The organism is Luteolibacter flavescens, from assembly GCF_025950085.1.
Taxonomy (GTDB): Bacteria; Verrucomicrobiota; Verrucomicrobiia; order Verrucomicrobiales; family Akkermansiaceae; genus Haloferula; species Haloferula flavescens.
The window spans coordinates 57,672-115,342 of sequence record NZ_JAPDDS010000012.1 but is presented as its reverse complement, the minus strand read 5'-3'; the positions used below and the strand labels follow the sequence as shown (position 1 = coordinate 115,342).

Sequence of the window (57,671 nt, the reverse complement as noted above, 5' to 3'; positions counted from 1 at the left end):
ATCGAATCGGCAGCCGTCGAGGAGACCACCAGCGAAATCGCCCGCACCACCCGCGGCAGCTCCATCGAGGGCTATCTCGCGCCAAATGTGACCATCCACGGCACGGACGAGACGAATAAATACGTGGAAGGCCCACAGTCCCGGGACAGCCTGGTGGCCAGCTACACCGCCGCCGCCCGCGGCAGCCGCCGGATTTCCTTTGAGGCACCGGTGATCGAGGAGCTGACCCTCAATGGGGACGTTGCCAAAGCCAAGGTGAGCGTGGACACCATCATCGAGCTCCAGAATGGCGAGCGCCCGGTCGATGGCATGCTCCGGCTGGACATGGAGTGGAAGAAGATCGAGAAGAAGTGGGTGCTCTCCTCGGTTTCCGCAAAAGAGACGGCTCGATGAATTTACCCGAGATTCTACTTGGCAAGCCGCTGTGAGTCATGCAGCTTCCCCGCCCCTGCCACCCGGCAGGTGACCTTTCAGAACGAATTTCACGCACATGGCCGTCGCACTCCGCCTCAACCGCCAGGGAACCAAGGACCGTCCCTACTACAAGATCGTTGCTGTCGACAGCCGCAAGCGCCGCGATGGCCGTTACATCGAGCAAGTCGGCACCTACGACCCGCTCAAGGAAGGTGTGAACTACACGCTCGACCTCGAGAAGGCCGACAAGTGGATCGGCGTCGGTGCCCAGGTCTCCGAGACCGTGAACAGCATCGTGCGCAAGGCCCGCACCGCGGCGAAGGCTTAGTCCTTTCCCGTCATTGCTTTTTCAAAGCCGCAGCTCCACGGAGTTGCGGCTTTTTCGTGCCCTGATTCTCCCCACCCTGCTCTCCAGCCATGGACTACTCCGCCCTCATCCACCAGCGCCGCCGCCGTCTCGGCGAGATCGACGACATGATGGCGGACGGAGCTTTCTTCAGCGACCCGAAGAAAGCCGGCGAGATCGTCCGAGAGCACCGCAAGATCAAGCAGACGCTGGATCTGTGGGAGCGGCTGGGGACGGCGAAGCGCCAGCTTGAGGAAAACGACGAGCTTTCCCGCGGCGACGACGCGGAGATGGCCGAGATGGCCCGTGAGGAAATCCCTGGCCTGCAGGCGGAAATCGCGCAGCTTTCCGAGGACATCCAGTATGCCTTGCTTCCCGCCGATCCGAATGAGGACCGCGACGCGATCGTGGAAATCCGCGCCGGAGCCGGAGGTGACGAGGCATCGCTTTTCGCCGCCGAACTGCTGCGCCTCTACCAGCGCTACTCGGAGACCCGCGGGTGGAAGACCGAGCACCTCTCCAGCAGTCCGTCCGAAGTCGGAGGCTTCAAGGAAGTCTTCCTCCGCGTGACCGGCGATGAGGTTTTCCGCATCCTGAAGTACGAGTCCGGCGTCCATCGCGTGCAGCGCGTGCCCGCCACGGAAACGCAGGGCCGCATCCACACCTCCACCGTGACCGTGGCCGTGATGCCTGAGGCGGAGGAAGTGGACGTGGAGCTGAAGCCGGACGACCTCCGCATCGAGGTCTGCCGCGCGGGTGGTGCCGGTGGCCAGCACGTGAACCGGACCGAGTCCGCCGTGCAGGTCTTCCACCTGCCCACCGGCCTCTACGTCCGCTGCGAGGACGGTCGTTCGCAGGGGCAGAACAAGGAGCGCGCGCTCCAGATCATGCGGACGCGGCTCTACGAAATGAAGCTGCGCGAGGAGCAGGAGAAACACAGCGCCCACCGCCGCGCCCAGATCGGCTCCGGCGACCGCTCGGAAAAGATCCGCACCTACAATTTCCCGCAGAGCCGGGTGACCGACCACCGGATCAGCCACACCTCGCACAACCTGACCGGCATCATGGCCGGCGACCTCAGCGAATTCACTGCCGAGCTGCAAAAGGCGGAAATGGCCGAGCGGATGACCGAGGCCGGGATCCGCTGACGGAGGCGAAATCCCTTCGACGCTACCAAGCGTTGGAACTTGGCACTTCCCGCCGGGAACTTCACCCTCCCCGGCATGTCGAAATACGCCGGTGAGCAAGTCCTCGTGGTCCCCCGCCCTCTCTTTGATGCCATCGGCACCTTCCATGGCATCCGCACGCACGGGCTGGAGGAGGCGCTGGAAAAGCTGCTCGACCCGGAGAATCACCTTTTCATGGATCGTGCCGAGGCCGAGGAGGACCCGACGCACAAGCAGCTCATCCCGTATTGCCTGATCCGCTGCGGCACCTCGATCCTGAACTACACCCGCGGAAAGTCCGGCGGCGAGGATCGCCTGCACTCGAAGCTCTCCGTGGGCGTGGGCGGCCACATCAACCCGGTGGACACCGGCGGCGGCCGCACCGGTCGCGACGCCTACTTCGCCGCCGTCGAGCGCGAGCTGAATGAAGAACTCATCTTCGAGACCGCCCACACCAACCGCATCGCCGCGCTCATCAATGACGACAGCAACGACGTGGGCCGCGTCCACCTCGGCATCGTCCACGTGATCGACCTCGACAGCACCCGCGTCGCCGCTCGCGAGGACGCGCTATCGAATCTTTGCTTCAGCGAACTCGCCGAACTCCAAGGCCCGCTGCTCCCGAATCTCGAAAGCTGGTCGAAATTCGTGATCGAGAACGTGGGGAACTTGTAAGGCAGCGATTTCAAGACCCGGCAGCTATCTAAGGCCTGCCGGATCGAGAATACCGATCACATTTTCTCAGCCGTCGGCTCAGGCTTCAAGGTGACGGCGGTTCCGGAGACGCAGATCATGAGCATCGTCTGGGCGACGGTCTCGTAGTCCACGTCGATGCCGATCACGGCGTCTGCGCCGAGGGATTCCGCCTCGCGCATGAGTTCCCGGAATGCGATGTCCCTGCCCTCCTTCAGCTTGTTCTCATAGGTGCCGGATCTGGCTCCGACGAGATCCTGAAGACCGGCCAGCAGGTCCCGGAAGACGCTTGTCCCGAGGACCATTTCCCCGAAGACCACGCCTAGGGACGATGCGACCTCACGGCCGGGAATCCCCACGGTCGTCGAGCAGTGGATGATCTTGCCGTTCTTCGCGGCAGCCGCTTGCCCGGCTTGGTAAATCCCGCCGCTCCCGCATTTCCAGCACTTCGGGTGGAGATCGTCATTCAGCGCCCCGCACTCCTTGCATCGCCAACTCATGTCATGCTGTGAACATGTGAGGGCTCGGCATTCAACAACATTTCGCATTGGCCAGACTCGACCGGCAGGTTTTCACGCCCCTGAAAGAAATCGCCGGATTTTTCGAGATTTCACGAAGAAATCATCATCGATTCACGTAACACGCCGTTGTTTTCAAACATATCATTCTGCACGACATGAAGACAAAAGCATTCCTCCTCTTCACGCTTCTCGCCGGTGCCGCCTTCGCGGCGGAAGCCCCTCGCGGTTCATTCACCGGTGCCGACTATGAGGCGGCCCGGGCGAAATCGAAGGAAACCGGCAAGCCGATTGCCGTGGTCGTCACCGACACCGAGTCCACCTGCCCGATGTGCCAGTCCGGGAATGAGGCGATCTTCAAGCAGATGCGCTCGGACTACATCCTCGTGATCGAGGACGAGGCCCGGAAGGACAAGCTGCCCGGAAACATCAAGCAGGCCACCTACGAGACCTACAAGACCAAGGGCAACGTCATCCCGATCGTGACCGTCTTCTCCTCGGAAGCCGACAACAAGATCCTCGGCGGCATGTGCTACAAGCAGATCGGCGAGGACAGCCGGAAGGCCTTCAAGAACCTCGACGCCGAGGTCGAAAAGGCCGCCGCCAGTGTCCCGGCCAAGGCAGCCGAAACCAAAGACGCGGACAAATCCAGCGGCATGCGCGAGTGGACGAATGCCGAGGGCAAGAAGATCAAGGCCGAGCTGGTCTCCTCCACCGACACGAAGGCGACCTTCAAGCTGGAGAACGGGAAGACCGTGGAATACGCGCTCGACAAGCTCTCCAAGGAAAGCCGCGAGGAGATCGAGGACGCCCGCTGATCCTCCCTCTCGCGTCACTTCATATCATCCAGCCCGGACGGCCCGCTGCGGTTGCCGGGCCTTTTCGTCGCTTGCCCTGTCCTTTTGGCGGGAGTCCATTCGTTGTCCTGGTGAACCAATCGATATCTACCATGAAACTCACGACCTTGATTGCATCCGCACTCCTTCTCCTGCCCATCTCCGTCCGTGCCCAGGAGGCACCGCCGGAAATGCCGAAGCCGGTGAAGCAGCACGAATGGCTGGCCCAACTCGCAGGCGAGTGGGAGTCCTCCATGAAATGCGTGATCGAGCCCGGCAAGCCGCCCATGGAAGGAAAGAGCACCGAGAAGGCCCGCCTGCTGGGCGGCTTCTGGATCGTCTCGGAGGGCCAGGGCGAGATGATGGGCTCAATCTTCTCCAGCGTCCTCACCATCGGCTACGACCCGGCGAAGGAAAAATTCGTCGGCACCTGGGTCGATTCCATGACCAGCACCATGTGGCAATACACCGGCACGCTGGACGAGGCGACCAATACCCTGACTCTGGAAAGCCGTGGCCCGTGCCCGATGCAGGGCGGTAAGATCTGCAACTTCAAGGAAGTCATCGTGGTGAAGGACAAGGACACCAAAACCTTCACCAGCCACATCCAGGGCGAGGATGGCGAGTGGACCGAGATCATGAGCGCGTCCTCCAAGCGGAAGAAGTGATCACCTGCGGGCAACAAAAAGCCGGAGTCGGTACGAGACCGGCTCCGGCAGATTGATTGGATGGGATCGGTGGGGCGATTACTTGCCCTGCGCCTCGCGCTCTTCCTCCGTCATGAACCAGACGGACTGGCCCTTGAAGTCATTCTCGATGGTGAGCTGGATGGCGGAGCCATCCAACATCAGGCCGGCGGCCTTGCCATCGTAGCGCTCCGGGTCAGGCAGGCTGCTCTCGTCGAGCAGGGCGTTCGGATTGCGGGCCGGCCCGTCGGCCAGCACCAAGGCGCGGGCAGCGTCCTTGAAGTTCGCCAGGCGCTTCGGACCGTCGTCACCCTCGGAGGACTCGGAGCGACCCATCACGCGGGCATTCCAGCCGTAGGAGAGGTTCGGATTCGACGGATTGTTGTCGAATTGCTTGTGCGCATCGCTGCGGAAGATGTCCAGCTCGGTGGGGTTGCGCGGGTCCTTGATCAGCGCGCCCCACCAGTAGAGGTCCTGCGACTGGTCCTTCCAGACCGGCAGGATGCCGGCATTGTCCTGCGCGTAGGCTTGGACACGCACGCCGAGGTCGCGGACGCGGGTCATGGAGGCGGACAGGTTGCCCTTTGCCATGGCGTTTCTGGTCAGGCCGAAGACCAGAGCGGCCAGCGAAATGACGATCACGACGCAGACCATCAGCTCCACCAGGGTGAAGCCTGCTGCCCTTTTTCCGAATGTTGGTTTTTTCATGTGAATGGGATCTTCGGGAGAAATCTAGCCGACAGGGGCGCGAGGCGCGACTTGCCGCCCCTGAAAGGCAACACGTCCGGCCCCGGATTCAACCCGAAATCCGGCATTCCCGCGAATATCCGCAGAAATCCACCCTCACGGTCCCGCTCACCACGCAAAGACGAGCGGCGGCACGACGATCTTCACCGGTGCCCGGCGGCGCTGCTCGCTCTCTTCGAGGGAACTCACCACGCCGTTTTCGAATTCCACGACGGTCTTTTCCTTCTCCTCCTGCGTCACATGGGAGAGCTGGCGGTAGGTCTGCCCGGTGTAGGGGTCGCGCGAGTAGGTGAAGTGCTGGACTTGCTCGAAATCAATGTATTCCCACTTCCCGGTCTGGCCCTTTTCGGTGCGCTTCACGGAGGTCTTCGTGGGCTTGCCACGGGATTGTGTGACCTCTTCCGGTGTCATGCCGATGGCGAGCTCCTTTTCCTCGATGAGTGCCTGCACCTCCACCTGGCGAGCGTGGAGCTTCTTGAGATTCTCGACGAAATTCGGGTCCTTCGAGGAGAAGGCGTGCGGGCCCACCCAACCGGAAATTCCGTTCTTTTCCCCCTGACCGCGCACCTTGTAGGCCTTTTCGGTCATGGCCTCGAGGATCACGGTCTGATCCGAGCGGAGGATGCCCAGCTTGCTCTTGCCGTTTTTGTCGGAAAAGACGGTGGCCTCCTTGATCACCTTCAGCTCCACCGGGTCCTTGGCCAGCGAGGTGAGGTGGACCACGTCCGGATCGCGGTCGATGAGGGATTTCCGCTCCACTCGTTTCACTTGGGCCGAGACGGGAAGGAGCAGCGACAACAGAAGCGTGGAAACCAGGGCGGCTTTCATGGGATCAAGATAGCGTGTCTGAGGCGGAAAGGAAATTCCGCGTTTTCTCCGACGCAGAATGCCATGCGGGTATTCACGAAATATTTCACCCGCCACGGACAGAGATCGCTCGCAACTTCCCGCGAACGTGGTCCCTTCCATCGGAATGGACCGAAAAACCGCGAAGGACTTCCCGCAGGAGCTGCTGAATCTCTACGACGAATACGTGCACGGGCAGGTCGGTCGGCGGGGATTCCTGGAGCGAGCCTCGCAATTCGCGGTCGGCGGGCTGACCGCTGCTGGTCTGCTAGCCGCCCTGAGCCCGCAGTATGCGCTCGCCGCCCAGGTCGAGAAGGACGACGAACGGATCACCGTTTCCTACGAGACCTATGACTCGCCCCAGGGCGGCGGGAAAATGCGCGGCTACTACGCCCGCCCGGCGAAGGTGGAGGGAAAGCTGCCCTTCATCCTCGTGGTGCATGAAAATCGCGGGCTGAATCCCTACATCGAGGACGTCACCCGGCGGCTCGCGGTGGCCGGATTCGCCGCCTTCGCCCCGGATGCCCTCACCCCGCTGGGCGGCTATCCCGGGAATGACGACGAGGGCCGGAACCTCCAGGCCCAGCGCGACAAGGGCCAGATGGAGCAGGATTTCATCGCCGCTACCAAGTGGATGGCCGCGCACCCCGCCTGCGACGGGAAGATCGGGGTGGTCGGCTTCTGCTTCGGCGGCGGCATGGCAAACACGCTGGCAGTGAAGCTGCCGGATCTGGTGAAAGCCGCGGTGCCCTTCTACGGCGGCCAGCCTCCCGCCGAGGACGCCACGAAGATCAAGGGTGCCCTGCTCCTGCAATTCGCCGAGCACGACGAGCGAGTAAATGCTGGATGGCCCGCCTGGGAAGAGGCGCTGAAGAAGGCGGGCGTGAAATACGAGGCCCACATCTACCCCGGCGTGAACCACGGCTTCCACAACGACACCACACCGCGCTACGACGAGGCCGCCGCGAAGCTGGCGTGGGAACGGACGGTGGAGTTTTTCAAAAAGCAGCTCACCGGCGGCTGAACCTGGGAGCGCCATCGAATCCTTGGCGAACCCGGCTTCCCCGTTCACCCTCCCCCCGTGACCGGTCCGCTTTCCCAGAAACTTTTCGCCGCCGCCAAGGAGAAGATCCCGGGCGGTGTGAATTCCCCCGTCCGCGCCTTCCGCAATGTCGGCGGCGAGCCCTTCTTCGTCCGCCGCGCCAAGGGCAGCCGGATCGAGGACGTGGATGGCAAGACCTACATCGACTACATCGGCTCCTGGGGCCCGAATATCCTCGGCCACGCCCCGGCCGTGATCACGAACACGATTCACGAGGTCGCCAAGGACGGCATCTCCTTCGGCATCCCGAATCCCTACGAGGTGGAGATGGCCCGCACCATCACCGACTGGGTGCCCTCCGTGGAGAAGGTCCGCATGTGCTCCTCCGGCACCGAGGCCACAATGTCCGCCATCCGCCTCGCACGCGGCTTCACGAAGCGGGACTACATCGTGAAATTCGACGGCTGTTACCACGGCCACAGCGATTCGCTGCTCGTGGCAGCCGGTTCCGGTGCGCTGACCCACGGCGAGCCTGACTCGGCGGGCGTGCCGAAGTCCTTCGCCGAAAAGACCATCGTGCTGCCCTACAATGACGTGGAGGCTTTGGAGAAGCTTTTCGCGGAGCAGGGTGAGCAAATCGCCGCCATCATCGTGGAGTCGTATCCCGCGAATGCCGGCCTCGTTTTCCCGCGGCCCGGATACCTCGACCTTCTCTCCTCAATCACGAAGAAGCATGGCGCGCTGCTCATCTTCGACGAGGTGATGACCGGCTTCCGCCTCGGCAAGGCGGGCGTGCAGGGCATCGAGAATCTCACGCCGGACCTGAGCTGCTTCGGCAAGGTGATCGGCGGCGGCTTGCCCGTGGGTGCCTTCGGCGGCCGTGCCGATGTCATGGACATGCTCGCGCCCATCGGCCCGGTCTATCAGGCAGGCACGCTTTCCGGGAATCCGCTCGCCATGGCCGCCGGCCTCGCGCAGCTCAAGCAGCTCGCGGGAACGGGCGGCGAAGGTGCACCGAATGGCTTCACTCGCCTGGAACAACTCGGCGCGCACTTCGAGAGCGGCCTGCGCTCCCTGCTCGATGGTAAGGGACTGCCCTACCGGTTCAATCGAACCGGCTCGATGTTCTGTCTCTACTTCACCGACCGCGAGATCGTGAACGTGGACGACGTGATAAAGCAGGACCTGGAGCTGTTTAAGAAGTTCTTCTGGGGCTGCCTCGACAAGGGCATCTACCTCGCCCCCAGCCCCTACGAAACCGGCTTCCTCAGCCTCGCCCACACCGAGGCAGATCTGGACGACACGCTCACGGTCTTCGACGAGGTGCTCTCTACTATCTAAGCCATGCACAAGTTCTGGATCGTTGCCTCAATCATCATGTTCTCGCCGGTGCAAGAGCTCGCGGCGAACGACATCGTCATCCAAGAAACCCGGCTGGGCCTGACCAATGCTGTGGCCCTGTCGGACGACGGGCGCTTCGCGGCCACGCAGCAGTTCTTAGGTGAACTGGCAGTGTGGGACACGGCATCAGGGGCCTTGCTCGAAACCTTGGAAGGTCAACCCAGCCACATTTTGATGGATCTGGCATTCAGTTCCGACAATCGCTACGTGAGCTACTGGTGCGCTAGTGGAGTCGTGGTTTGGGACTGGCTGAACCGACGTGTCATCTGGTCCTCCAGTGAATCTTCGCGGCTTTCCGCCGTAGCCGTCGATTCTACCCGGCGCAAGATCTTCCTCGGCGAGGGGGACACGCTTTGGCAGCGATCACTTGAGGATGGAAAAGAGCTGTCCAAAGTTCAACTGGGTGAGGCGGAAATCGGCACGATTTCCCTGACCGACTCCGGCAAGCTGACGATCGTGTGCAGGAAGACAGGGTTGATCCTTTTCGATCCGGAGAGCAACGAGGTCACCCAACGCATTGATCTGAATTATCCCAGGAAGCCCATCATGGGTCCTGAGAGTATTACAAGGAATCCGGAACTAGCGCGGCACACTGTTGTCAATGGCTTTGCCTCCGGCAAATCGGATCGAAGCGGGACGCGATTCCTCACGATATTTGAAAGCCGTGATCAGCCTTGGCTGCGGACCTTTTCCACAGACGGACGCCAGACCTTCGAGGTTCACCCGTCATCAGTGGAACGCATCTCGACGTCATGGTTCGGAGACTCGGGGAAATTACTGTCGATCAAAACGGACAAGGGCAGCGGCCGGAAGACAGTGGAGGCTATCGATCCGTCGAAGCCTTCCGAGACTAAAGCGCTCTCGATCTCCTTTCCCCGCGGCGTTACCATCACCAAACTTGATACGGATCGATCCGGGCGTCTCATTGCCGCGGCTACCGATAAAGGTTGGTTTTGCTACGAGGGGAACCCGGAGAATGCGGACTCATGGAAACTTCGCGAATTCCCGGATGTTCCCCTGAGTCGCGCGCTTTCAAGCATTCATCCGGACGGGAAGACGGCGCTGTATGGCTCCAAGTCCGGTGCCATCCACGGGATTACCATGGAGCACGGCTTGCAAGGAAAAGTGCAGGGCGAACTGCAAGCTGAGGTCACGGAGGTGATCGCGTTTCCGGATGGCGGGATGATGGCGAGCACGAAGAACGACGGTTTTTTTCTCAGGGCTGGCCAACGTCCTGCGAGGGCAGTGGACGAGAGTTTCGAAGTCTTTTGGAAGTGCGGCGACTTCATCGTGCGAAACGCTCCGGGTGCAAGGTCCGGGAACATGCAAATGGAAGTAATTCGTTCAGACGGTGAGATTCTTGATTCCTTCACCGACGAAGAGGAACTCCCTACGTTTCATCCGGTGAAGCCACTCATCATGCACTTCGACGCCGGCTATGAGAAATCGCGTTACCGGATCTCCGAGATCACGCCAGAAGGAAAGTGCCGGGTCTTGCACGACTCGGAGCGCCTATCGGAAGACGCCCTCTGGGCAGTTGCGGAAGACGCCGACACCTTCCTGATGATTTCCCACCCGGCATCGCTTCATCGCGTCGATGCTCGCTCCGGCAAGAGCACCAAGCTGAGGGACGGACTACCGAGAGATATTAATAGTATCTATCTCGTGCCTTCCGGAAAGTCGCTGCTAGCCCTCTGCAATGACTTTAAGAATCCGGTATTGATCCCCTTGGATCCCGAAAAACCTTGCATCGAACTCCCGAGAACGGTCGCGGATTTCGGAAAGTCCACGGCCAGATGGAAGGGCTTCACGCCAAATGGTCGCGGCGTCTGGATAGATTCCGGATTGGGTATATTGGACGACTATGAGAGCTACGCAGGACTCTGGGACACGGAGTCCGGAAAGCTCGTCGCAAGGCTCCGAGTTCACGAAGACGGGGCGGCCGTCGTTCTGCTCAGCGATGGGCGCTGCGATTTCAACGCAGCGGCAGCCGGTCTGGTGAAGCGGCGAAAGGCCGGCGAGACTACTTTATCGCCGGTCGAGCCTTCGCCGGAGATCTTCGAAGTTCTTGCACCCTATTTGAAGGCACCCTGAATAGCTGACGGACCGACTCCGATTTCAAAATCTACCGTCGGCATGGGCGACGAGCGATTCCCTCGCGCCAACCATAAATCCAACACGGGGCTGTTTGCCCCCATGTGGAACCGCCCCCACCCCGTCACTTCAGCGCGATGCGCACGCGGTAGAAGGTGGCCGGGGCGGTGGCGGCGGAAGCGGGGACGGTGGCGCGGTAGAGATCGCCACCTAGCGAGCTGATCGTGGCGCTGTTCACCTTCGCGAAGCTCCCGGCACCGAGCGTGGTGCTGGCTTCCACGATGAAGTCGAAGCGATCCGCGTAGCTCGCGGGGAAGGCGAACTGGAGCTCGAAGCTCCCACCTGCCGATGGCGCGAAATCCACCGACACCGGCAGCAGCGAGACCGCTTCTCCTGCCGGGATGTCACCGCCGCGCGGATCGAGCCCGTCGAGGAAATACTGGAGCAGGCTGTAGCCAGGTTGTGGCTCGCTGAAGGCGTCTTGACCGGTCGAGCCAAAGAAGAAGCGCTCCCATTCATCGTCCAAAAGATTGCCATCATCATCGCGATCGCTCGAGGCGGGCAGCAAGGCGACGGCGACCCGGGTGACCACGAGGGTCGGTCGGCCATTGAAAGGCGGCGAATCGGTATAGCCCGTCACCGCGAAACGGGAGCCGGGGCGCAATCCCATCCCCTGCTCCAGCGCGAAGCGATCCCCGCTCGCGTCCAGCAGCATCACTTGCACGCCGTCGCTGACACGCGGATAGATCGCGCGTCCCTGTGAGGTCACTGGAATCTCCACGGTCCAGGTCTGCACCGGACGATAGATCGAAGATGTGGCGGCCAGCGCGGTATTGAAAGCCGTGCGGGCAGAGGTGATCACGGCAGGAGTCGCAGCCCCAGCATAGCCGTTGGGTGCATCGCCCCCGCGGAGGATGATCCGCAGCGCATCGAAGGGCGGCATCATGCCCGGAGACGCTGCTACACCGGTGACGTGGCGTTGATAAATCGCATCCGCCAGCGGGGTCATCGCGGCCTTCGCTCCCGTGGCAACGGTCAGCGCCGCGGGCATGGAGAATCCCGCGGCATCCAGCAATGCCCTATCCGCTGCACCCAGATAGATCCGCGTGCTGTCCGACGCGCGACCGGGGAAGAAAGAGAACTCCGAGACCTGCGGGGCAGGCAGTTCGGCCGGTCGCGCCGTGGCGAGTCCGGCATGCACCAGCGACTCCACGAGCACAGCGACGGCACTGTCCTCCGGGTCCAGCGTGGTCCTCGCGGGGATGCGCCGGTAGGTCGTGGCCGCAGCCTGGGCAGCCGCCACCCATCCTGCCGTATCTGCCGAGAGGTCGGTGCCGGAGGGCGTGAAGACAGGCGAGAATTTCGGCGGCAGCACGGGCTGCATCACCCGCAGGATCTCACGACCGTTCCGTGTGGAATTCGTCAGGTCGAAGTAGAGCGGGGAATCCAACACGATCAGCTCGTCGGTCGGCAGGTTCGAGTCCGCGCGCAGCCGTGCCCCGCGAACACCACCATCCGGGAGCGCCGGGGCGATGGCCTGCATCAGTCCCTGCGCGACGAGGCTGCCATCCTGACGGCGGACATTCATCTGCTCGCCCGTGGCCATTTCCGTGCCCGCGGCATTGCGCGGGACCGCCACGAGATCGATGCCACTGGCCGCGCCGATGTCGGCGGGATTGGCAGGAAAGCTCGCCGCGGAACCCGGGTCCGTATTGGCGAGAAGTTCCGCCAGATCCGACACACCGTCGCCATCGCTGTCGGCACCCGCGAAGGGATCGAGCGCGAGACCGATCTCCACGTAGTCCGGCACGCCATCGCCATCCGAGTCCTGGCTGGCGAGCGCCGCCGCGGGCAGGTCGTAGTCGCGAGTGACGATCGCGCCGCTCGCACCGGTCGCCACGTCACGCAGACGGAATTGCAGGCCGATGTCATAGCCCACGCCGAGCGGACCATTCCAGCTCATCCACGATCCGGAAGGCATGCGCCGCCACAGCAGATCATAGCGCTCCGCATCATACAGTGCGGTCACCTGAAATGCCTGCTCATAGCTGCCGGTGGCTGGTTCCACGACGAGCGAAGGCGTATAGAGCGCCGCGATGGAATTCCCCACCGCAGAAATGCTGAGCCCCGCTTCCACCTGATTCGTCACCACGTAATTCGTGCCGGAGGGAGCATACACCGTCTCGCTCACCGCACTGCCGAGACCGCCGGTGCTGGAGACGAAGCTCTCCTTCATCACCGACGCGGGCACGGCTGAGAATGCACCGGAGCGCCTCGTCCAATGCGGGGCATTCTGGATGCCCAGCAACCGCGCGGACTCATCCGCCTGTGGATTCGCCGAATAGAAAAGCAGCGTCGCGAAATTCGCCGCGCCCGAAGGAAGCGCTGGCAAATCGCCGGTGTCCGTTACGGTCCACGCCGAGCCATTCCACTGCGATGTCTCGAAGGCCGTCGAAGGACCGCCTGCCGTGGCTCCGCTCAGGCGCACCACACCGATGCCTGGCAGCGGCAACAGCCCGGTAACAAAGCCGCCCGCAGGCGCGGGAAAGGTGACGCCGGTGGTGACCAGCGCATTCGCCGCCGCATTCACGCGGAACCACTCGGCCTTCGACCCGTCCGCCGCGATGGCGAGGATGCCGTCGGTGATGTTTCCCGTGCCGCCCTGCAATACGGGCAGGACCGACGAAACGAGATAAGGCAGGGTGATCGTCGCATTCGTGAAGGTGGATGCGGTGGTGACCGGCGTGGTCACCCGCAGCAGGTGCGCGGTGGCATTGCCCTGACGATAGCCCATCACGATGGTCTCGCCGGATGAGGTGATCACATTGCTCACCGGATACGCGGTCCCGGAAAGAGTGATGCGCGTCGAGCGAACCACACTGGCACCGCTGCGCTGCAGGATGCCAAAGCCGGTATTCGCCCCGCTCGCCGCGGCGTAGAGACCGACGGTGCGGCCATTCGACGAATCACGGAGCGGCTCAAGGCGATGGATGGGGACATTCGTCGAGCCGCTGCCGAGCGAAACGGGCGTCGTCGCAAGCACATTGAATACCTCCTGCCGTGCGCCATTCGCCCCGCCATTGTGGATCGTGGACAGCGCCCACTCCATGCCGCTGCCTCCGTCGATCTCGCCGACGCCGGACGGACCGATGCCGGTGTGCGAGGTGAAGGTGCGGGCCACCGGTATCGGCTGGCCGGGCAGCACCAGCGCGACGCGGTTCGTATCCGGAGACGCCAGCGACAGCACGCCTGTGCCGCCATAGATGGCCCACGCGGTATCCGCTACATTCGAGATGCCTGTGCTGACCGGAGGCGAAAAGCTCGTCTGGCCATCGCTCCCCGTGGAGCCGAGGCGCACGGTGCCGGTGGCGGAATCGACGAGGGCGAAATCCTTTGGCGAGGATGGACTCGGCACGAACCACTCCGCCGCGAGGCGTGAGACGGGCTCGGCACGGAGGAGCGCGGGGGCCAGCAGGGCAAGGGTGATGGATGCTTTCATGGCGACCGTCTTCGTTGGATTAGTGCTGGACGGGTTCGAGCGGGATCACGTTCCGGATCTCGCCGCGTTCGGTGAAGGTGACGATGAGGTGGCGATAGCGGGCTCCCTCAATGACCGGCAAAGGATCATCGACAAGGATCGCCGCGGTGACATCGGCAGGGATGTAGGGAGGACGCGCGAGACCCGAGGTGATAGGATTACCGATGGTGGGCAGGACGGTATCGGTCCAAGGCCCGGCGAGCGGGATGTTGTAATTCTCGCGAAGATTCACCACGCGGAAGAAGGGATCCGAGAGCTGGATGCCGGGGTCCTTGCCAAAGGTGACGCGTCGCCAAGACATGCGGTCGAGCAGCGGGGTGCATTGGACGAGATTCGGCCTGGCCGTCGGGAAGGCGGCACTCGGAAGCTGGTAGCGATAGATCATGAAGTCCATCAGCGGGCGCGTGCTGCCGCCGCTCTCCAGCGAGTTCCGCAGGCGGAAAAGCCGGTCCTCCGGAGGAGTGCTGCCTTGAATCATGGTGGACTTCCCTTGTCCGGAGCTTTCGATGGCACCCCGCACGAGACCGACGAGGACGCACGTGGCAACGTCGCTGTTGGCAGGCATTTTCATCGTCCACAGCGGGCCCTCGCCCGGAGCGTAGGTCTCGATGGTACGACGCATCTCGTAGGTCCCGGGTATCGGCCGTGCGGGCCACGGGATGATGGGCTGCGGACCGCTCTCCGTGGTCTGCCAGCGGGTACGCACCACATTGCTCGCCGCACCGCCGGGCCGCGGAAAGGGACCTGGCCCACAGGCGCGCACCGCGAAGTGCAGCACCTTGTCCGCCGGCACGCCGATCTTGTAGCCGAAGGCCGGACCCGGGCCGAAGACCGAAGTGACCCGGGGCGTCTGGAAGGGGTAGAAAGAAAGATCCGGATCCTCGCTCGGGATGCCCGCCACCGGCGACTCGCCGAGGACTTCCGACAGGCCGGTGATTTCCGGCACTCCCCCGCCCTCCTGGGCGATGAGGATTTCAAAGCGGTCCACGCCCACCGGATCGCAGAACCACTCGAGCTGCGCTTGGGCCACGCCGCCGGACTCGTCCAGCAACTCCACCGGCGAAAGCATCGGCGTCGGCAGGTCGGGATTCGTGAGTACCACGCAGCCCAGCGGGATCAGCGGGCTCGGATTCGCATTCTGGTCGAAGACCTGAGCGTAGTAGCAGACCTGCACGCCATTCTGCGCGGGCAGCGCATCGTCTTCCCACACGGAGGACGGCGGGATGCTGCCCTCCTGCTTCGCGATCAGGGAGAGTTCGCCACCATCGCCGACGCGGCGGTAGATGCGCCACTCCTTCACGCCTTGGTTCGGAGGAACCTCGATCGAGCCTCCGATGGGATTCGCGGTTCCATCGGGATTGAAGGAGTCATGCTTCGGCGGATTGTCCGGGACCGAGCCGATGGGGCTGCACCGGCGCGTCGCCGACGTCTTGAATTCATACCGAGCATACGGAAGCCCCTGGCTCTCGGGGGATGTGCCCTGCGTATAGCCGGACACCATGCCATTCCCGCCCAGGGCACGCACGCGGACGAAGAGGAACTCGGATTTTCCCATCGGCTCGCGGAAGGGCAGCGTGACGCGGATCAGGTCCGTGCGCTGGAAGTAGTGGCGCTTTTCATACAGCGTCACGGAGGATTCCTGCGACTTGCCGAGCAGGATCTGGATGTCCGCACCGACCACGGTGGAATGCTCGCGGGCCACGTCCACGGTGATGCCCTCGTATTCCCGCGGGATGCTTCCATCCTTCGGCTTCTCGCCGCTGCGACGGACGAACTCGATTCCCGGCAACGTGCGGCAAACCAGGAAGCTGCCCGTGGGACCATCCGGAGCCTTGAAGTCGCGCAGCACTCCTGATGCCGGAGCACCATGGCCACCGAGCGTTTCTCCCGGGCAGGCGGAATTTCCCACCGCACGGATGGTGTACCACACCGCGCGGTCAGGGTGCGTCGTGATCGTGGGAGCGCCCGCACCCTTGTCGTCAAAGGTGGCGTAGGTCTGCCCCGGCGTGTGTGCCACGTAGCCGATGCGCCCCGTCATGGGATTTCCCGCGCTGGCGAGGTAGTCGTTGGACGTGGACCAACGATAAACATAGTAGCCCGTCGCGGTGTCGGACATTTCCTCGCCATTCACCTGGCGGAACTTCACGCGCAGGAATTGCGATCCATTCTGCCCGGCGGGCACGGGAGCGGGGACGAATGTGCTCTGAACCGAGATGATCGACGGCGGGTCCGGGGGCATGCGGTCGCACATGCGCACCAGCGATCCCGGCGAGAGCTTGCCCGGCAGACCGGTGATGCCGCGCGCCGCCACGTAGTAGTAGAAGCTCTCGCCATCCGCAAAAGGACGCCGGATCTGGCGGCCATCCTCACCCCGGTACCACACGCCATCGTCGGCGAGGTCGAAGCGCTCCTTGTTCGAGAGGTCCGCAGCAGCCGCCGGGTCGAGCAGGTCGCCGATCATCACCGGCAGCATGTTCACCCGTCCGAAATCCGGAGTGGGGTCGGTGGGATCTTCGCCCTCCACCGCATCCAGCATCACCGCCGGATCGGGAGCCGTCGTGTGCCATCCCAGCGAAACGGCCACGCTTTCCTTCACGCGGAAAAGATCGAAGCCGAAGGAGTAAGGCATCTTCGCCTTGAGGACCGGGCCAACGCCCCAGCGGAAACGAGCGTTGAGATTGTCCTTCGGATTGATGGGATACTGCGAGCCCGCGGTGACGGGGTGCGGCACCTGGATCGGGGACGCCGGCGCGTCCAGCACCACCGGGGTCGCGGGATCGAGCACCACGCGACCCACCACCTGGAGATCCTGGTCATTCCCGCCAACCTCGCGCACCTCGTAGGTGGCGGCACCCGCAGTCACCTGGATGGCGAAGGCATGGCCGAGGCACATCATCACGCCTGGATGCGCGCGACCGAGGAAGAAGAGCCTGCCCAGGAGCTTCGGGTCATCGACCGCCGAGGCGATCAGGTAGGCCAGCTTGCCAGCGGCATCCAGATTCGGATCCGCCGGGGTGGCAGGAGGCTCGGCGGCATTGAAGGTGACATCGCGGTAGAGGCCGTCGATGCGCTCCGGTGCATGCTCGCCTGCCACGTCGATCTTCTCACCCAGCACCAGCAGCGCGCGAATGGTGGCCGGGGAGGTCTGCAGCGTCTGGATTCCCAGCCGCGTGAAATTGCCCGCGGCACCGATCGGTCCGGGCTTCGAATAGATGGCGAAGCGCTTGCCGAAGGTGCTCGCCGCATTGCCCGGCTGCCATAGCACGTAGGCATGCGTCTTACCATCGGCAGAGACGGTGGTGCCCACGGTGGTGAGCAAGGGATCCGTGCCCTGGGCGGACAGCGGGGCAATGAGCGACAGGCAGGACGCGGCCAGCGTCAGGAAGAGTTTCCGGAACATGACGGGAAGTTGGTTAGAGATCCACCGACCACGATCCGTCCTGGTAGGTGACGGTCGCACTTTCACTGAATTCGACACAGAAGGGACACCAGCCGGCCTTGCCGCTCAGTGTGCCCTTGCCGCGGAAGCGCAGGCTGCCGCCGTTCATCACGCCGGTCATCTTCACCTGGCCCTTGATCGAGACCACGCAGAGAGCCTCGCCGCTCACGCCCAGCAGCATCTTCCCGCCGAAGGTGGGCCCCTCGACGAAGTAGAATGCCCCGGCACCGACACCGGCGGAGATCCGGAAGAAGCAGCTCGCCGGAATGCCCAGCACCACCTCTGAAATCGGGATCCACACTTCTCCATACACATACGCCCCGGTGAAGGGCGGCGTGCCTAGCAGGTCCCCGACATCGGGGTCCACCAGGAGCAACGGAGCCAACGTGCAGGTGCGGCCGAAGAAGATGCCGCCCGCCGCTTCGTAGCTGGAGATCTCCACGCGCGCCGTCGCGGCGAGGTAACACTCCTGGATGCCCACGCCGACGCTGGCGGCGAATTCCGTGATCTTGATGCTCTGGAAATTGATCTCGCCGGAAGTCATCGCCAGCGATCCGCCGACTCCTATCGGCTTGATCACCGGAGCGGTCTGCATCGTGAAGCGCACCTCCAGGTCCGCGCGGACATCTGGGCTCACCCAGTCCAGCGGCACGTCCAGCGCACCGATCTTCACCTCGACCTGCATCTCGCCCGGCCCGACGCATCCGCCGCCGTCGCTCCGCGAGTCGTAGCAATTCATCTCGAAGAAGGCGTGCAGCTTCATCTCCTCCGGGATCTTGAATTGCACCTCTGCATCCAGCCTCAGCTTCCTCAGCGTATCGCCCTGGATGTGGGCATAGCCATCGATAGAGCCCGCGCCGAGGAAGGCATTCACGTCGCCGATCAGCCCGTTGATCGCATCGTCAATCGGCCCGAGTGCTTCCTTGATGAGCTCCTTGCACATCCGGTTCACCTCGGCGAAGGCGGAGTCGATCGCCGACTTCATCGCCAGGTCCAACTCCGAAATGTACTGCCTCAGCGTGTACTGGATCTGCTGGATGAATCCGGCTCCCAACAGGCGGTCGCGCAGCTCCGCGCGGATCATCGCCATGAATTCCTCCTTGTCGAATTCATGGAGCAGGTTGCCCGCCGTGCCGAGCACCGTATTCGGCAGGTAGGTCGCGCCTGCCGCCATCCGGTCGATGAAGTCATATGTGGTCGCGCGGATGCCATTGATGATCGCCGTGATCTCCGCGGAGGCACCCGCGACGATCTGTTGGAAATTCGTGATGAGTTCCTGGCCGACCTGCAGCTTCGACCGCAGCGTCACCAGATAGCCACGCGCCTCCAGCAACGCCTCGGTCACGCGGTCCAACGTGGGATCGAACTCATGCAGCAGCTCGTTGAGTTCGCCATTCAGTTCCGAGCTCAGGTCATTCAGCAACGGCTCCAGGACCGAGGCGATGTCGTCCGGGGCCAGCTCTGAAATCAGCACGCGCACCAGTGCCTGCACGATCTGGCGCTCCTGCGTGCCACCGGGGCCGGCGACCTTTTTCAAGATGCCATTGATCACCTTGTCCGGCGAGTATCCCGGCGGGGCGGTGAGATCCACGACCACGCTGCCGCCATTCCGGAAGGTGCGGATCTCTCCGGTGACCGAGTCGATGGCGAGGATGCCGCGCAGCAATGCCTTGTCCACACGGCCCACCAGATTCGAAGCGCTCGTTGCCGCGTCCGCGAGGTCGTCGAGGCGGCCCTTGATGCTCTCCGCGGGCGCTCCGATGCTGCCGTCCAGATAGCGGTCGAAGACCACCTTCAAATCGCCGCTCGAGGCATTCACCCAGTCGCCATATTGCTCGTTCGCGGCGACTGCATCCTGATAGGAATCCACGACCGCCTCATAAAGCGGGTCGATCACCTCTCCCTCGATCCTGCCGAGCGTCTCGTCGAGCAGCAGCTCGACATTGTCCGAGGCGAGCTGGCCGATCTGGTCCACGCCTTCGTTCAGCGTGTCGGTGACGAATTGGCTCGCGGCATCGGTCAGCGCGCGTGCCGCGCCTAGTTGCTCCTCCACTGCATCATAAGCGGTGCTCACCAGGTTGATCTGCGGCAGCCCGTCATACTGGGCACCGAAGGAAAGCTCCGCATTCTCCGCGCTCAGGTAGTCCACCTGATGCTCCACGTTCACCACCAGCAGGTCGTTCTTCGACGGCCCCCACGAGGTGAAAAAGCGCGAGGAAGCATTCCAGCGCAGCGGGTAATTCAGCGGCACCAAGCCGAAGATCGACTGCGAGGCATTCACCACGAAGCTGGTTTGCGAGCCGGGGTTCTGGTAGTCTCCCACCGCGATACCTGACACCGGAAACCCGCGGTGCGTCTCGTCGAACTTCGTATTCGTGAAGAAGGTATCACCGCCGCCAGTCCAACCTCCCGCGATGTAGAGCGGTGCCGGGATGTCGGCCTGCGCACTCGTCATGCAGTGAACCTTCAGGTCCTCGAAGAACGGGACGTTGCAGGTGGCTGCGAAGTTCACGTAGCCGCTCGAGGGGGCACCGGAGATGTTCGGGTTGTTGAAGTAGAGCTTGTTGACCGGATAGAGCGGGTAGCGCTCGTTCCCGGGGCCCTTCATGTAAACCTTTCCCGGCAGGCCGAGCCGTCCGTCCGCACCCACGATCTGGTCCGCTAGGGTTGCGATGTTCCCATTGGGCCTGAAGGCCAGGGTGCCCGCGAGGGGCGTCGTGATATTCGCCGCGCCGGTCACCAGGCCCAGCGTGAGGAAGCGCTCCGAGTAGCAGCTCGCGCCCACCGGCGGGCGGAAGTCCATGGCCATCGGCTTGAAGCTGCCGTTCCAGTAGGCCAGCGTCTTCGCACCATCGTCCTTCGGGTCCAGCGTCGCCTGCTCCAGCGCACCGGAGCAGGACAGCATGAGATTCGAGAATAGCAGGGTGAAGTCCGAGGGGTACGGCACGGTCACCTCGCCATTGATCCAGGAATCCTCGTTCTCGTTCGAGAGGTAGGTGAGCTGGAAGAGATTCAGGCGGAAGGGATACCCGTACATCACCACCTCGGGATCGAAGCCACCCTCCATCGCCACGTGGCGGCCGGAGATCCCGCTACTACGCACATAGTATTTCGTCACTTGTTCCTGGAGATCGTAGCGATACTCCGATGTCATGTCGGCGATCTGGCTCGCACCTTCCGATGGCTTCTCGACCGTCATCGTGTAGCCGGCATAGGCACCCGTGCCCTTGCGATACTCAGGCGTCTCCGGCTGGACGGACTTCTGGCTGGAGCTGTCGTAGCCGGCCAGAAGCAGCGCGCCGGGAGCCAGCACGGCTCCCTTTGCCGCAAAGGCCGGGCTCTTCATCAGCGCGTTTTCCGCATCATACAACTGGTGGCCGGGCATGAAGAAATCACCGGTCTCGAACTTGTCCGAGCGATGCGTGTGCGGTCCCGATCCCCCTGCCCCATCGCCCTTGATGCCCCACTTCAGCGTGAGCGGATCAAGGTCGGACAGCGCATGAAGCCCGCCATCGGGAGTGATCAGCATCCGTCCCGACTGTGTGATCCCTGCCACGCCATCCACCGCGCCCCCCGCAGGACCGCAGGCGTCGTCCGTGCAGGAGCCGTCGTAGTTCAGCTTCACGGTTTTCACGTCCGCGAGCTCGCTGCCCGGGCCAAAGACTCCGTCGGCGATCTTCCCGGCACCGCCGCCATCCCACTTCACCTCGGCGCCGCGCGGGAAGTGCGTGTGGAAGGAACCGTCCGCGATCTCAAGCCCCGCTTCCTTTGTCCGGGCCGAGCCATCGGAGGCAGCGGTGAAGACCGTATCACTTGCCGACAGGATCTTGGCAAAGCGGAGCACCCCGTCATTCGTCAGGCGATAGGACATCTCCGGCGATTCGTGCAAGCCGGTGGCCTGGTTCGTCTCCAACCGGCTGAAGGCCGCGACGTGTGCCCACTCCGCCGCGACGGACTTGAAGCGCATCTCTCCGCTTGTCTCGAAGGTCACATCGCTCGCTTGGTAAAGCATCGGCCTCGCCTCGTCGAAGACCCACGCATTCGAGCCAAAGCCCAGCGAAAGCGCACCGGTGTGACGGAAGGACGAGGTCAGCGGCAAGGTGCTGCCGAAGTTGATCGAGGACCGGTAGCGATTGTTCGATGTGGCGCGGTTCGGGGTCATGCCGAGCCCTTGCGGCAGGTGAAGGATCGCCGAGCCCGCCGTCGCTCCGGACGCAGAGAGCCAGGTGGAGGGATAGGTGACCTTCACTCCGCCATAGGTCGCCTCGGGAGTCTGCGCGATCGTCTCCGATCCGGATACCACCACGGCATCGCCATCCGTCTCCAGCCGCACGCCGAGCGAGGCGCTGCTGCCGAAGGTGTAGGGCCGGCCGGGCACGCTTCCCGCGGATACCTGGATCGTGGTGTTCACGAAGTCCGCGCCCAGCGATGTCGCGATGGGATTGTTCGCCAGCGTGTTGATTTGCGCGGCCACGCCACTGAAGCGCAGCGTCCCATTGAAATCCATCAGGCGTGATAATGGCGTGTCACCGGTCTCGCCATCGCTGTGATAGACCAGCGGGGGATTCTCCTGGTGCTCGATGGCGAGGCGGACCTTGTAGGTGCGACCGCGGGAGTCGAGTTGGTTCACCGGCGCGAAGGTCGCGGTGAAGGTGCCCGTGCTCGTCGAGGGCTGCGCGGGGATTCCCACCACGGTGGCTGCCATGCTGACGTTGAGGGTCGTCACGCCGCCATTCACGAGCGGCACGTTTGCCCCGGTGTCATCCGTGACCGTCGCGGTAATGCGGAAGGGAATGGAAGTGGTGGTCCCGCCCAGATCGTAGCGGGCCATGAAATACGGGACTGTGGCGTGGAAACGGTTCTTCGCCGGATCCGTCGCCATGCGGTAGGAGCGCGTCCAGCTCGTGACGCCCGTGGCATATCCCCTCACCCAGCGCTCCGCACCCGCGGCGGCATCCGTGAAATGGATTACCCTGAATGCCCCGGAGTCTTCCGGCCCGTCCGCCGTCAGCCAGATCGGCAGCGATCCCCCGCCGCCCGGCAGCGTCAGCGTTCCCAGCCGCTGGACCGTCACGCGCATCAGGTAAGCCTTCCCCGCACCGAGATCGACCCCGGGATCGACCGAGGTGCTGAGATTCACGGTGGCGGTCGGGGCCGCATTGCTCACCGTGATCGTCTGGCTGGTCCCCGGCGCCACATTCAGGCCTGCCTCCAGCGTCACGGGGAGTCCCGTCTCCACGTCGATGAGCTGGGCACTGAGACGGAAGTCGCCTTGTGCCGTGGCATCGGCCGTGTTTTTCGTGAAGCGCACCGACGTGGTCACGGTCATCGCCTCCCGCGTGTAGCCTGCGGCGGGATTGTTCCCGTCGGAGTCCACCACATACCGCGGACTCGCCAGCGTGCCGGTCGGAGCCGAGATCGACTGGATGTCCGCGGTGATCGTCTGCGCGGTCGCCGTGAGGACGAGCGACAGGGAGCAGAGCACGTTTCGGGCTACGCACGGCATACGCCGGACGCCCCCCGCTATTCGGGTCAACAGAGTTTTCATGGCCTGGGAGGGGGGTGACTCCGATCAGGGCTTCACGATGGAAGCCGAATGTTCAGGTATCCGTGACTACGAGTTAATACGCAAAATGGTCGAGGAAAAACTTTCTTGCAATTCGCACACTCAGACCCATTTCCCGTGGTAAATGAGGAAAGTCTCCTGTTAGAAAATTATCGTCATTTTGAAGATTTCTTCCGCACTCCTTTGATCCCCCGCCAGCCGTTAGGTTGACCTCCCACCGGCTGCCTGATCCCACCTCCCATGGTGCGCCGCGAGGCAGCCGCCACACTTCCCACCTCGTCGATTGACGCGGGCTTCCCGTCGCCCATTCTTTCGGGCAAACTCGCGGCCGCCCGCCCGGCCCCGCTCCTCCCGAGCCCCATCGCCGAACACGTCATGTCCTTCCCATCCAAAGGCCTCAAGGCCATCAACCACCGCGACACGCACTACCGCTGGATCTACCGCAACCGCGCGGGCAAGAACGAGCTGTGGGTGGAAATGAGCGCCTCCGCCGCCGGACAATACCTCATCGCCGACGTCCCGCGCGTGGTGAACCTGGAGATGATCCCGCTCGCCATCGACTACGCCCGAGCCAATGGCTGGGACCCGCTCAAGCGCGAGGCCCCGTTCCGCTGCAAGTATCAGAAGGGTGCTTTCGTCGCGGTTGATTCCTGACAAGCACGGGCCATGTCGTCTTCGCGTAAAACCTCCGGAAATGCGCCGCAACCGGCCGATCCGACACAGACGCCGGCAGAGTTCACCTTCAACCAGCGCGCGGCCGCCTTCTGGGAATGGTTCTCATCCGTATCGGAGGAATTAAGGGCCATTCAGAACGACAGGGACTCGGGAGATATCCCTTCAATCGTCGCGCCAAAGGTCGATGAGTTCCTGCCCGGTATGGCCTGGGTTTTCGGGCCGGGTATGGGGGAAGGCTTTCACTCCTTCACGCTTTCCGGTGAGGGAATCATGTGTCGCCAGATTCTCGCGGATCAATGGCTGCAGCGCTCGCCCGGTGTCGAGAACTGGACCTTCCATGCCTCGCGACAACCTTCCGGCACGGTTAAAGACTTCACGATAAAGGTCCGTGACCTGAAATTCCGCCCGATCGAATTCTGGGTCACACCGGAGATCGACGAAGAGGCAGAGGAAGTGGATCTCGTGCTCTGGCATCCGCTGGTTGCAGAAGTCGAGGAGAGCTTGTGCTCTCTAGCCTTGTTCCTCGTCCTCGACGAACTCAACGGTGAATTCGACACCACCTGCTGGATCGGCTCGGTCGATTTCAGCCAGAAGCGACTCGCCGAATCGATGCCCATCACGGAGATCAAGGAGTTCATCGAGGAGGCTCGCGCATCCCGCGGCTGGAAGATGAAGTCACCCATTGACTCATGGGTCAACTACTCCACATCAGCAGAAAAGCGCACTGACGGACCTCGCAAGGATACCATCGGCGGGACTTCGGGATGCTGGCCGGTGCTGAACTCCTTTCTTCGGGATTCAGATGCATTTGAAGATCCCTTCCTTAAACTCGGTGCGGCTTGGGTTTACCTGTCCTTTCCCTCCTCCTTTCTGCCAAAGGGTAATCAGGTAGACGCCCGCGAAGACATGGCGGATTTGATCACCTCGGCCCTCGAGCAGCACCGCGGCGGCATCCCCTTGGGCGGAGCGATCGGTGACCGGCTCGCCTACATGGACTTCCTGATTTTCGACGGAGATCACAGCATCGCGCTCATTCGCGACGCGGCTAGCAAGGCAGGTATGCCGGACGACACGCGTCTTGAGTTTTTGGATTCAAGCAAGCCGGGCGTGCCGCTGTTCCTCTGATGTCGCCTTGGTCGGCAGGGTCTCTCGCCGGATAGCCGCACCAGCTTGGACGCCGGTTCCAAAACCGGACATACATCCAACTCGCCTCCATGTCATCTGCCCGCCACGATGCGGGGCATGTTCATCCGGAGTCTTCTGAGCTTCATCACGGTGGCTGGCGTGTCGTGCGCCGCGCACCCCTTGCATGAGATCGCGGAGAAAGCCGCGGCTGACTTGCCGGCAGGGTGTATCGTCACGGCGGAGCAGATCGATGGTGCCGTCCGCTATGCCGTCGCCGGCAAGGCTGAGCCTGCGGGAGACATCGCGCCGGAGAAGCGCGTCTTCGAGATCGGCTCCATCACGAAGGTCTTCACCGGCCTGCTGCTCGCCGATGCAGTGGAGTCGAAGAAGGTCCGCCTGGACACGACGCTGAAGGAACTGCTCGGCGACGAAATCACCTTCGCCGATCCCGACGTGGCCGCGATCACGCTGGTGCAGCTTTCCACGCACACCAGCGGGCTGCCCCGGCTGCCGGACAACATGGCCGCCTCCGAAGCTATCTCGGAAGATCCCTACAAGAACTACGACCGGGAGGATACGCTGCAGTTCCTAGCGAAGGCCGAACTGCCCCACGCGCCGCCCTTCCCTGCCGCCTACTCGAACTATGCCATCGGCCTGTTGGGCGAGCTGCTGGCGGGCGTCCACGGGAAGAGCTATGCCGATCTGTTAGAAGAGAAGATCACCGGCCCGCTTGGCCTGAAGGACACGATGATCGTCCCGGGCGAGGACCAGCAGGCACGGCTGGCCCCGCCGCACGACGCAGGAAAGCCGGGGCACTCGTGGACCTTCCAGGCGATGGCCGCGGCCGGTGCCCTGCGCTCCACCGCGGCGGATCTCGTCACCTTTGGCAATGCCTTACTGGATCCGGACAAGACTCCCATCGCCCCGGCGATCAAGACCATGATGAAGATCCACGCGCCCTATGAAGGAAACGGTGAGATCGGGCTGGGCATCATGATCGGCAAGCTGGACGGGCACACCGAGTACAGCCACAGCGGCGGCACTGGCGGCTATCGCTCCGCGCTGCAGGTGATCCCGGACCTAAAGATCGTCCGCGTCGGACTGGTGAATACAACCTCGCTTGAGCCTGCGTTGCTCTTCGGCAAAACCCGCGATGAAAAGCATTCCGAAGCCCCCGAGATCAAGCTTACCGCGGAGCAACTCGACGCCTTCACCGGCGTGTATTCCTCGGGGCAATCCAGCCTCACCGTCCTCCACCGCGGCGAGCACCTCCACGTCCGCCTCACCGGCCAGCCCTTCTATCCGGTGAAGTGCATCGGCGAGGATCGCTTCCGCTACGACGTCGTGGTCGCCGAGTTGCGCTTCGCCCGTGAAGAGGATGCCGTGACCTCCGTGGTGCTCCACCAGAATGGCCGCCAGTATCTGGCCAAGCGCACCGGCGATGCCCCGCATATGGAATTCCCCACCGCCCAAGAACTCGACGCCTACACCGGCGAATACTCCCTGCTCGGTCAGACCCTCACCGTCACGCGTCGCGATGAATCGCTCATGGTGCAACTCACCGGCCAACCGGCCATGCCTGTCTTTTCCACGAAAGCCGACCGTTTCGAGTATGACGTGGTGAAGGCCGCCATCGAGTTCGAGAGGGATGAAAAAGGCCAAGTCACCGGCCTGACATTGCACCAGAACGGAAAACACAGCGCAAAGAAGCGCTAAGGATTTCGGAATTGGCGCCTTGTTGTTGCGAACGATTCGCAATAGGTTCTGCGCATGTTCGAATGCTGGTGGCAACACGAAGGCTTTGAGGCGTGGCACTTGCGGGGCGACCTGCGCGGGGCATCGCGCCGCTGGCAGCACCGCCTGCATGACGAATTGTGGCTGTGGCTCAATGACTCCGGCGACGGCGTCGTGTGGGGAAAGGACCACCGGATCTTCCTGAAGCCGGGGCTTTTCGGGTGCTTTGGCGGTCAGGAGGGCGAGGACTGGAAGTGGACAAGGCTTCCGGGTTACCACGCCGGGGAGATCCTGATCGTCCCCCGCGCCTACCTGCTCCAGCACTTCGGCGCGGCAGCCGAGTCGAAGAAGACGCCCTTTGCCCGCTGGCTGCGGGGCGAGAAGGGCGTGTCATTCGCCGCCCTGATGCGCTCGGGCGAGAAGCGGTTGGCCAAGCGCCTCGCTGCCGGGTGGAAAGCCCGCGGGGTGCCCGCCGTCTTCGAGCGGAGCCTTCACGCTTGGTTCGACGGGCTGCTTGGCATCACGCCCGCCCCAATGCCGCGGGCCTCGCAGAAGGGCCGGAAGCGGACCAAGACCCAGGTCAGCAAGACGAAGCCGATCTCATACCACATCCAGTCCGGCACGGCAATGTAGTAGTCCCCGACCACCTCCGTCCGCCATGGATAGAGCGGAGCGATCCCGCCCGCCACGGCATCGCCGATGAGGTGGAGCAGCACGGCCAGCCAGCACGCGAGGGCCAGCCACCAGCGGCCCTGCTTTTCAAAAAGCGTCACAACCATCGCGGCAAAGGGGGCCATCCCGGCAAGGAACCACACCGTGTGTGACCAGCTAGCATGCCGGTCCGCCAGCGAGATGTGTGGCGTACACACGTCCGGAAGCGCGCCGAAGGCCCCGACCAACACAAGTCCCCACGGAGGGAAGACGTGCCCGCGGCCCTTCGCCAGCGAAACGCACTCGGCCGTCAGGGCGATGCACACGGGCAGCAGGACATGGGTGCCGATCAGCATTTCACGACGCTAGATCATCTCCCCATCCGAAGGCAATTCGCCCGACGCGCTTTCTTGCCCCCCGCCGCCCGGGATGATAGGCAATCCAGTGCTCCCCCCTGTGCCACTGGCACGACCATTCACTCCTCCCGTGAATCCATGACACTCCGCTCCCTCCTCCTCCGTGGGCTTGCCGTCGCATTGCTCCCGCTCTCCAGCCTCCATGCGCAATTCGTGGTGAAAGGACCCGAGTTACGGCTGAACGGCTTCGTCAGCTCCGTGGAATCCGACACCGCCGGGAATGTCTATCTCGCCGGCAGCTTCAATGAATTCAACGGTACCTCCGGCGCAGGCATGGGCCTGCTGCGCCTCACTCCCGGCGGGGCGCAGCACGCCACGTGGGACATCGGCTTCGTCGATGGCGTGAATGACCTGATGGTCAGCGGGAATTTCCTCTACGTCGGCGGTTCTTTCACGACGGTCCGCACGCTCTCCGCCGGCAGGATCAACCGCCCGTATCTCATGCGCATCCACCTGACCGGTGCAAACGAGGGGAAGATCGACACCACCTGGGTGTCGGTGCCGAATGCTCCGGTCAGCCGGCTGGAAACCGACGGCACCAGCCTTTTCATCTCCGGCAGCTTCTCCGGTGTGAATGGCACGGCCCGCAACCGGCTGGCGAAGATCCTGACCGGCGGTGCCGATCCCGATGCGCTCGACAGCACATGGAATCCGGGCGCGAACAACACGGTGGAGGACCTCGCCTTTGTCTCGCCGTGGCTCTACGTCAGCGGGAACTTCTCATCCGCAGGCGGCATGTCGAACAACTACCTGCTCCGGCTCTCCACGAGTGGCAATGGAGCCGGAGACTCGGCTTGGACGCCCACGATCAACCGCCCGGTGGGCGCACTGGAAGCCAGCGCCACCCATCTCTACTTCGGCGGGGACTTCACCGTCGTGAATGGTGCCGTGCATCGCTCGCTCGGTCGTTTCTCACTCGCCGGGACGACGCCCACCTTTGACGCCACGTGGAAGCCGGACCCGGATGGCGAGGTCAGCAGCATGGCCCTCTCCGGCAGCACGCTCTACATCGGCGGAGTCTTCACTCGCGTGGCGAATACCCCGCGGCGCTTCATGGCCAAGGTGAACTCCGGCGGCACCGGCGGGCTGGACGGGGCATTCGTGCCCGAGCCAAATGGCTCCATCGAAGACCTCAAGGTGGTGGCCGGAAACGTGGTCGCGGGCGGCCGCTTCAATACCACCGTGGGCAGCGCCTCCGCCGGATATGCGATGATGAGCGGCACCAGCGGCTCCGCGCTTCCCGCCTTCGCCGGGACCATCACCACGGAGGGGCAGATCTACTCGATGCAGCCCGTGTCCGGCGGCATGATCATCGGCGGCGTCTTCGACTCGGTGAACGGTGTGCCGCGCACGAGCATCGCGAAGATCCTCTCGAACGGAACGCTCGATCCTTCCTTCAACGTGCCTCTCGTCGGCTTCAATCGCCTGGTGAGCGACATGAAGCTCGATGGCTCCACGCTCTACTTCTGCGGCGACTTCCTCACCGCGGGCGGCGCACCAACCCAGCATGTCGCCCGCGTGAATGCCACCACTGGAGCGGTGGACGCCGGGTGGTTCACCAAGCCGCTCACGCCTATCCTCTGCCTGGAGACCGATGCGAACTACGTCTACATCGGCTCGGCCGGGCTGAGATACATCGAGATCGCGCCGAACGTCCCGGTCGAAGTGAACAACCTCGCCCGCCTTTCCAAGGGCGGCACCGCAACCGTGGACCCAAATTGGAAGCCCTACATCGCGGCGGAAAATGGCAACCCCGCGATCGCCTCGGTGAACGACATGGTCTTCTCCGGAAGCAATCTCATCATCGGCGGCCACTTCATCTTCGTGGTCAATCCGCTCGATATCTCGACTCCCTACCAGCGGGTGTGCGTCGCCGCCCTGACCACGAATACCTGGGGCCAGCCAGTCAGCGGGTGGGGTGACATCTACTTCGATGCCGTCGGCGATGTCGGCACCATCTCCCGGCTGCTCCTTCACAATGGCGCGCTCTACGTCGCGGGAGACTTCCAGTTCGTGAACAACAACGAGTATTACTACGTCGCGAAGCTCAATCCGGTGACCGGCGCACAGGACCTGGCCTTCGACGTCTCGCCGCTCGATTACGATGATCCCTACGGCTCCTTCAAGGTGAGCACCCTCGCGGCATCCGGCAGCCACCTCTACGTCGGCGGTTCCTTCACGCACGTTTTCACCGGCATCGCACCGAATCCCTTCGAGGCATCGCCCTACATCGCACGCGTCAGCGCGAGCAGCGGCATGCTCGACTACTCGTGGTATCCCTACCCGGACGGACCGGTCAGCCGCATGGCCTTCGAGGGGCAGAATCTCTGGACCTACGGCACCTTCACCGAGATCGGCGGGGAATTCGTGGACGGTCCGGTGATTCTCACGCCCTTCAGCACCTCCTACCAAACCTGGCTCGCCACCTATCTCACCAGCAACGAACTGGCGGACTCCGGCTACACCGCGCCCTTCCAGGATCTGGATGGCGATGGCGACAGCAACCTCGTGGAGGCCATGTTCAACACGAATCCGAAGGACCCGCGGAAGAGCTACCACGCCGCGGGCACCGGCACCTCCGGCCTGCCGCTGATCGTGCGGGAAAACATCGGCGGACAATTTTACCTCACCGTGGAATACACGCGCTGGAAGGCCTCCGCGAATGCCGGCGCGGTCGCCACCCCGCAATTCAGCGACAATCTGGTGAGCTGGCCGCGCAACGGCGTGCAGGTCGGAAACGCCGTGAGCGTCAGCAGCGACCGCGAGCGCGTGAAGTTCCGCGACTCCGTGGCGAACGGGGCGAAGGGTTTCGGCCGCGTCCAGATCCTGCCGCAGACGCCGTGAGTCGGCTCACTTCACTTCCACCGATAGTGGCCGGTCAGCGGGTAGGTGAAAAGCACGTCCTCCTCCCGCGCACCGCCGCCGATATTGTGGATCACCAGCGGTACGCCCTCCGCCGTCTTCTTGTCGCTCACGATCATCACGTGGGGCAGATGCGGCGGCACCGTGCAGGTGACCAGATCGCCCGGCAGGAATTTTGATGTCTCCTTCGTATCGGCCACCTTGTAGCCGCTGCGCTTGAAGTAGGTCTTCAGGTTCGGCACGCGGCGGTGGTCGATGTTCTTGTCCGGACGGGAGAGCCCCCAGTTCTTCGGGTAGGCGGCGAAGTTCGCCTTCATGTCCTCGTGGACGAGCTTCTGGAGATCCTGGGAAAGCCCGTCGCGCAGCGCGCGGATCACCACGTCCGTGCAGACACCCTTTTCGCGCGGCACGTCGCCGCCGGGATATGCCAGCGAGACGTAGGCGGGATCGTAGGAAAGCGTCACGCCGATCTGCTTGCGGGCCGCGGCGACGATCTTCGCACCGGTGTCCTGCGCGGACAGCGGCAGCAGGGAAAGGCAGAGGAGCAGGAGGATTCGCATCACGATAGATACATGAGAAGCCAGCGCTTCCCTATCAAGCCGTGACCGTCTTCTCACACTGGCGAGAGTTCGTAGCCTTCCTTGCCATCCTTCATCACCCAGCCTTTCTCCGTGAGTTGGCCGCGCATCAGGTCCGCCTTTGCCCAGTCCTTCGCGGTGCGGGCGGCCCAGCGTTCCTCCGCCAGCGCACGGATCTCCGCGGGGACCTCGGCTTCCGGTTCTTCCTCCGGCAGCGTCAGACCGAGCGCGCGCAGCACGCGGTTGAAGGCAGCGAGCGCCTTCGCGGCCTCCTCGCCTTCCAGCTTCACAGCCTCGCGCAGGCCCGTGAAGAGACCGCCGAGGCAGCCCGGCGTATTCAGGTCGTCGGTGAGCGAGTCCCACGCGCCTTGGAATGGCCCGAAGTCCACCGCATCGAAGCGCACCTCGGCCGGAGCCTTCGCGGCCAGATTGCGCGCGCCCTTTGCCAGCTTCGCCATCGCCTCGCGGGAAGCATGCAGCGAGTCCAAGGTGAAATTGAGCTGCTTCCGGTAGTGTGCGCCAATCAGCACATAGCGCACCTCCATCGCCGTGAAGCCCTTTGCCTTCAGGTCGTCGAGGGTGTAGAAATTCAGCTTCGACTTCGACATCTTGCCGCCGTCCACCAGCAGGTGCGTCGAGTGGAACCAGTGCGCCGCGAAGTGCCCGCCGCACGCGCACTTGCTCTGCGCAATCTCATTCTCGTGATGCGGGAACATCAGGTCCTCGCCACCGCCGTGCAGGTCGAAGTCCGAGCCGAGATACTCCTGGATCATCGCCGAGCACTCGAGGTGCCAGCCCGGCCTGCCGTCGCCCCAGGGCGAGGGCCAGTAATTGTCGCCGTCCTCCGGCTTCCGGCCCTTCCACAGCACGAAGTCGGAAATACTATCCTTCTCGTACTCGTCGGCATTCGCCCGCTCGTTCTGGGTCTTGCCCAGGTCCAGTTCGCGCGTGTCGAGGCGGGAAAGGCGGCCATACTCGGGATAGGAGCCGATGTTGAAATAAACGGAGCCGTCCTCGGAGGGGTAGGCGTGGCCCTTTTCGACCAGCGTCGCGATCATGGCCACCTGTTGCTCGATGTGGTCCACCGCTCCCGGCTCCACGTGCGGCTGCAGCGTTCCGAGTTCCTCGCAGTCGGCATGGAATTTCTCCGTCCAGCGGCCGGTGAAGTCCTTCAGCGTCTGCCCGGCAGCCATCGAGTCGCGGATCGTCTTGTCGTCCACGTCGGTGATGTTCCGCACGTGGAAGGTCCGCATGCCGCCGGTCTCCAGCGTGCGGCGGAAGACATCCTGCAGCACGAAGGTGCGGAAATTCCCGATGTGCGCGGGACCGTACACGGTGGGACCGCAGCAGTAGAACCGGAAGGTAGAACCGTCGAGGGGGCGGAGCTCCTTGAGCTCGCGGGCCAGCGTGTCGTAAAGCCGCATCGCCACGGGGTCTAGCGGGAGGCTCCCGCGAATTCAACCGCGATCACAGCACAAAGCCTCAGCGGCTCACACGGATCTCCCTTACCCGGGGTGCCTGACCGGCCTCCACGATTTCCACCGGGATCGTCAGCTCGCCCATCGGCACACTGGAAATCGGGACCGCCTCCTGCCCACGGGTCCGCAGCTTCCATGCCGCCAACGTGAAGGCGACACAGACCAACGCGATCCCAAGGTTCTTGAAGCGACCAGCTGCCATGAGTCGCGGGAACAAAAAGGAAGTTTTTGGAAAATATCAAGATTTATTAAAAACTTTTACCATTCGCCTATACCCTTCCCGCATGTTTTGTTCCCTGCCGGAATGGCACGCGACGAACGAAAGCGCCACTTGGTAGCGGGGATGCTGGTCATCGCCTTCATGGGTCTTGTCGGGCTGATACTGGTGATCGGCACCACCCTTCCCGGGCTGATCGGAGAAGTTTTCACGAAGGTCGTCGGCTTCCTTACCTCCCCTTTCCTGCTGGAAGGTTCACTGATCTTCGCCGGCTTCACTTTGGTGATCCTCATCAACTCCTGGCGACGTCACCGGGATGGCGATGAGTTCGTGTATCTGGACGAGCTGAACGCCACCTCCGCGGCTCCCTCCGAGTCTGGCGACCTCCCATCTGCCCACCGGGAGATCCCGGGCACGGTGGATGCAGGCCGGACTTCGCGGCCTTGAACCTCGGAATCCCGCGGGCAGCCGCAAAAAAACCGCCGGGCAAGCTGGGCTCGTCCGGCGGCTAAAAGAGACGGTCGATACTGTCCGCGATCAGCGGCTGCTGCGACGCGCGGCTTCTTCCAGGAAGATCTCCGCAAGGCGGAAGCAACGGCGCGAAATCTCGCGGGCGTCGTGATCGTCGATCAGGGCGAGGCCTTCCTCACCGACTTCCGACTGGAAGATCTTCCACGCCTTCTTGGCCACCTGCTCGGGATCGAGCTTCGGACGCTGGGGCGCGTGCATGGCCGGGGCGTGATTGCCTTCAGGCTGCTGCAATGGGACAGCCGGTGCGGGAGCCTCGGATGGCGCGGCCACAGCGTGCGGATGCTGGTGCTGCGGAGGCGACTGCTGGAAGCCACCCTGACCTTGCTGGCCGCCTTGGCCTTGACCCGGGCCCTTCTTCTTCCGGCGACGGCGCTTCTTCGGATTGCCCGGAGGCTCGCCACCGGCGGTTTCCACCACGAAAGGAATCACGTCCTGGCCCTGTTCGCGCGGCGAGCTGTCGGCATCGCGCTCAACGGCCTCGGACTCACGGTCGGCAGGAGCCTCGGAACGGGCAGCAGGAGCCTCGGACTCGCGCGGGGCCGCTGGCGCTTCAACTTCGGCAGGTGCTGCCGGGGCCTTCTCCTCGCTTGCCGCTTCCGGCTTTGGCTTTGCGGACTTGCGGACAGCGGGCCGTTTGCGCGCGGTCTTCGTGGCCGGAACTTCTTCGGCCGCAGGCGGCTCTTGGAACTCTTCGCTCATGTGCGATGCCAAGAAGAACGGACAGCGCTGCGGCGTCGAGCGCAAAGCCCCGGCGATGCACGAAGTCACAAAAAAGGGCGCCCGGCGTGCAATGAAGCACCAACCGGACGCCCTTCGGCAAATCAGACGGATAACTTAGAAGTTCCGGATATCGTCGAGGCTATCCTTGTGCTTCGGATCGGTGTTGGTCTTGCCATCCGGTCCGGCCGACCACAGGTCGAAGTCAGGATTCCGGGCCTGGGATCCGGTGCGGTAGCGGTAGAAGTTACCCCATGGATCGACGATGCGTGCCTGGCCGTTCGTGCCCTGTATCCATGCCTGACCGCCCTTGGTGTTGTTCTGGGGGTCAAGCGAGTCGAGGTAGATCTCGGAGCTCTTGTCCGCCTCGACGGCGTCCCAATACAGCGCCTTGTAGAGGACTTCGTCGCCACGGTCGCCATTGGCATCCGGGCTGTCGGGGTAGGACTTGTTCTCGGAGTGGTACTTCTGAAGAGCACCGGAAAGCAGGTCCACCTGAAGCTTCGCCTTCGTACGGGCGTTCTTCTGGTTTACGAAGCCGAAGGCTCCGAGGGTGAGGCCGGCAAGGGCGAGGATGATGGCGACGACCACGACAAGCTCCATCAAGCTGAAGCCCGCATGGCGGCGGCGGATACCTTGGATTTTCATGGGTGTCTGAAGGGTTGGTGAATCGGGCGGACACGGGGTCCGCCCGCATCCGCTTACATGTTGCCCATTTCGGAGATGATCTTGATCAGCGGCAGGAAGAGCGCGAACACCACCGCACCGACGACAAGTGCGAGGACGACGATCATGATCGGCTCAAGGATAGAAGTAAGCGCGGTCACGGCATTGTCCACTTCATCGTCATAGACGTCCGCCACCTTCAGGAGCATTTCCGGGAGTTGGCCGGTCTCTTCACCCACGTCCACCATCGAAATCACCATCGCTGGGAAGATCTTGGAGGACTGGAGCGGGCTGACGATCGATTCACCTTCCTTGACCGCCTCGTGGACCTTCTCGATCGCGTCGGACACGACCACGTTGCCGGCGGTGTCACGGGTGATGTTAAGGGCCTGGAGGATCGGCACACCGGAGGTGACCAGGGTGCCCAGGGTGCGGGAGAAGCGGGCGACGGCCGACTTGAGCTGGATGTCACCGAAGATCGGCAGGCGCAGCTTCAGGGTGTCGAGAGAGCGGCGGCCCTTCTTCGTCTTGCCCCAGGCATTGAAGCCCACGCCGATGAGGACGATGAGGACGGCGAACCAGACCACGTTCGGGATCGGCGGGACCAGCGTCGCATTCAGGAAGAACTTCGAGGTGCCGAAGACGATCCGCGAGATGGCGGGCAGCTCGGCATTGCCAAGCTCCGCGAACATCGACTCGAACTTCGGAACGATGAACAGCATCAGGAAGACAAGGATGCCGACCGCGATGAACATGACGATCACCGGATAGACCATCGCCGAGACGATCTTGTTCTTCAGCTTGTGGGCCTTTTCCTGGTACTCGGCCAGACGGACGAGGACGACTTCAAGCACACCGCCCAGCTCGCCGGCCTTCACCATGTTGACATACAACTTGTTGAAGATCTTCGGGTGCTGCGCGAGCGACTCGGAGAAAGTGGAGCCGGACTGGACCGAATCCGCGAGGGCGGCAATGGTGCCCTTCAGCACCGGATTCGGCTCCTGCTTGGCAAGCACGGTCAGGCCACGGAGAAGCGGCAGGCCGGAGTCGATCAGCGTCGCGAGCTGACGGGTGAAGATCATCAGCAGCTTCGGCTTGATGCGGCCACCGACGGCTGACTTTTCCTTCTTTTTGCCTGCAGGTGCCTTGCCTTTCTTGGCACCCTTTTTCGCGGCGAGCTTGCCCTTGCCGGCCTCGACAACCTGCAGGGGGTAGTAACCTTGCGACCGGAGCTGCTGGATGGCTTCGGCTTCGCTGGTGGATTCGATCGTGCCGGACATCTGCTCGCCCTTGGCATCGGCGGCGGTGAATTGGAACTGAGGCATGGGGTTGTTTTTAAATCGAGTGGAACAAGTGTGAGCGGGCCCGAGGGAGCTGGCCACTCAAATTTCGCGGTGAAAAATGGGTCAGGTGTATTTCAGGACCTCCTCGATGGTGGTGTGGCCGAGGTAGATGTTCCGCAGGCCGTCCTCGCGGAGGGTCTGCATGCCCAGCTCCATGGCCTTCTGCTTCAGCACCACCGTCGGAGCGCGGTCCGTGATGAGCTCACGGAGCGGGTCGGTGATGTCGAGCAGCTCGTAGAGGCCTTTCCGGCCCTTGTAGCCGCTCTTGCCGCAGACGTCGCAGCCGCGGCCGGTGTAGAAGTCCTTGTCGCCCAGCTCGTGGACCGCCACGCCGAGCTGCATGAGAATGCTCTCGTTCGGCTCGTAGGACGCCTTGCAGTTCTTGCAGATGGTCCGGACGAGACGCTGGGCGAGCACGCCCTCCAGCGATGCCGCCACGAGGAAGGGCTCGCAGCCCATGTCCACCAGACGGGTCACGGCACCGGGGGCATCGTTCGTGTGGAGCGTGGAGAGCACCAAGTGACCCGTGAGCGATGCCTGGATGGCAATCTGCGCGGTATCCATGTCACGCATCTCTCCCACCATGATACGGTCGGGGTCCTGACGGAGGAAGGCGCGCAGCACCCGCGGGAAGGTGAGGCCGATGCTCTCATGCACCGGGATCTGGATGATGCCGTCGATGTCGTATTCAACCGGGTCTTCCGCGGTCAGCAGCTTCGAGTCGGTGGTATTGATCCGGGCCAGCGCGGCGTAGAGCGTGGTCGTCTTGCCGGCACCCGTGGGGCCGGTGACGATGAAGATGCCGTTCGGCTTCTCGATGGTGTCGCAGATGTATTCGTAGATCGACTCCGGCAGGTGGAGATTCTCCAGCGAGAGATTCACCGACGAGCGGTCGAGAACGCGGAGCACGACGGACTCACCGTACTGGGTCGGCAGCGTGGAGACACGCATGTCCACCTGGCGGTCGCCGACCTGCTTCACGATACGACCGTCCTGCGGGACGCGGCGCTCGGCGATGTTCATGTTCGACATCACCTTGATACGCGAAATGATCGCCACGGAAAGGTGCACCGGCGGCGGTGCCATCTCGTAGAGCGAGCCGTCCACACGGTAGCGGATCTTGAAGTCCTTTTCGAAGGGCTCGAAGTGGATGTCCGATGCGCGCTCCTTGATGGCCTGGAAGAGCACCAAGTCCACATAGCGGATGATCGGTGCAGAGTTCGCCTCGGCTTCCATCTCGGCAGCGCTGAGATTGGCATTCACGCCGTGCTCGAGCTGCTGGAGGATGTCATCCATCGCCTTGCCCTCGCCGCCGTAGCACTCGTTGATCTTCGCCTCGACGACGTAGTCGGGGGCGATCGCCAGCACGACCTCGCGGCCGAGGGCGAAGCGCAGGTCCTCGATGGTCTGCGGGTTCATCGGGTCCACGAGCACGACGTGCAGGCCGTCATTGTCGTAGTTCACCGGCAGCGCGCCGTGCAGGCGGGCCATGCCGGCGGGCAGCAGGGCCAGCAGTTGGTCCGGCGGGGTCCACTCGCGGATGTCCACCACCGGTGCGCCCAGCTCGGACGCGACCACCGGCCAGACGTCGTCGCGGTGATTGATGACCTGGAAGTCGGCGAGGATCTCAGCAGCCTCCTTGCCGCTGTTCTCGACTTCGTGAAGGATGTCCTGACCGAGCGAGCGGTCGATCAGCCCGCGGCTGATGAAAAGTTCTACGATCTGGTTGTTGTCCATGGATCGGGTTTTAAGAAATTGGAAATCTGGGATTTATAACTCGGATCCTGGGATCAGTCGAAGTCCGACATCGTCACGTGGATGACCTCGTCCGCGGAGGTCAGGCCGGCGAGCACCTTGCGGATACCGTCATCGCGCAGCGTGCGCATGCCTAGCTCGCGGGCGCGGCGGCGAAGCTGGCTGGAGGTGAGGTTCTCGTTGATCATGTGACGCACCTCGTCATCGATCTGGAAAAGCTCGAAGAGGCCGATACGACCGCGGAAACCATTGCGGCGGCACTTGTCGCAACCGACCGGCCCCATGACCTGCGAGCTGTCGCCGCGGCTGGTGTCGAAGCGCAGCGAGCGCGCTTCCTTGTCGGTGAGCGTGTGCGGCTGCTTGCAGACCGGGCAGAGCTTGCGGACCAGACGCTGGGCCAGCACGGCACGGACGGCGGAGGCGATGAGGAAGCGCTTGATGCCGATGTCCGCGAGACGGGCGACGGCGGAGGGCGCATCATTCGTGTGGAGCGTGGAAAGCACCAAGTGACCGGTGAGCGACGCGTTGATGGCGATGTTCGCCGTCTCCGCGTCACGAATTTCCCCGATCATGATGATGTTCGGCGCCTGGCGGAGCATCGCGCGGAGGGCAGCGGCGAAGGTCATGCCGATGTCCGTCTTCACCATCACCTGGTTGATGCCGGGAAGCTCATACTCGACCGGGTCTTCCACGGTGATGATCTTCTTGTCCGGCTTGTTGATGACGTTCAAGCAGGCGTAGAGCGTCGTCGTCTTGCCGGAACCCGTGGGACCGGTGACGAGGATGATGCCGTCCGGCAGGCCGATCAACTTCTCGAAGGTGGACTGGTCATCGGAGAAGAACCCGAGCTCCGGCAAGCCGAGCACGAGGGCCGACTTGTCGAGGATACGCATGACGATCGATTCGCCGTGGTTCGAGGGGACGGAGGAAACACGGAGGTCGATCTCCTTCTCCGCCGTCTTCACCTGGATACGTCCGTCCTGCGGAAGGCGCTTCTCGGCGATGGACATCGTGCCGCTCATCACCTTCAGACGGGCGATGATGGCGGGGAGCAGCTTCTTCGGGTGCTCGTCCACGATCACCAGCTTGCCGTCCACGCGGTTGCGGATACGGACGGAGGTTTCCAGCGGCTCGATGTGGATGTCGGAGCAGCGCATCTTCATCGCGTCCACGAGCAGGTTCTGCACGAGGCGGATGATCGGCGCGTCGCCGTCGGTGACTTCCACGTCATGGCCGCCGGGATTGATCATCGATCCGGACTCGGTGGCTCCGTAGAACTGCTTGAGCAGCACGTCGATCGCATTGACCGGCGCGCAGACGAAGCTGACTTCCCGGCGCAGCACGTGCGGCAGGCTGTCCATCGTCTCGAACTCGAAAGGATCCCCGACCGCCACGGTGAGGAAAACGCCATCGTCCGCGACCGGCACCACCTTGTAGCGGCGGGCGATCTCGTCCGGGATGGCACCCAGGATCTCCGAGGAGAGGGTCATCTGGGCGAGGTCGATCGCCTCGATGCCCGCATTCTGGGCAAGCACGGCGCAAACCGTGTTTTCCGAGAGGTCGGTATCGCTGAGCAGACGCTCGATCACGGAACCGCCCTTGCTGCGGGCTTGATCAAGCACGTCGGGATCGACCACGCCGGCTTCCACCAGCAGGTCGGCCAAGTAATCTTCGTTGGAGAACACGGGTTTTCGGGCCTTTTTGGAAATCGAATGAAAGAAACGCGGGACGTGTCGCACGACCCGGCGCTCACACACTGGTCAAGCTGCTCCCGCTTTGTCAACCTACCGCCAAAACATCGATGGAGTAATCCGCCGGGGGTAGGCACGGCGTATTGACGATGCGGTGGCGACGACCGCCAGAGCTTGATAATTCAGCTCATCGGAGCACCACACCGGCGGCAAAATCGAGCGTCCGGCAGGTGCCCGTGGACCCCGCAGGAGGGGCAGGCCTCCGAGCTGTCGTCCCCGTCGAGCTTCGCCAGTTCCGTCGTCAGGATACCGGTGGGCACCGCGATCACCGCATAGCCGGTCAGCGCGAGCGCGGAGGTGAGGAAGCGCCCGAATGCCGTGACCGGCGTGATGTCGCCAAATCCCAGCGTGGTGATGGTGACGACGGCCCAATAGACGCTCGTCGGGATGCTGGTGAAGTCTCCGTGCGGCCCCTCCACCAAGTACATCAGCGTCCCGGCGATCACCGAGATCGCCACCATGAAGGAGAAGAACACCGTGATCTTCGCCCGCGCGCCATAGAGCGCCCGCACCAGCAGCTCGGCGCCATTCACGTGACGCACCATCTTGAAAACCCGGAACATCCGCAGCATGCGCAGCACCCGGATGACCAACAGCGCCTGCATGCCCGGGAAGAATACCATCAGGTAGGTGGGCAGCACCGAGAGCACGTCGATGATGCCGTAGAAGCTCCGCGCGTAGCGCAGGGGATGGCGCACCACGCTGAGCCTCAGCAGATACTCCAGCGTGAAGAGGATCGTGAACGACCACTCGACCACCTGCAGCGGCCCGGCATAGTCCCGCTTGATGGCGGGCACGCTTTCCAGCATCACGCAGATGACGCTCAGGCCGATGAGCCAGAGCAGCGTCACGTCGAACCGCCTCCCCGCCGGCGTCTCCGCCTCGAAGATAATCTCCCTGATCCGCTCGCGGCGAGAGGGCTGGGACGGCTCGGACATGCCACGACTGGAGAGGAAGAAATGACCTGCGGAAAGAGCTTTCGTTGACCGCACGGGTGTCGGGGGCCATGAATCATGCGCCGCCTTGCGATTCATGAGTACCGACGGAGACGCCCCACCCCAGAAGAAGAAGCGCCGCCGTGGCCGCAAGTCATTGATAGCACTCGTGGTGATCTCCGGCGGGCTGGTCTGGCTGAATGGCCCGGGCTGGCGATGGCTCGGCGGGATCGGCGCGCGCAAGGCCCTCGAAGGCAGCGGACTCACCGCGGATTTCGACCTCAAGGGCACCCTGCTCGGCGGGATTCGTGTTGAACGGCTCTCCGTTTCCGGAGGACCGATCCGCAAGCTGGAGATCGGCTCCGTCGGCCCGCTTTACCAACTCAAGAAAATCGTCCGAGGCGAACTCGACGGCGTGGCGGTGGAGAAGATCGACGCGATCATCGACCTCGCGGCCGATCCCCTGCCCTCCCGCGGCGGGCCGAAGGAAGAAAATCCCGACGACCTGCCGACCACGCTGAAAAAGATCCGCGCGATGCTGCTGCCGATGGACCTGCGGGCCGCGGACCTGCGCTTCCAGCTCGTGCGCGGCGAGGAGAGCCTCGTGGTGCTGGATACCAGCACGTTTTCCCATGCGCCGGGCAGCGATGAATTCCGGCTGTCGCTGGGCCAGCTCGGCGTCACCTCCGGCTACTCTTTCGAGGCGCAGGAGTCGGTGATCGTGTGGGGAGAAAACGATCTTTCGCTGGATCGCTTCGACGTCACCCCGCGTCTCGGCGTCCGCGACGTGCAGGTGGAGATCGGCACCGGTGGCCAGATTTCCGGCACGGGCGTGGTGCAGATCGAGGATTCGCGGCTCATCCTTGCCGGGAACCAATCGTCCGCCACGGTGAAGCTGGAGGGCGACCCGCTGGTGGTGCAGGAAGCCGTGAAGAATTTCGCGCTCGAACTCCCCGCCGAGGCCACCGTCCGGCGATTGGAAGCGAGCATCGAGGGCTTCGACAAGACGCCCGACCAATGGCAGGCCACCGCGACTGCGGAAATCGGGGCCATCCGCTATGAGGACTGGCAGGCGGAGACGCTCGTGCTGGATGCCGAGAAAGATGGCAGCCAAGGCACCGTGAACTTTTCGCTCGCGGCGCTCGATTCCAGCGTCGCTGGCAATGCCGCGCTGACGTGGCGGAATCTCTCCGCCGGGCAGTGGACCGACTTCGAAGCCACCGCGAAGGCCACGGTCCCGCAGCTCTCGCCAATCTATGCGGTAATGAAGGAGAAATTCGAATTCGCGCCGAAGGAAGCGCCGCCGCTGCCCGCGTCGTCGCTCGCACTGGATGCCACCGCGGACATGGGCCCGGAAGGCATCCGCTCGGCCACCGCAAAGTGGCTGCTCTCCGCGGAGAAGGACGCGCCATCGCTCGCCGGGGAGAACAAATGGACGCCCGATGGCAAGCTGGGCGGCACGCTCGGCACCGACGGGCTGCGCGCCACCTATGCGCTCGATCTGACGGCGAAGAACTACGAGGCATCCGCAGTGCTCGATGCCTTCCAGCCAGAGCGACTTGCCGCCTGGGCGGCTCCGGCGGGCGTCACGCTGCCAACCGGGATGAATGCCACCGCGACCTGGCAAGGCAGCGGGGAATTCGGCCCGAAGCCCCATCGCGGCACTTTCGACATCCCGTCCTTCGAAATGGTGCGGGAGGACACCCCGCCGCTGATCGTCCGAACGAAGGGCAACTACAACTGGCCTCAGGAGGTGGTGCTCGATGACGTGACCGCGATTGCGGAAGGACAGACCATCAATGCCAGCGCCACCTTCGCCGACCGGATCCTCAAGATCCCGCGCATCGAGTGGAAGGATGGCGAGCAAAAGCTGGTCGGCGGCCAGGCGGAGATCCCCGTGCCGGAGGAAATGAAGACCACGAAGGATTTCCTCAAGCAGGAGATCCCGCTGAATGTCTTCCTCGAAACGGACTGGATCGATCACGCCCGGCTCTCCGCATGGCTGCCCGAGAAGAAATCGCCGCTCGCCAGCGGCAGCGGCCGGGTCCGCCTCGTCGTGACCGGCACGCCCGCCGCTCCGAAGATCGATCTGGATGCAGACGTGCGTGGCGTGAGCCTGCCCGATCAACCCGACGTGCCGGTGACGGATGCGAGCATCACGCTCGACGGCGCGGACGGAACGCTGGCCATAAACGGCCAGATCAAGCCCGCAGGCTACGAGCCCGTCGTGATCACCGGCAAGACCGCCTTCAAGCCCGGCGAGTGGGCGGAGAATCCGGAAACCGCACTCAAAGAGAAGCTCGAGGCGCGCGCCAATATCCCCCGCCTCAATCTGGCGACCTTCGCGAAATTCGTCCCCACCGCTGACCAGCTATCCGGCACGGTCGAGGGGAACTTCACCGCGACCGGCACCATCGGCGAACCCGACCTCGCCGGGGAACTCCGGTTGTCCCAAGGCGTCTTTTCCTTGAAAGACTCCCCTGTCCCGCCGGTCACAAATGCGAACGCGCTGATCCGACTCGTAGGCAAGGAGGTCCGGCTGCAGACCCTCTCGCTGGAAGCCGCCGGTGGCACCCTGACCGGCACCGGAAATGTCGGGCTCGCCGACGCGGCAAATCCCACCTTTGACGTGAACCTGCGGGGCACCGCGCTGCCGCTCCAGCGCGATGAGTCGATGATCGTGCGGGCCGATGCGAATCTCACCCTGCGCGGGAATCTCGAGCAGGCAGGCATCTCCGGAACGGTCGATATCGTGGACAGCCTCTTTTACCGCGACTTTGAGATCCTGCCGGTGCGCGTGCCCTTCACCGCGCCCTCGCGACCGAGCCTGCCCTCGATCGATCCTGACGAAAAAGCGGCGGACTTCCCCGAGCCCTTCGCCAATTGGACGCTCGACGTGATGGTCCGCACGCGCGATCCGCTCTTCATCCGCGGCAACCTGGCCAAGGGTGAAGCCATCGCGAACATCCGCTTCGGCGGCACCCTCTCGAACATCCAGCCACAGGGAAATGCCATCATCGGCGAGGCGGAGGCAAAGCTGCCCTTCAGCACCCTCAAGGTGAGCAATGGCGCGATCACCTTCACATCGGCCGGAGGATTGAATCCCGAACTGAACATCCGCGGCACCTCGAACATCGGCCGCTATGAGGTGAACGTCTATTTCTACGGCCCGGTGAATGCGCCGAAGACCGCGCTGACCTCGGATCCGCCGCTGCCGGAGAGCGAGATCATGACCCTGCTCGCCACCGGCACCACGTCCGATGGACTGGAGGACGGGCAAGCCGCGACGATGAAGGCCGCGCAGCTCCTCATCGAGGAATGGCGGAAGGGACGACTGCCCTTCGCCGAGCAGGTCGCCAAGGTGCTCGAAGTCATCAATCGCGTGGACGTCCGCATCGGCGAGGACGACCCGCTCACCGGCAAGCGCCTGAATTCCGCCACCATCGAGGTGACCGAAAAAATCTACGTCAGCGGCTCCGTGGACAAACAAAGCAACACCCGCGTCCTCGGCGCATTCGTTCTCCGGTTCAAATGAGGAAAGCTTTCACACGCGAAGTCAGGACATGGAAATCCGGAGGGCTGCGGTCCGTCCTGGTCCCGGTCCTTTGCCTGACGTCCTCCAGCCTCGTGTCGCTCGGTGCGGACCTCCGCATCGAGGGCCTGCACTCCATGAGCGAGGGCGAAGCGCTCGACCTGCTCGGCGACCGGCTGGAACTCATCCGGACCAAGCCCCCGTCCACCTCGCGGGCGGCGGATGCGGCCTTCCTGTTAGAGAACCTGATGAAGCGACAGGGCTTCCAGCGTCCCGACGTGAGGCCCGTCATTTCCGGCAATGCCATCCGCCTCGTGGTGAATGAAGGACCGCGCATCAAGATCGGCTCCGTGGCCGTGCCCGGCTTCGAGAAGGAAGACCAGGAGCGCCTTTCGCGGCTATTCAAGTTGCCCGGGCAAGAGCGTGTGCTGCGCCCCGGCCAGGAGCCTCCCTTCCGCGAGGCCGACGTGCCGGAGGGCTTGTCGCTGCTGGAGGCGGACTTCCGTTCGCGCGGCTACTGGCGGGCGAAGGCGGTGGTGGAAAAGCGCGGCGAGACGAATGGCGAGATCGCCTTCATGATCCGCATCACTCCCGGCCCGCTGCATCACCTCGGCGCGCCGCGCTTCGATGGCGCACCGCAGGAGCTGATGGCCCGGCTCCAAGCGACTGCCGCCCCGCATGTCGGCAAGGTGGCAAATACCGACCTGCTCACCACGCTGCGCAGCGAGATCGAGAGCGTCTTCCGCTCCACCGGCTATCCGCTGGAGACCTACAAGATGAACCGTATCCTCGGCGACGCCACGCTCACGCCGCGCTTCATCATCAAGTTCGGCGAGCGCCAGCGCCTCAGCGAAGTGCTGGTCGCGGGGACGGAGAAAACCAAGACGGAGCGCATCACGAAGCGCTTCGATGACCTGCGCGGCGAGTGGTTCGACGCGGAGGAATTCGACAAGCGGCTCAAGAAGCTCCTCGCCACCGGGGCCTTCGCCTCGATGCGCATCGAGAATGCAACGGATGAAAACGGCATGCTCGACGCCACCCTGCAGGTCGTCGAGGGCAGGGCACGCGGTGCCTCGGTCTATGGCGGCTTCGGCAGCTACGAAGGCGGCGTGCTCGGCCTGAAATACCACGACCGGAATTTCGGGGGAAACCTCTGGAACTTCAGCACTGGTGTGGAAGTCAGCTCGCGCGGCGTGCTCGGGGATATCCGGCTTTCCGATCCGTGGCTTTTCGACACCGACACCTATCTCGGCCTGCGGCTCTTCTCGGTGACCCGCGCCCTGGAAGGCTACGACAAATTCGAGACCGGCGTATCCGCGGAATTCTCCCGCGATGACTTCGGCCAATATCTCGACGCCAGCATCATGCTCGGCTCGTCGATCGTGAACACGAGCAGCAACAATATCCCGGTCACGCAGCTCGGCGAGACGGTTTACGGGCACCACTACATCCGCGCCGACGTCACCTACGACCGCCGCGATGATCCGGTCACTCCCGGCAAAGGCTACCACCTGAATGCCGCGGCACAGGGCGGACTCATCGCCGGTGATGTCTCGTCGAGCTACTTCCGCGTGGACCTCTCCGGCGCGAGCTACATTCCCGTGGGCAAGAAAGGTCAGGTGAACCTGGGCGCGCGTGCCAGCATGCTCTCCCCTTCCACCGGCATCAGCGAGTTCCCCATCGACCTGCGCCTCTTCACCGGCGGCGCGGATACCGTGCGGTCCTTCCGCTACAATGAACTCGGTCCCCGCTCCGTGACGAATGACCCGCTCGGCGGTGCCACCTACTGGGTGGCGAATGCCGAGTATGTCCACGTCCTCTTCGGCCCGGTGAAAGGAGTCGGCTTCATCGATGCGGGCAGCATGTCCGCGCTGGAAGACGGCTTCAGCTTCGACTCGCCGGAACTCGCGGTCGGCATGGGCCTCCGCATCGACCTGCCGGTTGGCCCAATCCGCATCGAATACGGCCACAATCTCACCCAGGACGGCAATGAGTCGTCCGGCACCTGGCACTTCGCCATCGGCACCGCGTTCTGATCGCCGGTGATTCGACACGCCCATCCCTTTCGCGCTATCTTCTGCCCACCATGTTTGTCCTGTCTTGCGAGCCCGCCACGTCCGCCGTTCCCGAGTGGCACCGGGAGCTTTTCCGCGGACACGAGGAGATCGTCAGCTCCACCGAGGGCTGGTCACCGGGTTCGCTCAATCTCGCCCAGGCGTTCGCGACGAAATTGCGGAGCCTGCTCGCCCACGGCGATATCACCCGCCTGCTCATCGATTTCTCCCGCCATCCGGATGATCCCGAGCGCTTCAGCCGCTTCTCGAAAAAGCTCACGGACGAGCAGAAGCAGAAGCTCGACGAGCGGCACCACCGCGCCCATCTGAATACCCTGAAGCAGCGCATACTCGCCGAGCAGCAGCGGACCGGCGAGGCGCTGCACCTGACGCTACGCGCAGAAGATGAACCGGGCATGCCCACCGTGGAACTCCTCCACTCCGGCGAGCGGGACATCGAGACGAAATTCGTCGAGCGCTGGCGCACCGCGCTTCAGGCGGCAGCCCCGGACCTGAAGGTCTCGTCTCGCATCGACCAGAGCTACGGGCTGTCCCGCTTTCTCCGCGAGGAATTCGCCACGGGCTTCGGCAGCGTGAACGTCGTTGTCGCACGCTCCTGCTTCCTCGATGGGAAGCCGGTCCGCTGGGAGCAACTGAAGAAGACCCTGCTGGCGACGCTCCCGCAGCCCCAGCCAACGGTGCCTTCGTAGCAGCAGGCGGTCAAAAACGGCACCCCGGCGGTCAGAGCCGTCTTTGCGTGCTGTCATACAAATTTTGACTTTCCGCCGCAGATTGGGAAAAGTCGGGGAAGCAAACCCGTAACCCGACAACCCATGCGTCATCAAATTCTAGCCGCCGCCTTGCTCGGCACCCTCCCGCTTGCCGCCCAGCAGGGCGATCGAAAGGAGCACACCAAGATGGATCCGGTGGTGCCGGAGAGCGAGGTCCCGCCCTCCCCCGTGCTGTCCGTGGCGGATGCGCTGAAGAGCTTCCAGATCGCACCGGGCTTCGTCATCGAGCCGGTGGTCGCCGAGCCGCTGGTGGAAAAGCCGGTCTGCCTCGACTTCGACGCTGCTGGCCGCATGTGGGTCTGCGAGATGCGCGGCTACATGCCGGACATCGACGGCAAGGGCGAGAACGTCCCGGAAGGCCGCATCTCCGTGCTCGAAGACACCGATGGCGACGGCAAGGCGGACAAGAAGACCGTCTTCCTCGACAAGGTGCTGCTGCCGCGCGCGGTGGCCGTGTTTGACGACGGCATCCTCTTCCTCGACGAAAACCGGCTCTGCTGGGCGAAGCGCGACGGCCTGAAAATGGTCGGCCAGCCCGAGGTGATCGATTCGAAATTCAACGGCGGCGGCAACGTGGAGCACAAGCCGAACGGCCTGATGCCGAACTTGGACAACTGGCTCTACCTCGCGAAGTCGGACAAGCGCATCCGCCGCGTGAACGGCAAGTGGGAGATCGAGCCCACCTCCTTCCGCGGCCAGTGGGGCATCGCCCGCGACGACTGGGGCCGCCTCTACCACAATCACAACTCCGCCTTCATGTTCGGCGAATCCCTCGCGCCGAACCTGCTGCAGGGAAATGCCGCGGTGAAGATGAAGTACAACGACACCGAGGGGCTGGGCAACAACCGCACCTGGCCGATCCGCGTGACGCCCGGCGTGAACCGCGCCTATCTCTCGAAGGCGAACGGCTACGGCGAGCAGACGCTCGATCCGAAGACCCACAAGCTGATCAACTGCACCGCCGCCGCCGGCCTGACCGTCTATCGCGGGACGAACCTGCCGAAGGATTGGTACGGCATGGGATTCTCGACCGAGTCCTCGGTGAATCTCGTGAAGGCCATCAAGATCGCGGAAAAGGACGGCAAGCTGAGCGGCAGCCACCCCTTCGGCGAAAAGGAATTCCTGGCTTCCACCGACGAGCGCTTCCGCCCGGTGAACGTTTACACCGCGCCGGATGGCTCGCTCTACCTGCTGGACATGTATCACGGAATCATCCAGCACAAGACCTACCAGACCAGCTACCTGCGCGAGCAGCACCTGTCGCGCGGGCTGGACAAGCCGGGCTTCGGCCACGGCCGCATCTACCGTATCCGTAGTACTTCCGGGAAGCTGGAGCCGCAGGTGGACATCTCCAGCCTGAAGGGTCTCGACCTGGTGAAGATGCTGATGCACGCGAACTCGTGGCACCGCGAGACGGCGCAGCGCGTAATGGTGGACCGCAAGGATGCGGAACTGGTGCCGCTGCTGGCCAAGCTCGCTGCCAATGGCTCGCCGGTCGCACGCGTGCATGCCTTCTGGACCCTCGAAGGCATGGGCGCGCTGAAGTCCGAACACCTCATCCCCGCGCTGAAGGACAAGGACGCGAAGGTGCAGGCGTCCGCCCTGTGGGCGTGCACGCGGCTCGATGCGGCGGAGCTTTCCAAGCTGGAATCCGGTCTCGTGGCGATCAAGCCCGCCGCACCGGAAGTCGCCCCCTACCTCGCCCGCGTGCTGGGTTCGCTGGGCACCGCGAAATCGCTCGACGCCCTCGCCGCGCTGCTGAAGGACGAGCCGAAGGCCCGCTTCATCAGAGAAGCCGCGGTCTCCGGCCTGCACGGTCACGAGGCGGAATTCGTGAAGCTCGCCGACCCGAAGGACAAGGGGCTGATGGCATGGCTCGACCAGGGCGCGAAGAATGCCTCGGCGAAGGGCCCGGTCGGCCCGGCGCTCAAGGGCGAGCAACTCGCGTCCTTCAATCGCGGCAAGGCACTCTTCGCCGGCGAGGCCGTGTGCTTCAGTTGCCACGGTCCGGACGGCAGCGGCGTCGTGGGCCTCGGCCCGCCGCTCGACAATTCCGAATGGGTGACGGGCAAGCCCGACGTGCTCATCAAGATCATGCTCCACGGCATGACGGGCCCGGTGACGGTCGCGGGCGTGGACTACGCGCCGACCGCCGACATGCCGTCGCTGGGGATGAATCCCATGTTCACCGACCAGAAGCTGGCCGACATCGCGACCTACGTCCGCAACGAGTGGAGCAACAAGGCACCCGCCGTGACCGAGTCCACCGTCAAGAAGGTGCGCGACGACAACAAGGACCGCGGCGGCAAGCCGTGGACCGCGGGCGAGCTGAAGTAACCGGCCTCTCCCTCCGACTTTCGCGGCCCGTCCGGATCTCCGGGCGGGCCGTTATTTTTGAAATCCGCAGAACCCGGAACAAAAAGATTCCCGGAGAAAGAAGAAGCCCGGAGCACCTTGCGGCGTCCGGGCTTGGGAAAATCGAGTCAGTGATCGAAGAATCAGCCCGTCACGCGCATCGGCATGATGACGTAGAGGAAGCTGCCATCGATGCGGACGACGCCCGGACTCATCTCGTCGATGAGGTCAAGGTAAACGGTCTCGCTCTCGAGGTTGCGGAGCGGGGCCATCAGGAACTCGGGATTGAAAGCGATCTGCATCGCCTTGCCACCGTAGGCGACTTCCATCGTTTCGCGGGCTTCACCCACGTCCGGCGAGTTGGCGGTCACTTCCACGACGTTCTCGCCGAAGACGAGCTTCACCGAGTTCGACTTGTCCGAGGACAGGAGAGAGACACGGCGGACGGTGTCGAGGGTGGACTCGCGCGGCAGCTCGACGCGCTCGGTCGAGTCGCCCGGGATCACCTGGCGGTAGTTCGGGTAGTTGCCCTCGATCAGCTTGCTGATCAGCAGGTGCTCGCCGATGGAGAAGGAGATCTGGCTGTCCGAGAGGCGGATGAGCACTTCGCCCGCCTCGCCGAGGAGGCGCTGGAGCTCCTGCACGGCCTTCGTCGGGACGATCACGTCGGTCTCGTGGGTGGCCGGGAAATCGAGGTCGTTTTCCACCATCGCGAGGCGGCGGCCGTCGGTGGCGACCAGCGTCAGCTTGCCATCGCGGAAGGAGGTGTAGATGCCATTCAGCACGTAGCGGGTCTCGTCGGTCGAGATCGCGTAGGAAGTCTTCTTCAGGCCGTCGCGGAGGAGCTGCTGCGGCATGCGGAATTCCTTCGCACCCTCGAAGTCCGGGAGCGGCGGGAAGTCATCCTGGCCGAGGCCGATGATCTTGAAGAAGGACGGGCCGCTCTGGATGGAGGCGATGTTCTTGGCATCGACGGTGATCTCCACCTCGCTGGCTGGCAGCTCGCGGACGATATTGACGAGGCGCTTGGCAGGCAGCGTGGTCGCGCCTTCCCGCTCGATCTTTGCCTCGACCGAGCCGGTGATGCCCACGTCGAGGTCGGTGGTGGTGAAGGTCAGGCGACCATTCTTCGCCACCAGCAGCACGTTCGAAAGAATCGGCAGGGTCGTGCGAGTGCTGACCACGTGCTGGACCTTCTGCAGCCCCTCGAGCAGGGCTTCTTTGGAAATGCTGAACTTCATGGGGATAAACGGAGAACGCGTTGGCTGAGGGCGATGCTCTCCGCAATCTCCGATCCTTGGCAAGCCAATCTATCGGGATATGCCAAGGAAGGCCGTCCACGTAGGACGGCCTCCCGGAATTTCAAAAATTCCCCGGCTTTATCAGCGCCGCAGCGAGGTCTCGATGATCCCCACAGCATCGCGGGTGGAGGAGTCCGTCTCCATCTGCGAGGTGATGCGCTTCACCGCATGGATCACCGTGCCGTGGTCCCGTCCGCCGAAGGCCTCGCCGATCTCCATCAGCGACTGCTTCGTGAGCGTGCGGCTCAGATACATGGCGATCTGGCGGGGGAAGGCGATGCTGGCCGGGCGGCGGCGGCTGGTCATGTCGGCCAGGCGCACGTCGAAGTGATCCGCCACGGCGCGCTGGATGGCGTCCACGGTCACCTGCTTGCCCGTCTCCTCGCGCAGGAGGTCGCGCAGCAGGTGCTCCACGCGCTCCTCGGTCACCCGCTCGCCTGCCAGCGAGGCAAAGGTGGCCACGCGCATCAGCGCGCCTTCCAGGCGGCGGACATTGCTGCGGATGCGCTCGGCGAGGAAGCGGACGATCCCCTCCTCCACCTTCACCTTCCACTCGTCGCGCTTTTTCTGGAGGATCGCCAGGCGGGTCTCGAAGACCGGCGGCTGGATCTCCACCGTCAGGCCGCACTCGAAGCGGGAGACGAGGCGCGGCTCCAGGTTCTTGATCTCGCTTGCCGGGCGGTCGCTCGTCAGGATCACCTGGCAGCGCCCGTCGAGCAGCGAGTTGAAGGTGTGGAAGAATTCCTCCTGCGAACGCTCCTTGCCGCCGATGAACTGCACGTCATCGATCAGCATCAGCTCGGCGGAGCGGTAGCGCTTGCGGAAGCGCTCAAGGTCGCCCTTGCGGACGGCGTCGATGAACTCGTTCGTGAACTTTTCGCAGGTGAGATAGACCACGCGCGAGGCAGGCACGCCGCGCAGCCACTCCTGGCCGATGGCCTGCATCAGGTGAGTCTTCCCGAGACCGGAGCCGCCGTGGATGAAGAGCGGGTTGTAGCCCGGTCCCTTGCGCTTGCCGACAGCCTCGCAAGCCGCGTGGGCGAACTGGCTGTTCGCGCCGACCACGAAGTTCTCCAGCGTGAACTGAGGCTGGAGACCGCTCGTCTTGAGCCGCTTCTCAAAGCTGACCTCTCCGCCTGCCTGGACAGCCGGTGCCGTGCGGGCCGGTGCTGCCTGATCGGCTGCCGGAGCCTCGGCCTTCAGAATCTCCTGGAGCTTGTCCTCCACCACGAGTCTCACCCCGCGCACACCTTCCATCGTCTCCGCCACGGCGGTAGCGAGTTCCGGCATGTAGTTCGTCTCGATCCACACCTGGTGGATGTCATTCGGAACGGCGATCACCGCCTTCGAATCATCCACCGCCACCAACCTCGAAGCCCGGAACCAGCGCTGGTAAGCATCCTTGCTCACCAGGCCGCCGAGAACTTCGCAGGTTGCTTCCCATTGGGCGGCCACGTCAGCGACCGCCTTCATTGCATCCTCCTCGAACTCCTCAGACTCCATGTTTGTCACGTGCTTTTTCAAAAAAAGGTTTTTGCGCCTGACTGACCTCCGGAGGGTTTGTGGGAGCCTCTCGGAGCGCGGCGGGAAGGAGGGATACAGCGTCCCGGGGACGGAGGGGGATTCAAATTTTACCTCATCTAACAGCCGCCACTTTTCCTCCCCTTTCCACAAGGGTTCCACGCCCAAAATTTTTTAAAACCTTGACCGGAATTTTAGTTAATCACCCCGAACTATCCGAGGTCGAAACCACCATCCAACAAGCGCTTCCCCGCTTGGAATCAACGGATTTCCACGCATCCCGCGGGGCATAAAATTCCATTCCGATACGCCCCGTTCACGGAAGTCCTTACATGCGAAAGGAAAGCAGCGCAAACCCGCCTTTCGCTTGTCGCCGGGCACGTGACGGGAAAGACTCCGCCTCATGTCCGGAGCCGGCCTCGACCTTGCCATCATCGTCATTTACTTCGTGGTGATCATCGGGATCGGGCTGTATGCCGCGCGAGGTCAGAAGACGATGGAGACCTACGCGCTGGGCAATCGCTCGATGCCATGGTGGGCGGTGCTCGCGTCGATCCTCGCGTCCGAGATTTCCGCCGGCACCTTCCTCGGCACACCGAGCGAAGGCTACGCGAAGCTGAACTTCCTCTACGCGCAGCTCGTCATCGGTACCATCCTCGCGCGCTTGCTCGTTGCGGGGATTTTCATCAAGCCCTTCTACGACCTGAAGGTCGTCAGCATCTACGAGTTCCTCGAGATCCGCTTCGGGCGAGTCACCCGCAGGCTGTCGTCATTCGTCTTCCTCCTCACGCGCTCGCTGGCGAGCGGCTCGCGGATCTTCGTCGCCGCCATCCTTCTCGTGCTGGCGTGGGAAGTGATGCATCCGGAGTTCCGCCAGCTTGAGGGAGCGGCACGCTTCCAGCAGGAGCTCTTCATCTACGTCGGCGCGGTGGTGGTGATCACCTTCCTCACCGCCCTCTACACCACGCTCGGCGGCATCAAGGCGGTGGTATGGACGGACCTTATCCAGGTGAGCCTGATGTTTGGCTCCGCCGCCTACGTCTTCTTCTGGTTGCTAGGAAAAACCGGTGGCTGGGAAGGTTTCACCAGCTCCATCACCCCCTCCGCTGGCGACATCAATTCCTACATCACGACTGGGATCGATGATCAGAAGTCCTTCGGCGAAAACGTCCGCTCCATCCTCAGCCAGGAATATACCATCTGGGCAGCCTTCCTCGGCTCCGTCTTCACCACGCTGGCCACGCACGGCACCGATCAGGACATGGTGCAGCGGATGCTCACCTCGAAGGATCACAAGAAGGGCCAGCGCTCGGTGATCGTCTCGGGCCTCATCGACCTGCCAGTGGTAGTCGGCTTCCTGGCAATCGGGATCTTGCTCCATCGTTTCTACACCGAGAATGCCCATCGCGCTCCGGATCACGATCCCGGCATTTTCGCTTGGTTCATGGTCCACGATCTCGCACCTGGCCTGCGCGGCCTGCTCGCGGCCGGTCTCTTCGCCACCGCGATGGGATCGCTCAGCACCGCGCTGAATGCCCTCGCGACCACTTTCACGAAGGACTGGTATGTCGGGTATTTCCGCCCGCAGGCCAGTTCGAACGAGCAGTTCAAGGCAGCCCGCTGGGCCACCGTCGGCTTCGCCGTGCTCCTCGCCCTCATCGGCATCGGCACGGCCTTCATCAAGCTGAAGAATCCCGACCTGCGCATCATCCCCATCGTCCTCGGCAGCTTCGGTTACACCTACGGTTCCCTCCTCGGGGTCTTCCTGATCGGCATGCTGACGAAGACCCGCGGAAACTGCCGCGGCAACGTCATCGCCATGGTCGCCGGCCTGCTGGTCGTCTGCTTCTTCTCCAGCGCGCACAACGACGTGCACGACATCTTCCACGACAAAGAGGCGAAGGTCCGCAAGGCGCTCGTTTCGCTGAAAGCCGCGCCGTCATACTCCACCTTCGCTCCCGAGTCCTTTGCCGAAGCGACGCCCGAACTTGTCGCGCAGGTCGCGGAAAAGTCCAAGCTCCCGGAAGCCGAGGTCCGCGCGCTCTGGTCCAGCCGCACCAGCCATGAGCCGTGGTATCTGCCGTCGTGGATGCCGGTCTTCGCCTTCACCTGGCGCATCATGCTCGGCACGCTGGTGACCGTCGCGGTCGGCCTGTGCTTCCGCCGCAAGGGAGACGCCTACGTTGCCAGAACACTTGCCTGAGCCATGCACGACGACCTCGCCGCCCTCCTCCGCCACCGGAAGGAAACCATCGCCGACCACGCCTTCCGCGACCGGGACTCCGCGGCGCACCTCGACGCGCTGAAGACGGTCTCCGAGGAAATCCTCGCGTGGCATCAGACCCACCGCGGCGGGATTCCCGCGCGGCTGGAGCATTTCCTGACGAATTGCTCCTTCGATAAAGCGCTCGTTTACCTCGAAAGCGGCGGGACCTGGACCGGGCACTGAGGAATTTCCACACGCGCTCTTGCCCGTGTGGCGGCTCCCCCCCTAGTCTCCGCGCCGAGCAATTTCATGGGCGCCGCCGCACCACACATCATCGGGATTCTTCCAGCGCGTTGGGGGTCCTCCCGCTTCCCCGGAAAGCCCCTCCACCTCATCGCCGGAAAGCCCCTCGTCCAGCACGTCTGGGAGCAGTGCCGGAAATGCACGCGACTCGACGACCTCTACATCGCCACGGATGACGAGCGCATCCAAGCCGCCGCGGAGGGCTTCGGCGCGAAGGTGATCATGACCTCGCCCGAGCACCCGACCGGCACCGACCGCCTCGCCGAGGCCGTCCGCTCGATGCCGCAGGCGGACATCATCGTGAATATCCAGGGCGACGAGCCGCTGATCGACCCGGTGCTGGTGGACGAGCTCGCCGCCGCCATGGCCGAAGACGCGACGCTGGACATGGCGACAGCCGCGAACCCGCTGGATCCCGCCGACCCGGCAGTGCAGGACCCGAACGTGGTGAAAGTGGTCACCGCGCTGGACGGCCGCGCGCTCTATTTCTCCCGCTCTCCCCTGCCCTATTTCCGGAATCCGGTCGCGGGCCTACCCGTCTACCGGCACAAGGGCATCTACGCATACCGCCGCACTTTCCTTGAGAGATTCGTCACCTGGCCTCCCTCTCCGCTGGAGCAGGCCGAATCGCTCGAACAACTCCGCGCCCTGGAAAACGGGGCGTCGATCCGGGTCCTGCCCACAAATGACACCTCACCCGGTGTTGACACTCCCGAACAAGCCGCGCACGTCGAGTCCATCCTTACCAGCCAACTGTCCCACCCATGAAATACATCTTCGTCACCGGCGGTGTCGTCTCGTCCCTCGGCAAAGGTCTCGCCGCCGCCTCCATCGGCGCGCTGCTGGAGCACCGCGGCCTCAAGACGCTGATGCAGAAATTCGACCCGTATCTCAACGTGGACCCGGGCACCATGTCGCCCTACCAGCACGGCGAGGTGTACGTGCTGGATGACGGCGCGGAGACGGACCTGGACCTCGGCCACTACGAGCGCTTCACCTCCGGCGTGATGTCGCGGATGAACAACCTGACCTCGGGCCAAGTCTTCGACGCGGTGATCAAGAAGGAGCGCAAGGGCGAATACCTCGGCAAGACCGTGCAGTTCATCCCGCACGTGACCGACGAGATCAAATGCCGCCTGCACGCGGTGACGGACAACAACCCCGACGTGGACGTGCTGATCACGGAGATCGGCGGCACGGTCGGCGACATGGAGGGCCTGCTCTTCGTGGAGGCGCTGCGCCAGTTCGCCCTCGAGGTGGGCAAGGAGAACGTCTGCTTCATCCACGTGACGCTGCTGCCTTTCATCAAGGCGGCGGGCGAGGTGAAGACGAAGCCGACCCAGCAATCCGTCGCGAAGCTCCGCGAACTCGGCATCCAGCCGGACATCATCATCTGCCGCACCGAAGCGGACCTCGACGAGGACAACCGCAAGAAGATCGCGATGTTCTGCAACGTCGAGAAGAAGAACGTGGTCGCCTTCCGCGACGTGGCCCACACGATCTACGAATGCCCGCTGGACCTGCGCCGCGACAAGATCGACCGCCTCGTAGTGGATCGCATCGGCCTCGGCCATACGCCTTCTCCCGCGCTTGACGACTGGGAGCACTTCGTCCGCCGCGTCATCCACCCGAAGAACAAGGTGACCATCGCGGTCGCGGGCAAATACATCGAGCTGCAGGACGCCTACAAGTCGATCTACGAATCCCTCATCCACGCCGGTGCGCATCACGATACGAAGGTGAACATCGTCCGCGTGGAAGCCGAGGCTATCGAGGACCACGGCGCGAAGGCGGTCATCGGCGATGTCGATGGCATCCTCGTCCCCGGCGGCTTCGGCGACCGCGGCATCGAGGGCAAGATTCTCGCGGCCCAGTATGCCCGAGAGAGCAACATCCCCTACTTCGGCATCTGCCTCGGCATGCAGATCGCTACGATCGAGTTCGCGCGGAATGTCTGCAAGCTTCGTGGTGCGAACTCGACCGAGTTCGACAAGAACACCCCCTTCCCCGTCATCTGCCTGCAGGAAGAGCAGAAGGGCGTGGAAGACATGGGGGCCACCATGCGCCTCGGTTCATGCGAGAGCATCGTCTTCGCAGGAACGAAGGCGGCGGACCTCTACAGCGGCGCGGACCGCATTCACGAGCGTCATCGCCACCGCTACGAGTTCAACTCCGACTTCCAGGACAAGCTGCAGGAATGCGGACTCGTCATCTCGTCGGTCTCCGAGAAAGAAGGCCTCGTCGAGATCGTCGAGATCCCAAACCATCCGTTCTTCCTCGGTGCGCAGTTCCACCCGGAATTCCAGTCCAAGCCGAACAAGCCGCATCCGCTCTTCGCGGGCTTCGTGAAGGCGGCGCTGGATCGCGCGCTCGCCCAGTGACAGCGGCCGCGGCGCGCTGCCGCAGGGGGATTCATCAATGACGGCAGCAGGTCGCTGCCGTCAGTCGTCTTCCGCCTCCACCAGCTTCGCACCGCGGACCAGGCGGCAGAATTCCTTCTTCGGCAGCACGTGGTGCTCGCCTTCCTTCGTGGACAGGTCGGCCATCGTCTTGTAGGCCACTTCGAAACGCTCCAGCCGCGTGATCCGGATGAACTCCTCGCCCCTCTTCCACAACTGGTCCTGCTGCAAACGCATGCCGGATCATGAAACAGCAAACGGGCGATGACCAGCCCCGTGACAGCATGAAACTCGCGGTCATCGGAGGTGGGCCGGCCGGGCTCCGCGCCGCGGAGGTCGCAGCGCAACGAGGAGCCTCCGTCACTGTCTTCGACGCGAAGCCATCCGTGGGCCGCAAGTTGCTGGTCGCGGGGCGGGGCGGACTGAATATCACCCACGGCGAG

42 protein-coding genes (2 of these 42 cut by a window edge) are annotated in these 57,671 nt (G+C 63.5%); 23 read left to right on the top strand and 19 right to left on the bottom strand.

Going from position 1 to position 57,671, the window contains the following annotated elements; translation table 11 throughout:
- The 4 genes from OKA04_RS18950 to OKA04_RS18935 form a co-directional block, all read left to right on the top strand.
- Positions 1-393: the 3' portion of a hypothetical protein gene (locus OKA04_RS18950; RefSeq protein WP_264502777.1), read on the top strand. The gene continues 108 nt to the left of window position 1, outside the view; 393 of the gene's 501 nt are visible here — the last part of the coding sequence; its start codon lies beyond the left edge, outside the window; it ends in the stop codon at positions 391-393.
- 97 nt (positions 394-490) lie between these two features.
- Positions 491-742 carry a 30S ribosomal protein S16 gene (rpsP, locus tag OKA04_RS18945; RefSeq protein WP_264502776.1) on the top strand — a complete coding sequence of 84 codons (252 nt, stop codon included), beginning with the start codon at positions 491-493 and terminating at the stop codon, positions 740-742.
- A gap of 89 nt (positions 743-831) precedes the next feature.
- Positions 832-1,908 (top strand): peptide chain release factor 1, encoded by a 1,077-nt coding sequence (gene prfA / locus OKA04_RS18940; RefSeq protein WP_264502775.1) that lies wholly within the window; start codon positions 832-834, stop codon positions 1,906-1,908.
- 75 nt (positions 1,909-1,983) lie between these two features.
- The gene (locus OKA04_RS18935) at positions 1,984-2,601 is read left to right on the top strand and encodes a hypothetical protein (protein WP_264502774.1); all 618 of its coding nucleotides are present in this window, start codon (positions 1,984-1,986) and stop codon (positions 2,599-2,601) included.
- A 56-nt stretch (positions 2,602-2,657) separates the two neighbouring features.
- On the opposite strand, the gene OKA04_RS18930 is transcribed toward OKA04_RS18935, so the two are convergent.
- The gene (locus OKA04_RS18930) at positions 2,658-3,119 is read right to left on the bottom strand and encodes a YbjQ family protein (RefSeq protein WP_264502773.1); all 462 of its coding nucleotides are present in this window, start codon (positions 3,117-3,119) and stop codon (positions 2,658-2,660) included.
- A gap of 176 nt (positions 3,120-3,295) precedes the next feature.
- Between OKA04_RS18930 and OKA04_RS18925 the strand changes: the two genes are divergently transcribed.
- Positions 3,296-3,955: a thioredoxin domain-containing protein gene (locus tag OKA04_RS18925; RefSeq protein ID WP_264502772.1), complete on the top strand. Its 660-nt coding sequence runs from the start codon at positions 3,296-3,298 to the stop codon at positions 3,953-3,955.
- Positions 3,956-4,086: 131 nt separating this feature from the next.
- Positions 4,087-4,641: a DUF1579 domain-containing protein gene (locus OKA04_RS18920; RefSeq protein WP_264502771.1), complete on the top strand. Its 555-nt coding sequence runs from the start codon at positions 4,087-4,089 to the stop codon at positions 4,639-4,641.
- Between the two features lie 78 nt (positions 4,642-4,719).
- Here OKA04_RS18920 and OKA04_RS18915 read toward each other — a convergent pair whose 3' ends face one another.
- Complete coding sequence (locus OKA04_RS18915; protein WP_264502770.1) at positions 4,720-5,367, bottom strand: type II secretion system protein; 648 nt, start codon at positions 5,365-5,367, stop codon at positions 4,720-4,722.
- Positions 5,368-5,514: 147 nt separating this feature from the next.
- Complete coding sequence (locus OKA04_RS18910; protein ID WP_264502769.1) at positions 5,515-6,234, bottom strand: hypothetical protein; 720 nt, start codon at positions 6,232-6,234, stop codon at positions 5,515-5,517.
- A gap of 145 nt (positions 6,235-6,379) precedes the next feature.
- On the opposite strand from OKA04_RS18910, the gene OKA04_RS18905 reads away from it, so the two are divergent.
- From OKA04_RS18905 to OKA04_RS18895, 3 genes are read left to right on the top strand one after another with little or no spacing between them, the layout of a single operon-like run.
- Positions 6,380-7,276 carry a dienelactone hydrolase family protein gene (locus tag OKA04_RS18905; protein WP_264502768.1) on the top strand — a complete coding sequence of 299 codons (897 nt, stop codon included), beginning with the start codon at positions 6,380-6,382 and terminating at the stop codon, positions 7,274-7,276.
- 57 nt (positions 7,277-7,333) lie between these two features.
- A complete protein-coding gene (gene hemL, locus OKA04_RS18900) occupies positions 7,334-8,635 on the top strand; it encodes a glutamate-1-semialdehyde 2,1-aminomutase (RefSeq protein ID WP_264502767.1) in 1,302 nt (433 codons plus the stop codon).
- A gap of 3 nt (positions 8,636-8,638) precedes the next feature.
- Positions 8,639-10,789 (top strand): WD40 repeat domain-containing protein, encoded by a 2,151-nt coding sequence (locus OKA04_RS18895; RefSeq protein WP_264502766.1) that lies wholly within the window; start codon positions 8,639-8,641, stop codon positions 10,787-10,789.
- A 124-nt stretch (positions 10,790-10,913) separates the two neighbouring features.
- On the opposite strand, the gene OKA04_RS18890 is transcribed toward OKA04_RS18895, so the two are convergent.
- Genes OKA04_RS18890 through OKA04_RS18880 form a run of 3 tightly spaced genes read right to left on the bottom strand, consistent with a single transcriptional unit; the run spans position 10,914 to position 23,251 of the window.
- A complete protein-coding gene (locus OKA04_RS18890) occupies positions 10,914-14,288 on the bottom strand; it encodes a thrombospondin type 3 repeat-containing protein (protein ID WP_264502765.1) in 3,375 nt (1,124 codons plus the stop codon).
- Positions 14,289-14,307: 19 nt separating this feature from the next.
- Positions 14,308-17,727, bottom strand: coding sequence for a hypothetical protein (locus OKA04_RS18885; RefSeq protein ID WP_264502764.1), 3,420 nt, complete (start codon positions 17,725-17,727; stop codon positions 14,308-14,310).
- Positions 17,728-17,740: 13 nt separating this feature from the next.
- A complete protein-coding gene (locus OKA04_RS18880) occupies positions 17,741-23,251 on the bottom strand; it encodes a hypothetical protein (protein WP_264502763.1) in 5,511 nt (1,836 codons plus the stop codon).
- 456 nt (positions 23,252-23,707) lie between these two features.
- On the opposite strand from OKA04_RS18880, the gene OKA04_RS18875 reads away from it, so the two are divergent.
- The 3 genes from OKA04_RS18875 to OKA04_RS18865 all read left to right on the top strand — a co-directional run bounded on the left by OKA04_RS18875 (position 23,708) and on the right by OKA04_RS18865 (position 26,848).
- Entirely contained in the window at positions 23,708-23,986 is a 279-nt protein-coding gene (locus tag OKA04_RS18875; RefSeq protein WP_264502762.1) for a hypothetical protein, read from the top strand.
- A gap of 12 nt (positions 23,987-23,998) precedes the next feature.
- Positions 23,999-25,132: a hypothetical protein gene (locus tag OKA04_RS18870; protein ID WP_264502761.1), complete on the top strand. Its 1,134-nt coding sequence runs from the start codon at positions 23,999-24,001 to the stop codon at positions 25,130-25,132.
- 117 nt (positions 25,133-25,249) lie between these two features.
- Positions 25,250-26,848 carry a serine hydrolase gene (locus OKA04_RS18865; RefSeq protein WP_264502760.1) on the top strand — a complete coding sequence of 533 codons (1,599 nt, stop codon included), beginning with the start codon at positions 25,250-25,252 and terminating at the stop codon, positions 26,846-26,848.
- A 509-nt stretch (positions 26,849-27,357) separates the two neighbouring features.
- Here the strand turns inward: OKA04_RS18865 and OKA04_RS18860 are convergent.
- Positions 27,358-27,873 carry a metal-dependent hydrolase gene (locus tag OKA04_RS18860; protein WP_264502759.1) on the bottom strand — a complete coding sequence of 172 codons (516 nt, stop codon included), beginning with the start codon at positions 27,871-27,873 and terminating at the stop codon, positions 27,358-27,360.
- Between the two features lie 138 nt (positions 27,874-28,011).
- Here OKA04_RS18860 and OKA04_RS18855 point away from each other — a divergent pair, with 138 nt between their 5' ends.
- On the top strand, positions 28,012-30,777 hold the full coding sequence (locus OKA04_RS18855; RefSeq protein ID WP_264502758.1) for a delta-60 repeat domain-containing protein: 2,766 nt from the start codon (positions 28,012-28,014) through the stop codon (positions 30,775-30,777).
- A gap of 11 nt (positions 30,778-30,788) precedes the next feature.
- On the opposite strand, the gene OKA04_RS18850 is transcribed toward OKA04_RS18855, so the two are convergent.
- The 3 genes from OKA04_RS18850 to OKA04_RS18840 are packed head-to-tail and all read right to left on the bottom strand — an operon-like array spanning position 30,789 to position 33,053.
- Positions 30,789-31,355, bottom strand: a complete 567-nt coding sequence (locus tag OKA04_RS18850) for a DUF1287 domain-containing protein (protein ID WP_264502847.1) — start codon at positions 31,353-31,355, stop codon at positions 30,789-30,791.
- A 53-nt stretch (positions 31,356-31,408) separates the two neighbouring features.
- Complete coding sequence (gene cysS / locus OKA04_RS18845) at positions 31,409-32,797, bottom strand: cysteine--tRNA ligase (RefSeq protein ID WP_264502846.1); 1,389 nt, start codon at positions 32,795-32,797, stop codon at positions 31,409-31,411.
- Positions 32,798-32,855: 58 nt separating this feature from the next.
- Positions 32,856-33,053 carry a hypothetical protein gene (locus OKA04_RS18840; protein WP_264502757.1) on the bottom strand — a complete coding sequence of 66 codons (198 nt, stop codon included), beginning with the start codon at positions 33,051-33,053 and terminating at the stop codon, positions 32,856-32,858.
- 102 nt (positions 33,054-33,155) lie between these two features.
- On the opposite strand from OKA04_RS18840, the gene OKA04_RS18835 reads away from it, so the two are divergent.
- On the top strand, positions 33,156-33,515 hold the full coding sequence (locus tag OKA04_RS18835) for a hypothetical protein (RefSeq protein WP_264502756.1): 360 nt from the start codon (positions 33,156-33,158) through the stop codon (positions 33,513-33,515).
- Between the two features lie 90 nt (positions 33,516-33,605).
- Here OKA04_RS18835 and OKA04_RS18830 read toward each other — a convergent pair whose 3' ends face one another.
- From OKA04_RS18830 to OKA04_RS18805, 6 genes are all read right to left on the bottom strand, one after another.
- Complete coding sequence (locus OKA04_RS18830) at positions 33,606-34,298, bottom strand: hypothetical protein (protein ID WP_264502755.1); 693 nt, start codon at positions 34,296-34,298, stop codon at positions 33,606-33,608.
- Between the two features lie 135 nt (positions 34,299-34,433).
- The gene (locus OKA04_RS18825; protein WP_264502754.1) at positions 34,434-34,964 is read right to left on the bottom strand and encodes a type II secretion system protein GspG; all 531 of its coding nucleotides are present in this window, start codon (positions 34,962-34,964) and stop codon (positions 34,434-34,436) included.
- 53 nt (positions 34,965-35,017) lie between these two features.
- The gene (locus tag OKA04_RS18820) at positions 35,018-36,307 is read right to left on the bottom strand and encodes a type II secretion system F family protein (RefSeq protein WP_264502753.1); all 1,290 of its coding nucleotides are present in this window, start codon (positions 36,305-36,307) and stop codon (positions 35,018-35,020) included.
- 81 nt (positions 36,308-36,388) lie between these two features.
- On the bottom strand, positions 36,389-38,062 hold the full coding sequence (locus OKA04_RS18815) for a GspE/PulE family protein (protein WP_264502752.1): 1,674 nt from the start codon (positions 38,060-38,062) through the stop codon (positions 36,389-36,391).
- A gap of 53 nt (positions 38,063-38,115) precedes the next feature.
- Complete coding sequence (locus OKA04_RS18810) at positions 38,116-39,765, bottom strand: GspE/PulE family protein (protein WP_264502751.1); 1,650 nt, start codon at positions 39,763-39,765, stop codon at positions 38,116-38,118.
- Between the two features lie 188 nt (positions 39,766-39,953).
- Complete coding sequence (locus OKA04_RS18805; protein ID WP_264502750.1) at positions 39,954-40,769, bottom strand: ion transporter; 816 nt, start codon at positions 40,767-40,769, stop codon at positions 39,954-39,956.
- Between the two features lie 94 nt (positions 40,770-40,863).
- Here OKA04_RS18805 and OKA04_RS18800 point away from each other — a divergent pair, with 94 nt between their 5' ends.
- The 4 genes from OKA04_RS18800 (at position 40,864) to OKA04_RS18785 (ending at position 49,480) form a co-directional block, all read left to right on the top strand.
- Positions 40,864-44,301: a translocation/assembly module TamB domain-containing protein gene (locus OKA04_RS18800; RefSeq protein ID WP_264502749.1), complete on the top strand. Its 3,438-nt coding sequence runs from the start codon at positions 40,864-40,866 to the stop codon at positions 44,299-44,301.
- A complete protein-coding gene (locus OKA04_RS18795; RefSeq protein ID WP_264502748.1) occupies positions 44,298-46,334 on the top strand; it encodes a BamA/OMP85 family outer membrane protein in 2,037 nt (678 codons plus the stop codon). Before OKA04_RS18800 ends, OKA04_RS18795 begins: the two co-directional genes overlap by 4 nt.
- A gap of 50 nt (positions 46,335-46,384) precedes the next feature.
- A complete protein-coding gene (locus OKA04_RS18790) occupies positions 46,385-47,062 on the top strand; it encodes a hypothetical protein (RefSeq protein ID WP_264502747.1) in 678 nt (225 codons plus the stop codon).
- Positions 47,063-47,185: 123 nt separating this feature from the next.
- Positions 47,186-49,480 carry a DUF7133 domain-containing protein gene (locus OKA04_RS18785; RefSeq protein WP_264502746.1) on the top strand — a complete coding sequence of 765 codons (2,295 nt, stop codon included), beginning with the start codon at positions 47,186-47,188 and terminating at the stop codon, positions 49,478-49,480.
- Positions 49,481-49,641: 161 nt separating this feature from the next.
- Here OKA04_RS18785 and dnaN read toward each other — a convergent pair whose 3' ends face one another.
- Both dnaN and dnaA read right to left on the bottom strand, forming a co-directional pair.
- Positions 49,642-50,739: a DNA polymerase III subunit beta gene (gene dnaN / locus OKA04_RS18780; RefSeq protein WP_264502745.1), complete on the bottom strand. Its 1,098-nt coding sequence runs from the start codon at positions 50,737-50,739 to the stop codon at positions 49,642-49,644.
- Between the two features lie 141 nt (positions 50,740-50,880).
- Entirely contained in the window at positions 50,881-52,302 is a 1,422-nt protein-coding gene (dnaA, locus tag OKA04_RS18775) for a chromosomal replication initiator protein DnaA (RefSeq protein WP_264502744.1), read from the bottom strand.
- Between the two features lie 421 nt (positions 52,303-52,723).
- On the opposite strand from dnaA, the gene OKA04_RS18770 reads away from it, so the two are divergent.
- From OKA04_RS18770 to pyrG, 4 genes are all read left to right on the top strand, one after another.
- Complete coding sequence (locus tag OKA04_RS18770; protein WP_264502743.1) at positions 52,724-54,523, top strand: sodium:solute symporter family transporter; 1,800 nt, start codon at positions 52,724-52,726, stop codon at positions 54,521-54,523.
- A gap of 3 nt (positions 54,524-54,526) precedes the next feature.
- Positions 54,527-54,769 (top strand): hypothetical protein, encoded by a 243-nt coding sequence (locus OKA04_RS18765; RefSeq protein ID WP_264502742.1) that lies wholly within the window; start codon positions 54,527-54,529, stop codon positions 54,767-54,769.
- 66 nt (positions 54,770-54,835) lie between these two features.
- The gene (gene kdsB / locus OKA04_RS18760) at positions 54,836-55,597 is read left to right on the top strand and encodes a 3-deoxy-manno-octulosonate cytidylyltransferase (protein WP_264502741.1); all 762 of its coding nucleotides are present in this window, start codon (positions 54,836-54,838) and stop codon (positions 55,595-55,597) included.
- Complete coding sequence (pyrG, locus tag OKA04_RS18755) at positions 55,594-57,210, top strand: CTP synthase (RefSeq protein ID WP_264502740.1); 1,617 nt, start codon at positions 55,594-55,596, stop codon at positions 57,208-57,210. The genes kdsB and pyrG overlap by 4 nt, the downstream gene beginning before the upstream one ends.
- Before the next feature lie 60 nt (positions 57,211-57,270).
- Here the strand turns inward: pyrG and OKA04_RS18750 are convergent, their stop codons facing one another.
- Positions 57,271-57,465 carry a hypothetical protein gene (locus OKA04_RS18750; RefSeq protein WP_264502739.1) on the bottom strand — a complete coding sequence of 65 codons (195 nt, stop codon included), beginning with the start codon at positions 57,463-57,465 and terminating at the stop codon, positions 57,271-57,273.
- A gap of 8 nt (positions 57,466-57,473) precedes the next feature.
- On the opposite strand from OKA04_RS18750, the gene OKA04_RS18745 reads away from it, so the two are divergent.
- A protein-coding gene (locus OKA04_RS18745) for a BaiN/RdsA family NAD(P)/FAD-dependent oxidoreductase (RefSeq protein WP_264502738.1) crosses the window boundary here: on the top strand, positions 57,474-57,671 show its 5' portion. The gene runs 1,014 nt beyond the window's last position; the window shows 198 of its 1,212 coding nt (coding positions 1-198); its start codon is at positions 57,474-57,476; the stop codon falls past the right edge of the window.

What these genes read in the sequence shown, in the direction of transcription:
- rpsP (WP_264502776.1), top strand. Translation starts at nt 491, where the DNA reads ATGGCCGTCGCACTCCGCCTCAACCGCCAGGGAACCAAGGACCGTCCC.
- prfA (WP_264502775.1), top strand. Translation starts at nt 832, where the DNA reads ATGGACTACTCCGCCCTCATCCACCAGCGCCGCCGCCGTCTCGGCGAG.
- OKA04_RS18935 (WP_264502774.1), top strand. Translation starts at nt 1,984, where the DNA reads ATGTCGAAATACGCCGGTGAGCAAGTCCTCGTGGTCCCCCGCCCTCTC.
- OKA04_RS18930 (WP_264502773.1), bottom strand. Translation starts at nt 3,119, where the DNA reads ATGAGTTGGCGATGCAAGGAGTGCGGGGCGCTGAATGACGATCTCCAC.
- OKA04_RS18925 (WP_264502772.1), top strand. Translation starts at nt 3,296, where the DNA reads ATGAAGACAAAAGCATTCCTCCTCTTCACGCTTCTCGCCGGTGCCGCC.
- OKA04_RS18920 (WP_264502771.1), top strand. Translation starts at nt 4,087, where the DNA reads ATGAAACTCACGACCTTGATTGCATCCGCACTCCTTCTCCTGCCCATC.
- OKA04_RS18915 (WP_264502770.1), bottom strand. Translation starts at nt 5,367, where the DNA reads ATGAAAAAACCAACATTCGGAAAAAGGGCAGCAGGCTTCACCCTGGTG.
- OKA04_RS18910 (WP_264502769.1), bottom strand. Translation starts at nt 6,234, where the DNA reads ATGAAAGCCGCCCTGGTTTCCACGCTTCTGTTGTCGCTGCTCCTTCCC.
- OKA04_RS18905 (WP_264502768.1), top strand. Translation starts at nt 6,380, where the DNA reads ATGGACCGAAAAACCGCGAAGGACTTCCCGCAGGAGCTGCTGAATCTC.
- OKA04_RS18895 (WP_264502766.1), top strand. Translation starts at nt 8,639, where the DNA reads ATGCACAAGTTCTGGATCGTTGCCTCAATCATCATGTTCTCGCCGGTG.
- OKA04_RS18890 (WP_264502765.1), bottom strand. Translation starts at nt 14,288, where the DNA reads ATGAAAGCATCCATCACCCTTGCCCTGCTGGCCCCCGCGCTCCTCCGT.
- OKA04_RS18885 (WP_264502764.1), bottom strand. Translation starts at nt 17,727, where the DNA reads ATGTTCCGGAAACTCTTCCTGACGCTGGCCGCGTCCTGCCTGTCGCTC.
- OKA04_RS18875 (WP_264502762.1), top strand. Translation starts at nt 23,708, where the DNA reads ATGTCCTTCCCATCCAAAGGCCTCAAGGCCATCAACCACCGCGACACG.
- OKA04_RS18870 (WP_264502761.1), top strand. Translation starts at nt 23,999, where the DNA reads ATGTCGTCTTCGCGTAAAACCTCCGGAAATGCGCCGCAACCGGCCGAT.
- OKA04_RS18865 (WP_264502760.1), top strand. Translation starts at nt 25,250, where the DNA reads ATGTTCATCCGGAGTCTTCTGAGCTTCATCACGGTGGCTGGCGTGTCG.
- OKA04_RS18860 (WP_264502759.1), bottom strand. Translation starts at nt 27,873, where the DNA reads ATGCTGATCGGCACCCATGTCCTGCTGCCCGTGTGCATCGCCCTGACG.
- OKA04_RS18855 (WP_264502758.1), top strand. Translation starts at nt 28,012, where the DNA reads ATGACACTCCGCTCCCTCCTCCTCCGTGGGCTTGCCGTCGCATTGCTC.
- OKA04_RS18850 (WP_264502847.1), bottom strand. Translation starts at nt 31,355, where the DNA reads ATGCGAATCCTCCTGCTCCTCTGCCTTTCCCTGCTGCCGCTGTCCGCG.
- cysS (WP_264502846.1), bottom strand. Translation starts at nt 32,797, where the DNA reads ATGCGGCTTTACGACACGCTGGCCCGCGAGCTCAAGGAGCTCCGCCCC.
- OKA04_RS18840 (WP_264502757.1), bottom strand. Translation starts at nt 33,053, where the DNA reads ATGGCAGCTGGTCGCTTCAAGAACCTTGGGATCGCGTTGGTCTGTGTC.
- OKA04_RS18835 (WP_264502756.1), top strand. Translation starts at nt 33,156, where the DNA reads ATGGCACGCGACGAACGAAAGCGCCACTTGGTAGCGGGGATGCTGGTC.
- OKA04_RS18830 (WP_264502755.1), bottom strand. Translation starts at nt 34,298, where the DNA reads ATGAGCGAAGAGTTCCAAGAGCCGCCTGCGGCCGAAGAAGTTCCGGCC.
- OKA04_RS18825 (WP_264502754.1), bottom strand. Translation starts at nt 34,964, where the DNA reads ATGAAAATCCAAGGTATCCGCCGCCGCCATGCGGGCTTCAGCTTGATG.
- OKA04_RS18820 (WP_264502753.1), bottom strand. Translation starts at nt 36,307, where the DNA reads ATGCCTCAGTTCCAATTCACCGCCGCCGATGCCAAGGGCGAGCAGATG.
- OKA04_RS18815 (WP_264502752.1), bottom strand. Translation starts at nt 38,062, where the DNA reads ATGGACAACAACCAGATCGTAGAACTTTTCATCAGCCGCGGGCTGATC.
- OKA04_RS18805 (WP_264502750.1), bottom strand. Translation starts at nt 40,769, where the DNA reads ATGTCCGAGCCGTCCCAGCCCTCTCGCCGCGAGCGGATCAGGGAGATT.
- OKA04_RS18800 (WP_264502749.1), top strand. Translation starts at nt 40,864, where the DNA reads ATGAGTACCGACGGAGACGCCCCACCCCAGAAGAAGAAGCGCCGCCGT.
- OKA04_RS18795 (WP_264502748.1), top strand. Translation starts at nt 44,298, where the DNA reads ATGAGGAAAGCTTTCACACGCGAAGTCAGGACATGGAAATCCGGAGGG.
- OKA04_RS18790 (WP_264502747.1), top strand. Translation starts at nt 46,385, where the DNA reads ATGTTTGTCCTGTCTTGCGAGCCCGCCACGTCCGCCGTTCCCGAGTGG.
- OKA04_RS18785 (WP_264502746.1), top strand. Translation starts at nt 47,186, where the DNA reads ATGCGTCATCAAATTCTAGCCGCCGCCTTGCTCGGCACCCTCCCGCTT.
- dnaN (WP_264502745.1), bottom strand. Translation starts at nt 50,739, where the DNA reads ATGAAGTTCAGCATTTCCAAAGAAGCCCTGCTCGAGGGGCTGCAGAAG.
- dnaA (WP_264502744.1), bottom strand. Translation starts at nt 52,302, where the DNA reads ATGGAGTCTGAGGAGTTCGAGGAGGATGCAATGAAGGCGGTCGCTGAC.
- OKA04_RS18770 (WP_264502743.1), top strand. Translation starts at nt 52,724, where the DNA reads ATGTCCGGAGCCGGCCTCGACCTTGCCATCATCGTCATTTACTTCGTG.
- OKA04_RS18765 (WP_264502742.1), top strand. Translation starts at nt 54,527, where the DNA reads ATGCACGACGACCTCGCCGCCCTCCTCCGCCACCGGAAGGAAACCATC.
- kdsB (WP_264502741.1), top strand. Translation starts at nt 54,836, where the DNA reads ATGGGCGCCGCCGCACCACACATCATCGGGATTCTTCCAGCGCGTTGG.
- pyrG (WP_264502740.1), top strand. Translation starts at nt 55,594, where the DNA reads ATGAAATACATCTTCGTCACCGGCGGTGTCGTCTCGTCCCTCGGCAAA.
- OKA04_RS18750 (WP_264502739.1), bottom strand. Translation starts at nt 57,465, where the DNA reads ATGCGTTTGCAGCAGGACCAGTTGTGGAAGAGGGGCGAGGAGTTCATC.